61 protein-coding genes, 10 tRNA genes and 1 other annotated feature (1 of these 72 running past the window's edge) are annotated in these 55,697 nt (G+C 42.7%); of the genes, 61 read left to right on the forward strand and 10 right to left on the reverse strand.

Annotation, left to right across the window (positions count from 1 at the left end):
• Positions 1 to 3 precede the first annotated feature (3 nt).
• The 10 genes from NFR56_RS04320 (at position 4) to NFR56_RS04365 (ending at position 910) form a co-directional block, all read left to right on the forward strand.
• Positions 4 to 76 (forward strand) — tRNA-Val (locus NFR56_RS04320).
• A gap of 2 nt (positions 77 to 78) precedes the next feature.
• Positions 79 to 151, forward strand: a tRNA-Asp gene (locus NFR56_RS04325).
• A 24-nt stretch (positions 152 to 175) separates the two neighbouring features.
• Positions 176 to 248 (forward strand) — tRNA-Lys (locus NFR56_RS04330).
• 6 nt (positions 249 to 254) lie between these two features.
• Positions 255 to 336, forward strand: a tRNA-Leu gene (locus NFR56_RS04335).
• A gap of 17 nt (positions 337 to 353) precedes the next feature.
• Positions 354 to 426, forward strand: a tRNA-Thr gene (locus NFR56_RS04340).
• 23 nt (positions 427 to 449) lie between these two features.
• A tRNA-Gly gene (locus tag NFR56_RS04345) sits at positions 450 to 521 on the forward strand.
• A 7-nt stretch (positions 522 to 528) separates the two neighbouring features.
• A tRNA-Leu gene (locus NFR56_RS04350) sits at positions 529 to 614 on the forward strand.
• 19 nt (positions 615 to 633) lie between these two features.
• A tRNA-Arg gene (locus tag NFR56_RS04355) sits at positions 634 to 707 on the forward strand.
• A gap of 36 nt (positions 708 to 743) precedes the next feature.
• Positions 744 to 817, forward strand: a tRNA-Arg gene (locus NFR56_RS04360).
• Between the two features lie 19 nt (positions 818 to 836).
• A tRNA-Pro gene (locus tag NFR56_RS04365) sits at positions 837 to 910 on the forward strand.
• Between the two features lie 96 nt (positions 911 to 1,006).
• Here the strand turns inward: NFR56_RS04365 and ntdP are convergent.
• Together ntdP and recX are read right to left on the reverse strand one after the other, a co-directional pair.
• Entirely contained in the window at positions 1,007 to 1,540 is a 534-nt protein-coding gene (gene ntdP / locus NFR56_RS04370; RefSeq protein ID WP_003005798.1) for a nucleoside tri-diphosphate phosphatase, read from the reverse strand.
• 95 nt (positions 1,541 to 1,635) lie between these two features.
• On the reverse strand, positions 1,636 to 2,418 hold the full coding sequence (gene recX, locus NFR56_RS04375) for a recombination regulator RecX (RefSeq protein ID WP_251457898.1): 783 nt from the start codon (positions 2,416 to 2,418) through the stop codon (positions 1,636 to 1,638).
• Positions 2,419 to 2,455: 37 nt separating this feature from the next.
• Between recX and rlmD the strand changes: the two genes are divergently transcribed.
• The 10 genes from rlmD to NFR56_RS04425 all read left to right on the forward strand — a co-directional run bounded on the left by rlmD (position 2,456) and on the right by NFR56_RS04425 (position 13,662).
• Positions 2,456 to 3,808 carry a 23S rRNA (uracil(1939)-C(5))-methyltransferase RlmD gene (gene rlmD / locus NFR56_RS04380; RefSeq protein WP_251457901.1) on the forward strand — a complete coding sequence of 451 codons (1,353 nt, stop codon included), beginning with the start codon at positions 2,456 to 2,458 and terminating at the stop codon, positions 3,806 to 3,808.
• Positions 3,809 to 3,818: 10 nt separating this feature from the next.
• Entirely contained in the window at positions 3,819 to 4,262 is a 444-nt protein-coding gene (locus tag NFR56_RS04385) for a cytidine deaminase family protein (RefSeq protein ID WP_251457903.1), read from the forward strand.
• A 13-nt stretch (positions 4,263 to 4,275) separates the two neighbouring features.
• Positions 4,276 to 4,509, forward strand: a complete 234-nt coding sequence (locus NFR56_RS04390) for a DUF1858 domain-containing protein (protein WP_003005810.1) — start codon at positions 4,276 to 4,278, stop codon at positions 4,507 to 4,509.
• Positions 4,509 to 5,855, forward strand: coding sequence for a DUF438 domain-containing protein (locus NFR56_RS04395; RefSeq protein WP_251457905.1), 1,347 nt, complete (start codon positions 4,509 to 4,511; stop codon positions 5,853 to 5,855). The genes NFR56_RS04390 and NFR56_RS04395 overlap by 1 nt, the downstream gene beginning before the upstream one ends.
• A gap of 2 nt (positions 5,856 to 5,857) precedes the next feature.
• Positions 5,858 to 6,112 (forward strand): DUF1912 family protein, encoded by a 255-nt coding sequence (locus tag NFR56_RS04400; RefSeq protein WP_003005817.1) that lies wholly within the window; start codon positions 5,858 to 5,860, stop codon positions 6,110 to 6,112.
• A gap of 179 nt (positions 6,113 to 6,291) precedes the next feature.
• A complete protein-coding gene (locus NFR56_RS04405; protein ID WP_049498321.1) occupies positions 6,292 to 6,639 on the forward strand; it encodes a helix-hairpin-helix domain-containing protein in 348 nt (115 codons plus the stop codon).
• 266 nt (positions 6,640 to 6,905) lie between these two features.
• Positions 6,906 to 7,484 carry a flavin reductase family protein gene (locus NFR56_RS04410; RefSeq protein ID WP_223141293.1) on the forward strand — a complete coding sequence of 193 codons (579 nt, stop codon included), beginning with the start codon at positions 6,906 to 6,908 and terminating at the stop codon, positions 7,482 to 7,484.
• A complete protein-coding gene (locus tag NFR56_RS04415; RefSeq protein ID WP_049498324.1) occupies positions 7,471 to 8,040 on the forward strand; it encodes a GNAT family N-acetyltransferase in 570 nt (189 codons plus the stop codon). Before NFR56_RS04410 ends, NFR56_RS04415 begins: the two co-directional genes overlap by 14 nt.
• A gap of 29 nt (positions 8,041 to 8,069) precedes the next feature.
• Entirely contained in the window at positions 8,070 to 10,721 is a 2,652-nt protein-coding gene (locus NFR56_RS04420; protein ID WP_049506418.1) for a valine--tRNA ligase, read from the forward strand.
• Positions 10,722 to 10,797: 76 nt separating this feature from the next.
• A complete protein-coding gene (locus NFR56_RS04425) occupies positions 10,798 to 13,662 on the forward strand; it encodes a DEAD/DEAH box helicase (RefSeq protein ID WP_049506417.1) in 2,865 nt (954 codons plus the stop codon).
• 12 nt (positions 13,663 to 13,674) lie between these two features.
• On the opposite strand, the gene NFR56_RS04430 is transcribed toward NFR56_RS04425, so the two are convergent.
• A complete protein-coding gene (locus tag NFR56_RS04430; protein ID WP_049506416.1) occupies positions 13,675 to 14,067 on the reverse strand; it encodes a (deoxy)nucleoside triphosphate pyrophosphohydrolase in 393 nt (130 codons plus the stop codon).
• A 218-nt stretch (positions 14,068 to 14,285) separates the two neighbouring features.
• A complete protein-coding gene (locus NFR56_RS04435; protein ID WP_003011758.1) occupies positions 14,286 to 14,900 on the reverse strand; it encodes a TVP38/TMEM64 family protein in 615 nt (204 codons plus the stop codon).
• Positions 14,901 to 15,082: 182 nt separating this feature from the next.
• Between NFR56_RS04435 and NFR56_RS04440 the strand changes: the two genes are divergently transcribed.
• From NFR56_RS04440 to NFR56_RS04495, 12 genes are all read left to right on the forward strand, one after another.
• On the forward strand, positions 15,083 to 15,610 hold the full coding sequence (locus NFR56_RS04440; protein WP_118095844.1) for a YqeG family HAD IIIA-type phosphatase: 528 nt from the start codon (positions 15,083 to 15,085) through the stop codon (positions 15,608 to 15,610).
• Positions 15,611 to 15,612: 2 nt separating this feature from the next.
• On the forward strand, positions 15,613 to 16,719 hold the full coding sequence (gene yqeH / locus NFR56_RS04445; RefSeq protein WP_049506415.1) for a ribosome biogenesis GTPase YqeH: 1,107 nt from the start codon (positions 15,613 to 15,615) through the stop codon (positions 16,717 to 16,719).
• A 218-nt stretch (positions 16,720 to 16,937) separates the two neighbouring features.
• A complete protein-coding gene (yhbY, locus tag NFR56_RS04450) occupies positions 16,938 to 17,249 on the forward strand; it encodes a ribosome assembly RNA-binding protein YhbY (RefSeq protein ID WP_003005853.1) in 312 nt (103 codons plus the stop codon).
• Between the two features lie 21 nt (positions 17,250 to 17,270).
• Positions 17,271 to 17,903 (forward strand): nicotinate-nucleotide adenylyltransferase, encoded by a 633-nt coding sequence (locus NFR56_RS04455; RefSeq protein ID WP_049474399.1) that lies wholly within the window; start codon positions 17,271 to 17,273, stop codon positions 17,901 to 17,903.
• Positions 17,900 to 18,496: a bis(5'-nucleosyl)-tetraphosphatase (symmetrical) YqeK gene (gene yqeK, locus NFR56_RS04460; protein ID WP_049474400.1), complete on the forward strand. Its 597-nt coding sequence runs from the start codon at positions 17,900 to 17,902 to the stop codon at positions 18,494 to 18,496. The genes NFR56_RS04455 and yqeK overlap by 4 nt, the downstream gene beginning before the upstream one ends.
• Entirely contained in the window at positions 18,497 to 18,997 is a 501-nt protein-coding gene (locus tag NFR56_RS04465; protein ID WP_049474401.1) for a cysteine hydrolase family protein, read from the forward strand.
• A gap of 14 nt (positions 18,998 to 19,011) precedes the next feature.
• Complete coding sequence (rsfS, locus tag NFR56_RS04470; protein ID WP_134974437.1) at positions 19,012 to 19,365, forward strand: ribosome silencing factor; 354 nt, start codon at positions 19,012 to 19,014, stop codon at positions 19,363 to 19,365.
• A 322-nt stretch (positions 19,366 to 19,687) separates the two neighbouring features.
• Positions 19,688 to 20,428, forward strand: coding sequence for a class I SAM-dependent DNA methyltransferase (locus tag NFR56_RS04475; protein WP_277612651.1), 741 nt, complete (start codon positions 19,688 to 19,690; stop codon positions 20,426 to 20,428).
• A gap of 6 nt (positions 20,429 to 20,434) precedes the next feature.
• A complete protein-coding gene (locus NFR56_RS04480; RefSeq protein WP_134974439.1) occupies positions 20,435 to 21,529 on the forward strand; it encodes a nucleotidyltransferase in 1,095 nt (364 codons plus the stop codon).
• A 231-nt stretch (positions 21,530 to 21,760) separates the two neighbouring features.
• A complete protein-coding gene (locus NFR56_RS04485; protein WP_003014291.1) occupies positions 21,761 to 22,015 on the forward strand; it encodes a type II toxin-antitoxin system Phd/YefM family antitoxin in 255 nt (84 codons plus the stop codon).
• 3 nt (positions 22,016 to 22,018) lie between these two features.
• The gene (locus NFR56_RS04490) at positions 22,019 to 22,273 is read left to right on the forward strand and encodes a Txe/YoeB family addiction module toxin (protein ID WP_003014350.1); all 255 of its coding nucleotides are present in this window, start codon (positions 22,019 to 22,021) and stop codon (positions 22,271 to 22,273) included.
• 174 nt (positions 22,274 to 22,447) lie between these two features.
• On the forward strand, positions 22,448 to 23,164 hold the full coding sequence (locus tag NFR56_RS04495) for a YebC/PmpR family DNA-binding transcriptional regulator (RefSeq protein WP_003005873.1): 717 nt from the start codon (positions 22,448 to 22,450) through the stop codon (positions 23,162 to 23,164).
• A gap of 52 nt (positions 23,165 to 23,216) precedes the next feature.
• Here NFR56_RS04495 and NFR56_RS04500 read toward each other — a convergent pair whose 3' ends face one another.
• The 4 genes from NFR56_RS04500 to NFR56_RS04515 are packed head-to-tail and all read right to left on the reverse strand — an operon-like array spanning position 23,217 to position 25,984.
• Positions 23,217 to 23,543 carry a DUF5960 family protein gene (locus NFR56_RS04500; protein ID WP_049503582.1) on the reverse strand — a complete coding sequence of 109 codons (327 nt, stop codon included), beginning with the start codon at positions 23,541 to 23,543 and terminating at the stop codon, positions 23,217 to 23,219.
• A complete protein-coding gene (locus NFR56_RS04505; protein ID WP_118396870.1) occupies positions 23,524 to 23,895 on the reverse strand; it encodes a hypothetical protein in 372 nt (123 codons plus the stop codon). Before NFR56_RS04505 ends, NFR56_RS04500 begins: the two co-directional genes overlap by 20 nt.
• On the reverse strand, positions 23,892 to 25,304 hold the full coding sequence (locus tag NFR56_RS04510; RefSeq protein WP_049518143.1) for a Y-family DNA polymerase: 1,413 nt from the start codon (positions 25,302 to 25,304) through the stop codon (positions 23,892 to 23,894). Before NFR56_RS04510 ends, NFR56_RS04505 begins: the two co-directional genes overlap by 4 nt.
• Before the next feature lie 2 nt (positions 25,305 to 25,306).
• The gene (locus NFR56_RS04515) at positions 25,307 to 25,984 is read right to left on the reverse strand and encodes an XRE family transcriptional regulator (protein ID WP_134974440.1); all 678 of its coding nucleotides are present in this window, start codon (positions 25,982 to 25,984) and stop codon (positions 25,307 to 25,309) included.
• A gap of 160 nt (positions 25,985 to 26,144) precedes the next feature.
• Here NFR56_RS04515 and asnA point away from each other — a divergent pair, with 160 nt between their 5' ends.
• The 14 genes from asnA to trpB all read left to right on the forward strand — a co-directional run bounded on the left by asnA (position 26,145) and on the right by trpB (position 39,069).
• A complete protein-coding gene (gene asnA / locus NFR56_RS04520; protein ID WP_003005888.1) occupies positions 26,145 to 27,137 on the forward strand; it encodes an aspartate--ammonia ligase in 993 nt (330 codons plus the stop codon).
• 247 nt (positions 27,138 to 27,384) lie between these two features.
• Complete coding sequence (gene rsmD / locus NFR56_RS04525) at positions 27,385 to 27,924, forward strand: 16S rRNA (guanine(966)-N(2))-methyltransferase RsmD (protein ID WP_037607783.1); 540 nt, start codon at positions 27,385 to 27,387, stop codon at positions 27,922 to 27,924.
• A complete protein-coding gene (gene coaD, locus NFR56_RS04530) occupies positions 27,914 to 28,402 on the forward strand; it encodes a pantetheine-phosphate adenylyltransferase (protein WP_134974441.1) in 489 nt (162 codons plus the stop codon). The genes rsmD and coaD overlap by 11 nt, the downstream gene beginning before the upstream one ends.
• Positions 28,386 to 29,468, forward strand: a complete 1,083-nt coding sequence (locus NFR56_RS04535) for a SepM family pheromone-processing serine protease (RefSeq protein ID WP_156671493.1) — start codon at positions 28,386 to 28,388, stop codon at positions 29,466 to 29,468. Before coaD ends, NFR56_RS04535 begins: the two co-directional genes overlap by 17 nt.
• Before the next feature lie 162 nt (positions 29,469 to 29,630).
• Positions 29,631 to 30,341, forward strand: a complete 711-nt coding sequence (gene ccdA2, locus NFR56_RS04540) for a thiol-disulfide oxidoreductase-associated membrane protein CcdA2 (protein ID WP_070589647.1) — start codon at positions 29,631 to 29,633, stop codon at positions 30,339 to 30,341.
• 26 nt (positions 30,342 to 30,367) lie between these two features.
• The gene (locus NFR56_RS04545) at positions 30,368 to 30,733 is read left to right on the forward strand and encodes a hypothetical protein (RefSeq protein WP_227038167.1); all 366 of its coding nucleotides are present in this window, start codon (positions 30,368 to 30,370) and stop codon (positions 30,731 to 30,733) included.
• 59 nt (positions 30,734 to 30,792) lie between these two features.
• A complete protein-coding gene (locus tag NFR56_RS04550; protein WP_155125909.1) occupies positions 30,793 to 31,353 on the forward strand; it encodes a redoxin domain-containing protein in 561 nt (186 codons plus the stop codon).
• 11 nt (positions 31,354 to 31,364) lie between these two features.
• Positions 31,365 to 32,486 carry a peptide-methionine (R)-S-oxide reductase MsrB gene (msrB, locus tag NFR56_RS04555; RefSeq protein WP_251457907.1) on the forward strand — a complete coding sequence of 374 codons (1,122 nt, stop codon included), beginning with the start codon at positions 31,365 to 31,367 and terminating at the stop codon, positions 32,484 to 32,486.
• 58 nt (positions 32,487 to 32,544) lie between these two features.
• Positions 32,545 to 33,279 carry a response regulator transcription factor gene (locus tag NFR56_RS04560; protein WP_251457910.1) on the forward strand — a complete coding sequence of 245 codons (735 nt, stop codon included), beginning with the start codon at positions 32,545 to 32,547 and terminating at the stop codon, positions 33,277 to 33,279.
• Complete coding sequence (locus NFR56_RS04565) at positions 33,276 to 34,988, forward strand: cache domain-containing sensor histidine kinase (RefSeq protein WP_251457912.1); 1,713 nt, start codon at positions 33,276 to 33,278, stop codon at positions 34,986 to 34,988. The genes NFR56_RS04560 and NFR56_RS04565 overlap by 4 nt, the downstream gene beginning before the upstream one ends.
• A 284-nt stretch (positions 34,989 to 35,272) precedes the next feature.
• Entirely contained in the window at positions 35,273 to 35,842 is a 570-nt protein-coding gene (locus tag NFR56_RS04570; RefSeq protein WP_251457914.1) for a YutD family protein, read from the forward strand.
• A 12-nt stretch (positions 35,843 to 35,854) separates the two neighbouring features.
• Positions 35,855 to 36,943: a dual-specificity RNA methyltransferase RlmN gene (gene rlmN / locus NFR56_RS04575; protein WP_003005918.1), complete on the forward strand. Its 1,089-nt coding sequence runs from the start codon at positions 35,855 to 35,857 to the stop codon at positions 36,941 to 36,943.
• Positions 36,930 to 37,457, forward strand: coding sequence for a VanZ family protein (locus NFR56_RS04580; protein WP_045759157.1), 528 nt, complete (start codon positions 36,930 to 36,932; stop codon positions 37,455 to 37,457). Before rlmN ends, NFR56_RS04580 begins: the two co-directional genes overlap by 14 nt.
• Positions 37,458 to 37,524: 67 nt before the next feature.
• Positions 37,525 to 37,760 (forward strand) — a binding site (T-box leader).
• A gap of 121 nt (positions 37,761 to 37,881) precedes the next feature.
• Positions 37,882 to 39,069 carry a tryptophan synthase subunit beta gene (gene trpB, locus NFR56_RS04585; protein WP_251457916.1) on the forward strand — a complete coding sequence of 396 codons (1,188 nt, stop codon included), beginning with the start codon at positions 37,882 to 37,884 and terminating at the stop codon, positions 39,067 to 39,069.
• Between the two features lie 7 nt (positions 39,070 to 39,076).
• Here trpB and NFR56_RS04590 read toward each other — a convergent pair whose 3' ends face one another.
• Entirely contained in the window at positions 39,077 to 39,736 is a 660-nt protein-coding gene (locus tag NFR56_RS04590) for a prepilin peptidase (protein ID WP_251457919.1), read from the reverse strand.
• Between the two features lie 87 nt (positions 39,737 to 39,823).
• Here NFR56_RS04590 and NFR56_RS04595 point away from each other — a divergent pair, with 87 nt between their 5' ends.
• Complete coding sequence (locus NFR56_RS04595) at positions 39,824 to 40,042, forward strand: YqgQ family protein (protein WP_003017930.1); 219 nt, start codon at positions 39,824 to 39,826, stop codon at positions 40,040 to 40,042.
• Positions 40,042 to 40,425, forward strand: a complete 384-nt coding sequence (locus NFR56_RS04600; RefSeq protein WP_251457922.1) for a rhodanese-like domain-containing protein — start codon at positions 40,042 to 40,044, stop codon at positions 40,423 to 40,425. Before NFR56_RS04595 ends, NFR56_RS04600 begins: the two co-directional genes overlap by 1 nt.
• A gap of 43 nt (positions 40,426 to 40,468) precedes the next feature.
• Here NFR56_RS04600 and NFR56_RS04605 read toward each other — a convergent pair whose 3' ends face one another.
• Complete coding sequence (locus NFR56_RS04605) at positions 40,469 to 41,194, reverse strand: 16S rRNA pseudouridine(516) synthase (RefSeq protein ID WP_251457925.1); 726 nt, start codon at positions 41,192 to 41,194, stop codon at positions 40,469 to 40,471.
• A 177-nt stretch (positions 41,195 to 41,371) separates the two neighbouring features.
• On the opposite strand from NFR56_RS04605, the gene typA reads away from it, so the two are divergent.
• From typA to ileS, 13 genes are all read left to right on the forward strand, one after another.
• Positions 41,372 to 43,219 (forward strand): translational GTPase TypA, encoded by a 1,848-nt coding sequence (typA, locus tag NFR56_RS04610; protein WP_118228446.1) that lies wholly within the window; start codon positions 41,372 to 41,374, stop codon positions 43,217 to 43,219.
• A gap of 23 nt (positions 43,220 to 43,242) precedes the next feature.
• Complete coding sequence (locus tag NFR56_RS04615; RefSeq protein WP_004219693.1) at positions 43,243 to 43,491, forward strand: DUF3165 family protein; 249 nt, start codon at positions 43,243 to 43,245, stop codon at positions 43,489 to 43,491.
• 90 nt (positions 43,492 to 43,581) lie between these two features.
• Positions 43,582 to 44,931: a UDP-N-acetylmuramoyl-L-alanine--D-glutamate ligase gene (murD, locus tag NFR56_RS04620; protein WP_251457928.1), complete on the forward strand. Its 1,350-nt coding sequence runs from the start codon at positions 43,582 to 43,584 to the stop codon at positions 44,929 to 44,931.
• A 1-nt stretch (position 44,932) separates the two neighbouring features.
• Positions 44,933 to 46,015 carry a UDP-N-acetylglucosamine--N-acetylmuramyl-(pentapeptide) pyrophosphoryl-undecaprenol N-acetylglucosamine transferase gene (locus NFR56_RS04625; protein WP_049514216.1) on the forward strand — a complete coding sequence of 361 codons (1,083 nt, stop codon included), beginning with the start codon at positions 44,933 to 44,935 and terminating at the stop codon, positions 46,013 to 46,015.
• Entirely contained in the window at positions 45,999 to 47,222 is a 1,224-nt protein-coding gene (locus tag NFR56_RS04630; protein WP_118228444.1) for a cell division protein FtsQ/DivIB, read from the forward strand. Before NFR56_RS04625 ends, NFR56_RS04630 begins: the two co-directional genes overlap by 17 nt.
• Positions 47,223 to 47,364: 142 nt before the next feature.
• Positions 47,365 to 48,753, forward strand: coding sequence for a cell division protein FtsA (ftsA, locus tag NFR56_RS04635; RefSeq protein ID WP_251457931.1), 1,389 nt, complete (start codon positions 47,365 to 47,367; stop codon positions 48,751 to 48,753).
• Positions 48,754 to 48,768: 15 nt separating this feature from the next.
• Positions 48,769 to 50,034 (forward strand): cell division protein FtsZ, encoded by a 1,266-nt coding sequence (gene ftsZ / locus NFR56_RS04640; protein WP_049474213.1) that lies wholly within the window; start codon positions 48,769 to 48,771, stop codon positions 50,032 to 50,034.
• 2 nt (positions 50,035 to 50,036) lie between these two features.
• The gene (locus NFR56_RS04645) at positions 50,037 to 50,705 is read left to right on the forward strand and encodes a YggS family pyridoxal phosphate-dependent enzyme (RefSeq protein ID WP_003011742.1); all 669 of its coding nucleotides are present in this window, start codon (positions 50,037 to 50,039) and stop codon (positions 50,703 to 50,705) included.
• Between the two features lie 9 nt (positions 50,706 to 50,714).
• Positions 50,715 to 51,338: a cell division protein SepF gene (locus NFR56_RS04650; RefSeq protein ID WP_251457934.1), complete on the forward strand. Its 624-nt coding sequence runs from the start codon at positions 50,715 to 50,717 to the stop codon at positions 51,336 to 51,338.
• A 1-nt stretch (position 51,339) separates the two neighbouring features.
• Positions 51,340 to 51,603 (forward strand): YggT family protein, encoded by a 264-nt coding sequence (locus tag NFR56_RS04655; RefSeq protein ID WP_003011858.1) that lies wholly within the window; start codon positions 51,340 to 51,342, stop codon positions 51,601 to 51,603.
• Positions 51,604 to 51,609: 6 nt separating this feature from the next.
• Positions 51,610 to 52,401 carry a YlmH family RNA-binding protein gene (locus NFR56_RS04660; protein ID WP_251457936.1) on the forward strand — a complete coding sequence of 264 codons (792 nt, stop codon included), beginning with the start codon at positions 51,610 to 51,612 and terminating at the stop codon, positions 52,399 to 52,401.
• 9 nt (positions 52,402 to 52,410) lie between these two features.
• The gene (locus tag NFR56_RS04665) at positions 52,411 to 53,238 is read left to right on the forward strand and encodes a DivIVA domain-containing protein (protein ID WP_227197637.1); all 828 of its coding nucleotides are present in this window, start codon (positions 52,411 to 52,413) and stop codon (positions 53,236 to 53,238) included.
• A gap of 253 nt (positions 53,239 to 53,491) precedes the next feature.
• Positions 53,492 to 55,697: the 5' portion of an isoleucine--tRNA ligase gene (ileS, locus tag NFR56_RS04670; protein WP_251457938.1), read on the forward strand. It continues 587 nt past the right edge of the window; the window shows 2,206 of its 2,793 coding nt (coding positions 1-2,206); it begins with the start codon at positions 53,492 to 53,494; the stop codon falls past the right edge of the window.

A 55,697-nucleotide genomic window follows, 5' to 3' on the forward strand; every position in this document is an offset into this window, starting at 1 on the left:
TTTGGGAGTTTAGCTCAGCTGGGAGAGCATCTGCCTTACAAGCAGAGGGTCAGCGGTTCGATCCCGTTAACTCCCATAGGTCCCGTAGTGTAGCGGTTATCACGTCGCCCTGTCACGGCGAAGATCGCGGGTTCGATTCCCGTCGGGACCGTTAAAATAATGAAAATTATTTTAAGACTCGTTAGCTCAGTTGGTAGAGCAATTGACTTTTAATCAATGGGTCACTGGTTCGAGCCCAGTACGGGTCATATTTTGCGGGTTTGGCGGAATTGGCAGACGCACCAGATTTAGGATCTGGCGCTTTACGGCGTGGGGGTTCAAGTCCCTTAACCCGCATAAGAGAATAATAATGAGCCGGCTTAGCTCAGTTGGTAGAGCATCTGATTTGTAATCAGAGGGTCGCGTGTTCAAGTCATGTAGCCGGCATTTTTTTATATAAAGAAAGCAATGCGAACGTAGTTCAGTGGTAGAACACCACCTTGCCAAGGTGGGGGTCGCGGGTTCGAATCCCGTCGTTCGCTTGAGGAGGCCGGGGTGGCGGAACTGGCAGACGCACAGGACTTAAAATCCTGCGATTGGTAACGATCGTACCGGTTCGATTCCGGTCCTCGGCATAGACAAAGGTTGAAAGAAGCACCCTTAGCTCAACTGGATAGAGTACCTGACTACGAATCAGGCGGTTAGAGGTTCGACTCCTCTAGGGTGCATGGTCGCAAGGCTATGTAATAATTGAATAGGAACGAGCACCCTTAGCTCAACTGGATAGAGTACCTGACTACGAATCAGGCGGTTAGAGGTTCGACTCCTCTAGGGTGCATAAAGCGGTAGCTTTAGATCGGGAAGTAGCTCAGCTTGGTAGAGTACTTGGTTTGGGACCAAGGTGTCGCAGGTTCGAATCCTGTCTTCCCGATAGTGTATCGAAAAAGTCTAATGGTTGACATTAGACTTTTTTTGTAGTTATTTTTTATTAATTTTCAAGAAAAAAGAGCTTTCGCTCTTTTCAACTTTATTTATTTCGCAGTTCAACATAACGGTTATACCAAATTTTGATATATTCCTCAGAAAAAGGACCTTTGTTTTGGTTTATCCAATCTACTAAAACCTTAACATTTTCCTTTAAAATAAAGTCGATGTCATCTGAATAGTGCATTTTTTCTTTATGCTGCTCGTATTCTTCAACATCTAACAATTTTTTTTCACCATTGGTAAAGACCTTGACGTCGAGATCATAATCGATATATTTTAAGGCTTCTTGGTCAATGTGAAAAGGACTTGCTAGGTTACAGTAGTAAGACACACCATTGTCACGGATCATGGCGATGATGTTAAACCAATATTTTTTATGGAAATAAACGATCGCTGGTTCACGTGTGATCCAACGTCTACCATCACTTTCAGTCACAAGTGTATGGTCATTTACTCCAATAATTGCATTTTCAGTTATCTTTAATACCATGGTGTCACGCCATGTACGGTGTAAACTGCCATCATGTTTATAACTTTGAATTGTAATAAAGTCGCCTTCTTTAGGTAGTTTCATAACTTACCAACTTTCTACAATCTAAGTATATCCTCTATATTGTATCATATTTTTTCAAATTTTTTCTTATTTTTCTATTTAATTTTCAATTTGGTTTATGAATCTAAGTATTCTCTAATGGCTGACGTTATATCACTGTAGTCGTAGCCTTTTCTGGCTAGTGCCTGAGTCAAGCGTTGTTTGAGGTCATAGCCTTCATATTTTTTACTGTATTTACGGTATTGTTTTTCTAACTCTTTTAGAATGAGCTCATTGGTTGTTTCTTCATCTGTTTCGAGCTCGAGATTTTGGAATGCTATCTTTGCTTGATTGTAAGCAAAACCTTTTGAAATGAGTGCTTGGATGATTTTCGTTTCAATGGCTTTTAACGGATATTTTCCTTGGTATTTTTTTAGGAGTTTTATTGCGGTACGGTCGATCACTTCTGAAAAATCATAGTCTGCAAGAATTTCTTGAAGGATAGATTTTGGGATCCCTTTTTGTTGAATTTTTTGTTGTAATAAGGCAGGTCCTTTATCGCCACTGAGAAGGTTGGCTTCTATCAGGTTTCTTGCATATTGACGATCATCTAACCACTTGTCTTCTTTTAGGTGTTGGACCACTTTATCAATAATGCTACTATCAATTTCATATTTTGTTAGGTAGTCTCGGACTTCTTTTGTTGTCCGAGCTTTAAAAGAAAGATGGTAAAGGGCCAGGTTTTTACCATAGGAGTATTGAGCAAACTCTTGGATTTCTTTTAATTCTTCTTCACTGATTTCTTTATCTTTGGAAAGGAAATATTTGACGATGGTGTCTTCTGTAATATAAAGTTTTTGATCATTGTCTAATTCCAGGAGGTAGAGTCTTTTTTTCTTTTCTAGTTTTGTAATTTTCATGTTTTTATTATACCGAAAAATGTGTTAAGATAGGGATATGAACGTTAAAGTAAAACAAAAAATTCCTTTGAAAATTAAACGAATGGGAATTAACGGGGAAGGGATTGGCTTTTATAAAAAAACACTTGTCTTTGTGCCAGGCGCTTTGAAGGGAGAAGATATCTTCTGCCAAATTACAAGTGTCAAGAAAAATTTTGCGGAAGCCAAACTCCTATCTGTGAATAAGGCGTCTAAGTTTCGTGTGACGCCCATGTGTGATATCTATGAGACCTGTGGTGGTTGTCAAATCATGCATTTGAAGTATGACAAGCAGCTGGAGTTTAAGACAGATTTATTGCAACAGGCCTTGAAAAAGTTCTCACCTGAAGGATTTGAACAGTATGATATTCGGCCGACAATCGGAATGCAGGAACCTCTTTACTATCGGGCAAAATTGCAATTTCAAACAAGGAAATTCAAGGGCCAGGTGAAGGCAGGACTCTATGCTCAAAATTCACATTATTTAGTTGAATTAAAAGATTGTTTGGTTCAAGATCCGGTTATTCAAGCTATTGCCAATGATCTAGCGGATTTATTGACCTATTATCAGATTCCGATTGCTGATGAGCGTAAAGAACTGGGTGTCAGAACCATGATGGTTCGACGGGCGCGGAAGTCTGGTCAAGTTCAGATCATTGTGGTCACTAGTCGTCAGATTAACATAAATAATTTGGTGCAAGACTTGGTCACGAAACACCCTGAGATTGTCACAGTTGCCGTTAATAAAAATACGTCTCGTTCCAGTGAGATCTATGGGGAACAAACGCAGATTATTTGGGGAGAAGAGGCCATTTTGGAAGGTGTTTTGGATTACGAATTCTCCCTTTCTCCTCGAGCCTTTTACCAGTTGAATCCGGAACAAACTGAAGTATTGTATAGTGAGGCTGTCAAGGCTCTAGATGTTTCTCCAGAGGATCATCTGATTGATGCCTACTGTGGGGTTGGAACGATTGGCTTTGCTTTTGCTAATAGAGTGAAAAGTGTCCGAGGGATGGATATTATTCCTGAAGCGATTGAGGATGCCAAATACAATGCTAAACGGATGGGATTTGAGAATACCCACTATGAGGCTGGTACAGCAGAAGAGATCATTCCTCGATGGTACCAAGAAGGCTATCGGGCCAATGCTGTAATCGTGGATCCACCTCGTACGGGCTTGGGGACAAAATTAATCGAGACCTTGTTGCAGTATGCACCTGAAAAGATGGTCTATGTCTCTTGTAATGTATCTACTTTGGCACGGGATCTAGTGGCTTTGACAAAGGTTTATCAGGTTGAATACATTCAATCAGTAGATATGTTTCCCCATACCGCAAGGACGGAAGCAGTTGTGAAATTAGTGAAGAAGTGAAAGTAGAAGAATGGATATTTGGGAAAAACTTTATCATGAGGCGAAAGCTCTCTATGCGCCTCAAGAGGTTTCAGATTTTGTCTATGCTCGACATGTGGTTGCTGCTGTTGAGGCTGCAGATGGTCAGATTTTTACGGGCTTTTGTATGGAAGGAACCTGTGGCGTCTTTCATTTATGTGCCGAACGAGCAGCACTCTTCAACATGTATCAACAATCAGGCCAGACCAAGGTCAAGCGCATTATTGCTTTTCGAGACAAGCCTCCTTATGGAGAAGGCTCAGGGATGCCTTGTGGAGCCTGTCGTGAATTTCTCCTTGAGCTAGATGCAGAGAATCGTCATCTAGAATTTATGGTGGATTATGAGAGCCGCAAGACCATTACTTTAGGTGAATTGATGCCTCTTTGGTGGGGAGAAGAACGGGCTCGTCAAAGAGAAAATAATGGGAATGAGTAGAGGAAATAAATAAATGGACAATGTTATTGATGTATCGATTCCAGTTGCTCAAGTTATTGATCAACATCCGGAGGTATTGGATTTGTTAGTGGAGTTGGGCTTTAAACCCTTAGCCAATCCGATCATGCGCAATACAGTTGGGCGCAAGGTTTCCTTAAAACAAGGATCAAAATTAGAAGGTACTCCTATGGAGAAGATTGTGCGAACACTAGAGGCAAATGGTTATGAAGTAGTGGGGCTAGACTAATGAGTGATGAACGAATTCACGTCTTAAGAGATATCTTATTAGAGCTTCATCATGGAGCTTCCCCTGAGTCGGTTCAGGAGCGCTTTGATGCGACCTTTGCAGGGGTTTCTGCGATTGAGATCTCTCTTATGGAGCATGAACTGATGAACTCAGATGCAGGGGTGACTTTTGAAGATGTGATGGAGCTTTGTGATGTCCATGCCAATCTCTTTAAGAATGCGGTTCAAGGGGTCGAAGTAGCAGATACCGACCATCCAGGCCATCCTGTTCAAATCTTTAAACAGGAGAACTTAGCCCTTCGTGCGGCTATGATGCGGGTACGCCGCTTGCTAGACAATTATGAGACAACCGATGATCCTGAGATGATTCAGGAGATTCATAAGGGCTTGTTACGTCAGCTGGGTTTAGTGGGTCAATTTGACCGGCATTACCGTCGTAAAGAAGAGTTGATGTTTCCGATTATGGAAAAATATGGGCATGATTCCCCACCAAAAGTGATGTGGGGAGTGGATGACCAAATTCGAGAACTCTTTGCGAAAGCTTTGGATGCGGCCAAAAAATTACCGGATTCTAGTATTTCTGAAGTCAAGGAACGCTTTGAAGCCTTTGCGCAAGAGTTTGAGGGCATGATCTTCAAGGAGGAGTCGATCCTCTTGATGATTTTGCTGGAGTCCTTCACCCAGGATGACTGGCTCTCCATTGCAGAAGAAAGTGATGCTTATGGTTATGCCATTATTCTCCCAAGTGAGAAATGGGTGCCGAAACGCGTGGACTTCAAGGAGGACGCGTCGAAAGAGTCAGAAGGTTCAACTGAACCGCTTCCTTCTTCAAATGGAGAAGAGCACCGTCAGGTCATTGAGACTCCTGAGGGACAATTGACCATTACCTTCACGCCTAAGAAAAAAGAAGAGAGCTTCGATCGCAAGCAGCCACAAGCTTTTGGTCATGGATTTTTATCGGTGGAGCAAGCGAATTTAATCTTGAACCAGTTACCAATGGAGATCACCTTTGTCAATAAGGATGATATTTTCCAATATTACAATGATGCTGCGCCTTTTGAGGAAATGATTTTTAAGAGGACGCCATCGCAGGTAGGACGCAATGTTGAGCTGTGTCACCCACCGAAATATTTGGAGAAGGTCAAAGCCATCATGCAGGGGCTTCGTGAAGGGAAAAAAGACAAGTATGAAATGTGGTTCAAATCAGAATCGCGTGGGAAATTTGTCCATGTCACCTATGCAGCTGTGCGTGATGAAGCGGGAGACTTCCAAGGTGTCTTGGAATATGTTCAGGACATTCAACCTTATCGAGAGATCGATACGGATTTTTATAGAGGAATGGAGTAAAGATGAGTTACGAAACAGAGTTTATGAAGGAGTTTGAGGAGTGGATCAAGACCCAAGTCATGATCAATGAAATGGCTCTTGAAGAAAGTAAAAAAGTTTTTGATGAAGACCAGGATGAACGAGCTAAAATCGCTATGATTCGCTATGAAAGCCGTTTGGACGCTTATCAGTTCTTGCAAAGGAAGTTTGAAAATTTCCATGCTGGAAAAGGATTTCATGATTTACCAGATGGCCTCTTTGGTGAAAGAAAATATTAAATGGCCTTATTGAAGGCGTTTTACTAGCTAGATTCACCTGAAAATTGTGCAATGACTTGATTTTTTAGGGGATTGTGATACAATAAAAAAGTTGAAATGACATCAACGGATTTTTGAATGGAATTATGGTGATGAAACCTTGTTGCCTTAGGAATTGATCACTGAATTTAGGAGGAAAAATGGCAAAGAAGAACGTAAACCGTGCGAAACAATACAAACATCAAAATAGACATCTTTTGAAAAAAGCTGTCGCAACTGTAACTGCAGCTGTGAAAGAAGCACCTAAAAAGGTTGAGAAAGCTACAAAAGCAGTGGCGAAAGAAGTGAAACATGCGGCTTCTTCAGTGGAAGAATTTGCTGCAAGTTTGGAAGGTGTGGCACTTGATCGTGCGCAAACATTCTATGATGAAGGTATTCGCTCTGTTGCGGACTTCGCAAACTGGACAGAAAAAGAGTTGTTGGCCCTTAAAGGAATCGGCCCAGCTACAATCAAGAAATTGAAAGAACTCGGCGTTAAATTTAAATAATCGCTTTTGTGATTTCTTGCTATTTCCAGGAAAACTTGCTAAAATGAACCTATTAGAGGTGTTTTGAATCCCACATTTTACAGAAAGTGGCGGTGCTGAGAAGTCCACAAATGTGTCAAAACTGGTTGCTAATAGATGAAAATGAAATAAACAAAGTTGCGGGCATTGCCCGAAATTGGGTGGTACCGCGGATTAATACATTCGTCCCTGTCAGATTAATGACAGGGACGATTTTTATTTTATCCCCCTAGCTGAAGGAGCTTGTCATGAAACAATCTTTTAACACCAGTAAACTCTACTATGGCTTTCCTATCTTCATCCTGGGGTATCAGGACCAGAACTTTGGACATAATATCACGACCTGCAGTTCCTCTTATAGCCTGGGCGATTGGCTGGTCATCGGGGTTGGTGCTGAGGAAAATGCGGCTGACCAGATTAAGCATTACCAACAGTTCAGCGTGAACATCCCTGATGAAAACTTTATGCTGGAGATGGAGCAGGCTGGCTTTATCAGCCATCGGGAGAAATTGAAACACCTGGGGCTAGACTACGAGATTTCTGAACGGACTCAGGCCCCGTTTTTAGAGGCTTGTCCAGTCGTTTTGGATTGCCAGGTGGATCGGATTATCGAGGAAGATGGTATCTGTCATATTTTTGCCAAGATTCTCGAGCGACTGGCTGATCCAGAGCTCTTAGATGATAAGGGGCATTTTATAAATGACCGTTTTGCACCGACCTACTTTATGGGGGACGGTCACCAGCGTGTTTATCGTTATCTGGACGACCGAGTCGATCCCATGGGAAGCTTTATCAAGAAAGCGAGGAAGAAAGATGACAAGAGCTGAACTGCCAGAAAGAATAGAAACCGAGCGTCTGGTCTTGCGAGTCCGAACAGTGGCGGATGTAGAGGATATCTTTGACTATGCTAGTCGTCCAGAAGTCTCTTACCCAGCAGGGTTTCCACCTGCCAAGACCTTGGAAGATGAGATTTATTACCTAGAACATATCCTTCCCGAACGTAATCAAAAGGATAATCTCCCAGCAGGCTATGGAATTGTGGTCAAAGGGACCGATAAAATCATAGGCTCAGTCGATTTCCCCCGTCGCTACGAAGACGATGTACTGGAGATTGGCTATACCTTGCACCCAGACTATTGGGGCCGAGGCTATGTGCCCGAAGCAGCGCGTGCCTTGATTGACCTAGGTTTTAAAGAATTGGGACTTCACAAGATTGAACTAACCTGCTTTGGCTACAATGCCCAAAGTCAACGTGTCGCTGAGAAGCTTGGTTTCACCCTTGAAGCTCGTATCCGAGACCGTAAAGATGCCCAAGGCAATCGCTGTGACAGTCTGATATACGGCTTGCTGAAGAGTGAGTGGGAAACTCAAGATCAACATTAAAAATAGAAATAACTAGAAAGGACACACACATGTCTAAAGAACTTTCACCTAAATACAATCCAGCTGAGGTTGAGGCTGGTCGTTACCAAAAATGGCTTGATGAGGATGTTTTCAAGCCTTCTGGTGATAAAAAGGCGAAGCCTTATTCAATCGTTATTCCACCACCAAACGTAACTGGTAAACTTCACCTTGGTCACGCTTGGGATACAACTCTTCAAGATATCATCATCCGTCAAAAACGGATGCAAGGCTTTGATACGCTTTGGCTTCCAGGGATGGACCATGCTGGGATTGCCACTCAAGCTAAAGTAGAAGCGCGTTTGGCTGAGGACGGCATTTCTCGTTATGACCTGGGTCGTGAGAAATTCCTCGAGAAGGTCTGGGAATGGAAAGACGAGTATGCGACGACTATCAAGGAACAATGGGGCAAGATGGGGCTCTCTGTAGACTATTCTCGTGAGCGTTTTACCCTTGATGAAGGGTTGTCAAAAGCGGTTCGTAAGGTCTTTGTAGAACTTTACAAGAAGGGCTGGATCTACCGTGGTGAATTTATCATCAACTGGGATCCGAAAGCCCGTACAGCCCTTTCTGATATCGAGGTAATTCACAAGGATGTCGAAGGTGCCTTCTACCACATGAACTACATGTTGGAAGACGGTTCACGTGCCCTTGAAGTAGCAACAACACGTCCTGAGACTATGTTTGGGGATACTGCTGTAGCGGTTAACCCAAATGACGACCGTTATAAAGACTTGATTGGTCAAAATGTTATCTTGCCAATCTTGAACAAGCCAATCCCAATCGTAGGGGACGAACACGCAGACCCTGAATTTGGTACTGGTGTGGTGAAGATCACTCCTGCCCATGACCCTAATGACTTCTTGGTTGGTCAACGTCATAATCTTCCGCAAGTGAACGTCATGAACGATGATGGTACCATGAATGAATTGGCTGGCGAATTCAACGGCATGGACCGCTTTGAAGCTCGTAAGGCCGTTATCAAGAAGTTAGAAGAAATTGGTGCCCTTGTTAAGATTGAGAAGATGACCCACTCAGTTGGTCACTCAGAGCGTACTGGAGTTATGGTTGAGCCACGCTTGTCTACACAGTGGTTCGTGAAGATGGATCAATTGGCGAAAAATGCCATTGCTAACCAAGACACAGACGACAAGGTAGAATTCTACCCACCTCGTTTCAACGATACCTTCCTTCAATGGATGGAAAATGTCCATGATTGGGTAATCTCACGTCAGCTCTGGTGGGGTCACCAAATCCCTGCTTGGTACAATGCTGAAGGTGAAATGTACGTTGGCGAAGAAGCGCCAGAAGGTGACGGATGGAAACAAGACGAAGATGTCTTGGATACGTGGTTTAGTTCAGCCCTTTGGCCATTCTCAACTATGGGCTGGCCGGATGTCGACTCAGAAGACTTCAAACGTTACTTCCCAACGTCAACCTTGGTAACAGGTTACGATATCATCTTCTTCTGGGTATCTCGTATGATCTTCCAATCATTGGAATTCACAGGACGCCAACCATTTAAGAATGTTCTTATACATGGCCTTATCCGTGACGAGCAAGGACGTAAGATGTCTAAGTCACTCGGTAACGGGATTGACCCAATGGATGTTATCGAGAAATACGGTGCCGATGCCCTTCGTTGGTTCCTTTCAAACGGTTCTGCACCAGGTCAAGACGTGCGTTTCTCTTACGAGAAAATGGATGCGTCTTGGAACTTCATTAACAAGATTTGGAACATCTCTCGTTACATCCTCATGAACAATGAAGGTTTGACCCTGGATGTGGCGCGTGAAAATGTGGCTAAAGTGGCTGCTGGTCAAGCAGGTAACGTGACAGACCGCTGGATTCTCCATAACCTTAACGAAACGATTGGAAAAGTCACTGAAAACTTTGATAAGTTTGAATTCGGTGTGGCTGGTCACATCCTCTACAACTTCATCTGGGATGAGTTTGCAGACTGGTATGTTGAGTTGACTAAGGAAGTGCTTTATAGCGACAATGAGGAAGAAAAAGTTATCACTCGATCTGTTCTTCTTTACACCTTGGATCAAATTTTGCGACTCCTTCACCCAATCATGCCATTCGTAACCGAAGAAATCTATGGTCAAATCTCTGAAGGAACGATCGTGACTGCGGAATACCCAGTGGTTCGTCCAGAGTTTGAAAACGAAGAAGCAGCAGCCGGCGTTGAAGCTCTTAAAGATGTGATTCGCTCTGTTCGTAACTCACGTGCAGAAGTGAACGTAGCGCCAAGCAAACCAATCACTATTTTGATCAAGACAAGCGACAGCGACTTGGAAGCCTTCTTTAATAGCAATGTCAACTATATCAAACGTTTCACAAATCCAGAACACTTGGAAATTGCAGCAGATGTCGAAGTACCTGACTTGGTTATGTCAAGCATCATCACAGGTGCAGAAATCTACTTGCCACTGGCTGACCTTCTCAATGTTGAAGAAGAATTGGCCCGTCTTGAAAAAGAATTGGCCAAATGGCAAAAAGAACTGGATATGGTTGGTAAGAAACTCTCTAACGAACGCTTCGTAGCCAATGCCAAACCAGAAGTCGTCCAAAAAGAACGCGACAAACAAGCCGACTACCAAGCGAAGTACGATGCGACCGTCGCACGTATTGATGAGATGAAGAAACTCGTGAAATAAACACAGAAACACGGCGGTATGCCGTGTTTTTTTGGTATAATGAAACTATTAAATAACGGTAGAAAAGAGACGATCTATGCCAGAAGGCGTAACTTTATTTCAAGACACTCTTATTAAATCATTAAAATATGGTTTTGTGGATAATGTACAGTATCAAGAGGGAGGATATTCACCGCAGATTTTGATCAATGATCATGAAATGAAGCGGTATGTTTTGACGGATTTGCAAGAGGAGTTGAGTAAGTGCAAGGCTTTCTACATATCAGTGGCCTTTATTACACAGTCTGGAATTGCCTTAATTAAGTCGCAATTGTCTGATCTGATGGATAAAGGAATAAAAGGTAAAATTCTTATATCTCCTTATCTCGATTTCAATGATCCAATTGCAATGCAAGAATTACTCAAGTTAGAGAATGTAGAAGTCCGTTTGACTCCCGAGAGTTTGCAGATGCATGCCAAGTTTTATCTCTTTGAGCATGAGGGAAGGCAGGTATTGATTTCGGGAAGTTCGAATCTGACCCATAATGCTCTCAAAATAAATTATGAGTGGAATATTAAATTGACATCTACTCATAATGGCGAGCTTATTCGAGCTACTAAAGCTGAATTTGACAAGATTTGGGAGAAGTCGGATCTTTTGACATATGACAAGATTGCTTCTTATGCGCGAAAACGTCAGAATGTCATTCGAGTGGATCAGATTCGCGAAGAGAAGACGGCTCAGTATCAGAGTGAAACAATTAGTCCTAATGAAATGCAAAAGGATGCTTTAAAAGGATTACAAGCAATTCGTGATTCTGGGAAAAAGAAGGCTTTGGTCATCAGTGCCACTGGGACAGGAAAAACCTTTCTATCAGCTTTTGATGTCCAACAGTTTAAGCCAGAAAGAATGCTTTTTATTGTTCATCGAGAGCAGATTCTTCAGAAGTCATTAACGGATTTTCAAAAGGTCTTGCAGTTTTCTGATGAAGAAGGTCTTATTTATCACTCTGGGGCTGATTTGACGGGCAAAAAATATGTGTTTGCTACTATCCAAACCCTTTCACGTGAACAGCATTTAGGCCTATTTTCAAGAGATTATTTTGACTATATTCTGATTGACGAGGTTCATAAAGCTGGTGCAAATTCTTATAAAAAAGTGATGGCGTATTTTCAACCAGAATTCTTTTTGGGGATGACGGCTACTCCAGAGCGGACAGATGGTCAGAATATTTATGAATTGTTTGACTACAATATTGCTTATGAGATTCGTCTACAAAATGCCCTTGACAATGATATGCTTTGCCCATTCATTTATTTTGGGGTAAAGGATATCGAAATCGAAGGACAGTTAATCAATGAGAAAACTACGATTGCGAACTTAACTTCCGAAGAGCGCGTGAAGCATATTATTAAGAAGATTGATTTTTATGGAGTTAGTGGAGAGAAAGTGAAGGGCTTGATGTTCTGTTCTTCTAAGCAAGAAGCCCATGACTTAGCATCCAAACTGAATCAAAAGGGGAAACATTGTCGAGCCTTAACAGGTGAAGATAACATGGAGACCCGGAATGAAGTCGTTGCCCAACTAGAAAAGGGAGAGCTTGACTACATTTTAACAGTAGATATCTTTAACGAAGGGATTGATATTCCATCGGTCAATCAGGTTGTGATGTTGCGGAATACTCAATCTAGCATTGTTTTCGTACAACAGTTAGGTCGAGGACTACGGAAGCATGAGAGTAAAGAATATGTTACCATTATCGACTTTATTGGAAACTATAAGAATAACTATTTAATTCCTATTGCTTTGTTTGGTGATAAATCGATGAATAAAGATAATTATCGTCGAGAGCTTCGAGAACCAAACATTCTAAAAGGATTGACGACCATCAATTTTGAAGAAGTAGCTAAGGAACAAATCTTTAAGTCCATCACTAATACTAATTTATCTAATAAAGTTTTGTTGAAAGAAGCTTATATGGAGACGAAGAACCGGCTAGGTTGTATTCCAAAATTAAGTGATTTTTGGAAATTAGATACTTTGGATCCATACATCTTTTTTGATAGCTTTAATCATTATGGAGAAGTTATCGATTCTTTTGACAAGGATGATTCATTTGTTAAAATTTCTGAGCTAAATGGATTTCTAACTTTTCTTTGTAAAGAGTTATCAAATGGAAAGAGGAAAGCAGATCTTTATCTTTTAAAATTCTTTCTGGAAAAAGAAAAGATTTCGCGTTCGGATTTTGAAAAATTCCTAAAAGAAGAGAATTTAGGAGCTTCTAATGAGTTGTTGAAGTCTATTGAGAATTTCTTGACCTATAGCTTTTTTGTTAAAAGAGATCAGGAAAAGTATGGTGTATCAGCTTTGGCTATCAAGAATAATATTTATCAACTTTCACCATATTTTGCTCAATTTCTGACAAAGGAGTATAAAGATTTTATATTAGATATCATTCAGACGGGTCTTTATCGTTCTGAAAAGTATCCACAGAATCCGTTGACAATCGGGGAAAAGTATTCTCGTAAAGACGCTGTGAGACTACTCAACTGGGATAAGGATGAGAGCTCGACTGTTTATGGTTATAAGGTTAAACATGGAACTTGTCCGATTTTTGTCACTTATCACAAAGAGGATGATATTACTGAAACAACTCAGTATCAAGATGGTTTTTTATCAAATAAAGTCTTTCACTGGTATTCTAGGAGCAACAGGAGTTTCAAGTCAAAAGAAGTAGCCGAGATTATGCAGTCTAATGATACTGGATTGAGCCTTCACCTGTTTATAAAAAAAGAGGATGGTGAAGGAAGTGATTTCTATTATCTTGGACCAGTCTGTTATATTGAGGATAGTGCTCTTGAAACTATAATGCCAGATGGCAAAACGCCTGTAGTGACCATGAATTTTGAACTGATCAATGAATTTCCTACAACACTTTATGATTATTTAACAAAAAAATAAGAGGTATACCTCTTATTTTTTTGTTAATAATTCTACAGTTGGACGATCGACAGGTGCCCAGTTAAGTGATTTTAATTCATGCGGTGCTAACCAAGTCGAATTTTGGTGTTCTAACAACTCTAGTTTTCCTGAAAGTAGCTTGGCGTGATAGGTTTTCATAACGACAGTTCCGAAATCATAATCATAGGAGGCTTCATTCACAAAGGAGATAATTTCAATTTCTGAATTTAGTTCTTCCTGTATTTCACGAATGAGCGCTTGTTCAGGAGATTCCCCTGCCTCTAATTTTCCACCTGGGAATTCCCAAAAGCCTCCCAAACTTTTTCCTTCGGGTCTCTGAGCACAAAATATTTTTCCATCTTTTTCAATGGCAGCTGCAACAACGTGAATAATTTTTTTTGACATGATTTTCCTCCTCTCTCATTGTAACAGAAATAGGTTGAAAGAATCAATTGATGAATAAACCTAAATTCAAAAACGGTGAAATTGGCATTGACTTCATCTGGATTGATGTGGACAATCCTCCTGCAGATGCGATTGGTTGGGTTGTGAAATAGAGAGTAATAAACTATTCATAGGACTACAAAAACACCACCTCCTAGTCTTAGGGGTGGTGTTATGCTTTAGACCATTTTCCAGAAATAATCGATGATATAGGTCAGGCCGTAGGTGTAGATGACGAGGGTGATGGGTTTGCAGAGGATGATGATGGTCATGTAGCGTTTGAAGGTCATATTGGTCAGACCTGCCAGCATACAGATGAAGTCAGCGGGACTAACCGGCCAGATCATCATGAAGATAAAGAAGCGATCGAACCGCTTGCCTTCATTGAGCCAGCCAATGTACTTGTCGTAGGTCTTCTGACTGACCATAGATTGGACGAACTTAGGCCCGTACATTCTGGCTAGGTGGAAAATAATGGCACAGCCAATCACGATGCCGATGTAATTGTAGATGGTCCCAATGATGTGGCCATAGATAAAGACACCAGCGACAGATGTCAGGGCGCCAGGAATAATAGGGACCACTGTTTGAAGGATCTGAAGAAAGATAAAGAGAGGTGGTCCAAAGATTCCGGCTTGCAAAATAAAAGCTGACAAGGTTTCTTTGGATTGAAGGATACCAGAAAAGTAGGCCCAGATACAAAAGGCCAAGGTCCCAAGAGCACCAATGATAGACGACCAATTAATGATGCGCTGGAGAAGAGGAGAGACCTCTTTTAAGCTTGTTTGTTTCATAAAAAATTCCGAGTTCTTTTTCTTCTACTATACCATGTTTTTGGAACTTTGTAAGGATTTTGTCTATTTTTTGAGTAGTGAAAGCGACCTGATTGGAGCCTGTCGCTGTTTTAGTCGTGAAGCGGGTGCAAAATGGGCCTTTTTATGCTACAATGAAAGGAGTATAAAAAATGGAGAAAAACGTGTCAATCGAAAATTACAAACCAGATTTTGCGGTGGAAGCAGCCTATGATCTCACCGTTACAGACTTAAAAAAACAAGGTATTAAGGCGGTCCTTGTGGATTTGGATAATACCTTGATTGCTTGGAATAATCCGGATGGAACTCCTGAGATGCGCCAGTGGTTGCATGACCTTCGTGATGGAGGGATTCGGGTTATCGTGGTGTCTAATAATAGTCCCAAACGGGTCAAGCGCGCTGTTGAGAAATTTGATATTGACTATGAAGCCTGGTCGCTTAAGCCCTTTACCTTTGGGATTGATCGTGCCCTCAAACGTTTCCACTATGAGAAAAATGAAGTGGTCATGGTCGGGGATCAACTGATGACGGATATCCGAGCTGCCCATCGTGCAGGCATTCGTTCGATTTTGGTCAAGCCTTTGGTCGAGCATGACTCGATCAAGACGCAGATCAACCGGGCGCGTGAACGCCGTGTTATGAAGCAAATGGCCGAAAAATATGGTCCGATTGTATACAAAAAAGGAATTTAAGAATGGAAGAATTATTCTGTATTGGCTGTGGAGCCCCCATTCAGACAGAAAACAAAGAGGGGCTAGGCTATACTCCTCAATCAGCTCTTGAAAAGGGCTTGGAAACAGGTGAAGTCTATTGCCAACGCTGTTTCCGTCTCCGTCACTACAATGAAATCACTGATGTGCATCTGACAGATGATGATTTCCTAAAACTCCTTCACGAAGTAGGAGATAGTGATGCTCTCGTAGTCAATGTAGTGGATATTTTTGACTTTAATGGCTCCGTTATCCCTGGCCTACCACGCTTTGTAGCAGGAAATGATGTCCTCTTGGTCGGAAACAAAAAAGATATCTTGCCCAAGTCTGTCAAGGACAGCAAGGTAACTCATTGGTTGATGGAGCGTGCCCATGAAGAAGGCATGCGTCCTGTCGATGTGGTCCTCACCTCTGCTCAAAACAAGAGCGCGATCAAGGACTTGATGGAAAAGATTGAGCAGTACCGCAAGGGCCGTGATGTCTATGTGGTGGGTGTGACCAACGTAGGGAAATCGACCCTCATCAATGCGATTATCCAAGAAATCACTGGGGATAAGGATATCATCACGACCTCTCGCTTCCCAGGGACGACACTGGACAAGATCGAAATCCCATTGGACGATGGATCCTACATCTATGATACACCAGGGATTATCCATCGCCACCAGATGGCTCATTACTTGACAGCAAAAAATCTTAAGTATGTCAGCCCTAAAAAGGAAATCAAACCCAAGACTTATCAGCTTAATCCAGAGCAAACCCTTTTCTTAGGTGGCTTGGGACGTTTTGACTTTATCAAGGGAGAAAAGCAAGGTTTCACTGCCTTCTTTGACAACGAACTCAAGCTTCACAGAACCAAGCTCGAAGGAGCGACTGCCTTTTATAACAAGCATGTCGGTGGCTTACTAACTCCTCCTAATAGCAAGGAAAAAGAAGAATTCCCGCCTTTGATTTCCCATGAGTTTACCATCAAGGACAAGACAGACCTGGTCATCTCAGGACTCGGATGGATCCGCGTCAATGGCGAAGCCAAAGTAGCCGTCTGGGCACCAGAAGGCGTCGCCGTCGTTACCCGCAAAGCTATTATTTAAAAATTTGAAAGGAAATAGTTTCTTTATAGACTGGGCGAGTGCAACGAGCCTAGAAAGGATACTTTTCGCTGTGGTGAAAGCCTAAGTAGATATTTTACTACTTAGGCGCGGAAAATTTGAGACTTTAGGCTCAAATTTAAGTCATGGAACTCCGCTAGGAGGTCGCTGACGACCGCCACCACATCAGAAAAGTATCAAAAAAGAAACAATGAAAAAACATGACATTAACATCTAAACAACGGGCTTTCCTCAATAGCCAAGCCCACAGCCTCAAACCCATTATCCAAATTGGGAAAAATGGGCTCAATGACCAAATCAAAACTAGTGTGCGCCAAGCGCTAGATGCGCGCGAACTGATCAAGGTAACTCTTCTTCAAAATACGGATGAGAATATCCATGAAGTAGCAGAAATCTTGGAAGAAGAAATCGGTGTGGAAACGGTCCAAAAGATTGGTCGGATTCTCATCTTGTTCAAACAATCGAGCAAAAAAGAAAATCGTAAAATTTCAGCGAAGGTAAAAGAAATTTAAGACATCGAGGAGAGCAAACCTATGGCAATTGAACTATTGACTCCCTTTACCAAGGTAGAGTTAGAGCCAGAGATCAAAGACAAGAAACGCAAACAAGTTGGTATTTTGGGTGGAAATTTCAATCCGGTCCACAATGCCCATTTGGTCGTTGCGGATCAAGTGCGCCAACAATTAGGGTTAGATAAGGTGCTCTTGATGCCTGAGTATGAGCCACCGCATGTCGATGCCAAGGGGACGATTGCAGAGCACCATCGCCTTAAGATGCTGGAATTAGCCATTGAAGGCATTGAAGGTCTGGAGATCGAGACGATTGAACTCGAGCGGAAAGGGGTTTCCTATACCTACGACACCATGCTCTTGCTCAATGAACGGGATCCAGACACAGATTATTACTTCATTATTGGTGCAGATATGGTAGATTATTTACCAAAATGGCACCGCATCGATGAATTGGTGGAGATTGTGCAATTTGTCGGGGTCCAGCGACCACGCTATAAGGCAGGGACTTCTTATCCGGTGATCTGGGTGGATGTTCCTCTAATGGACATCTCCTCTAGTATGGTGCGTGATTTTGTGGCCAAAGGCCGGACGCCGAATTTTATGTTGCCAAAACCAGTCTTGGACTACATCAAGAAAGAAGGATTGTATCAATGACCTATGAAAACTATCTAGGCTTTTCTCGTGAGGTCTTGCTTGAAAAAATGCGCCAAATCCTGCCAGAAAAGCGGCTTACTCACTGTTTAGGGGTTGAGAAGGCTGCGCGTGACTTGGCCAAACGCTATGGGGCTGACGAAGAGCAGGCTGGCCTAGCAGGTTTGTTACATGACTACGCCAAGAAACTATCAGATCAGGAATTTCTGGACTTGATTGATCGCTATGAGCTGGATCCAGCATTAAAAAACTGGGGCAACAATGTCTGGCATGGGATGGTCGGGATTTACAAGATCCAAGAAGACCTCGGACTGACAGATTCAGCCATTCTTCGCAGTATTGAGATTCACACCGTGGGGAGTGGACAGATGTCGACCTTAGACAAGATTGTCTATGTGGCTGATTACATTGAGCACAACCGGACCTTCCCAGGAGTGGATCAAGCACGTGATATCGCTCAAGTTTCTTTGGATCGTGCTGTGGCCTATGAGACGGCTCGCACAGTCGAACACCTGGCCCACCAAGGATTGCCCATTTATCCCCAAACCCTTGAAACCTATAACGCCTTTGTGAAGTATTTGAAAGAGGAGCAGTGAGTGAAGACAGCTTTTATCATTATTGATGTACAAAATATCTTAGTGGAAACAGGTTTTGAGACAGAAAAGATCATAGAGAAGATCGCTTATTTGCAAGATCAGGCTAGAAAACAGCAGATTGAAATTATCTACATGCAGCATATTGAAACGCCAGAGGCTTTAACTTCGGAAGATTGGCAATTATCGCCCTTGTTGAAGAGGCAGGCAGATGAGAAGGTGTTTCAGAAGCGATACAATAGCATATTTAAAGAGACAGGATTAAAAGAATACTTGGATCAACAAGGAATTCAACAACTGGTCCTGTGTGGTATGCAGACAGAATATTGTGTCGATACATCCGTCAAAGTGGGGTTTGAATACGGCTACAAGCTGGTTATTCCAGAAGGAGCTGTCACAACCTTTGATGGAGAGGATATTCCGGCAGAAACGCTTAATGAATTTTATGAAAATATTTGGGCAGAACGTTTTGCGGATGTCTTAGATTACAAATCAATTTTTTAAGGAAAGAGGATTACATGAAAGAAAAAGAACTACTTGAATTAGTTGTCAAAGCAGCAGATGAAAAGCGCGCGGAAGACATTGTCGCTTTGGATGTTCAAAGCTTGACCAGCGTGACAGACTACTTTGTCATCACAAGCTCTATGAACAGCCGCCAATTGGAGGCTATTGCTGAAAATATTCGCGAGAAGGTCATCGAAGCTGGTGGCAATGCCAGCCACGTCGAAGGTGATTCAGCTGGAGGTTGGGTTCTTCTTGACTTAGGTAGTGTGGTGGTCCATGTCTTCTCAGAAGAAATGCGTGCCCACTATAACCTAGAAAAGCTATGGCACGAAGCAAGTGCTGTCGATCTTTCGGCAGCACTAGCATAAGCAGGTAAACTCAGTTGGTAGCAACTGAGTTTTGTTGGTTAAATTGAAATTCTATGGAAAGAAAGGATGGGGCCTCGTGTTTGTTTGTTTTCTTAATTGAACACGAGCTAAAAGCTGTGAGAAAAAGAGTAACTTCCTTTGTATCTGAGGATAGGGCAGAAAGTTCCCTATTTTCTCTATGCTTTTAAGGCTCTTTGTATCTTAGAAAGGATTTGAACCCGTCCTGTAATCCTCGGAAAATAGATAGCTCTCCTTGGAGCTTAGCTCCATCGTCGTGCTCCTAATTTTCTATCGGATTACGGGCGGACTTGGTATCATGAATATGGCGACTTATGAAACGTTTGCGGCGGTCTACGATGCGGTCATGGATGATAGTCTGTATGACTTGTGGACGGATTTTTCCCTCCGGCATCTTCCTAAAAGCAAGGAGCGGAAAAAATTACTGGAATTGGCTTGTGGGACAGGGATCCAGTCTGTCCGCTTTTCCCAAGCTGGTTTTGATGTGACAGGATTAGACCTGAGTGCGGACATGCTGAAAATTGCTGAAAAAAGAGCTGCTTCAGCCAAGCAGAAGATTGATTTTATCGAGGGGAATATGTTGGATCTCTCGCAAGCAGGCACTTATGATTTCGTGACCTGCTACTCGGATTCTATCTGCTATATGCAGGACGAGGTGGAAGTAGGAGATGTCTTTAAAGAAGTGTATAATGCCCTCAATGAGGACGGAGTCTTTATCTTTGATGTCCATTCGACCTATCAAACGGATGAGGTGTTCCCAGGCTACTCTTACCACGAAAATGCAGAAGACTTTGCCATGCTCTGGGATACCTATGAGGATGCGGCACCTCACTCGATCGTCCATGAGTTAACCTTCTTTGTCCAAGAAGAGGATGGCAGCTTTAGTCGGCACGATGAAGTTCATGAGGAACGCACTTATGAAGTTTTAACCTATGACATCTTATTGGAGCAGGCTGGCTTTAAATCTTTCAAATTGTATGCAGACTTTGAAGACAAAGAGCCAACAAAGACCAGCAAACGTTGGTTTTTTGTAGCACAGAAGTAGGACAGCATGACAGTTACAGGTATTATTGCAGAATTTAATCCCTTTCACAATGGTCACAAGTACTTGCTGGAACAGGCAGAAGGGGTGAAAATCGTCGCTATGTCTGGGAATTTTGTTCAACGTGGCGAGCCTGCCATTGTAGACAAGTGGATTCGCGCGCAGATGGCTTTGGAAAGTGGGGCGGATCTGGTGGTCGAGCTCCCCTTTCTCGTGGCTGTTCAGTCGGCTGATCATTTTGCCAAGGGAGCGGTAGAAATCTTGTCCCGTCTGGGAATCGACCAATTGACCTTTGGGACAGAAGAAGTCTTAGATTACCAAGCGATTGCTACAGTTTATGCGGAGAAAGAGGCGGAAATGGAAGCTTTACTGCGAAGTCTTCCAGAAGATTTATCCTATCCACAAAAGACCCAAAAAATGTGGGAAACCTTTGCTGGAGTGGAGTTCACAGGAGATACTCCCAATCATATCCTGGGCTTGGCTTATGCCAAGGCCTGTGCTGGGAAGGGGATTGCGCTCAAGGCTATCCAACGGCAAGGTGCAGGCTACCATTCAGAGGAAAAAGAGGCGGCCTATGCTTCTGCGACTAGTCTACGCCTACACAAGGAAGATCAGGACTTTGTCGCTAAATTCATGCCCAATAGCCAACTCTTTCAGTCGGCTCCGCAGGTATCTTGGGAGAATTATGACCAACTGCTCCGTTATCAAATCCTAACCCATACAGATCTGACACAGATTTTTCAAGTTAATGAAGAACTGGCCAATCGGCTAAAAGATGCAGTTCGAAGCGCTAGCTCTGTGGAAGAATTGGTGGAGAAAGTCGCAACCAAGCGCTATACCAAGGCACGAGTGCGCCGCATCTTGACCTACATCTTGGTAGGGGCGATGGACCAAGCTCTTCCCGATGCCATTCATGTCTTAGGATTTTCCGCAAAGGGACAAACTCACCTCAAAGGCTTGAAAAAATCAGTAGAAATTGTGACTCGAATCGGTAAGGAACCTTGGGACAGTTTGACCCAACAAGCGGATCAGGTGTATCAGCTAGGCAATCCCCAATTGCCAGAGCAGATCTGGGGCCGGGTGCCAGTGAGAGTGGAAGAATAAATGTCTCACGGAAATTTTCTCTGTCCACATTCACGTAAGGCAAGAAGTTTATGATGTACGGAAATAGTGTTTATCTACTGTCTAAAAATTCCTTTTAGACAGTAGATTTTTTTACCAAATTTAGAAACTTTTTACGAATAATTAGGTAGAGTGGGAAAACTTGTACAAGTTCCTGACAAGTTTTTCTTTTTCATGTATAATAATAGAAAAGAGGTAGAATGAGGTATGGTCATGGAAGCAGTCGTTTATTCAACATTCCGCAATCATTTGAAGGATTATATGAAGAAGGTGAATGATGAGTTTGAGCCTTTGACGGTCGTGAATAAGAATCCAGACGAAGATATTGTGGTCATCTCTAAGAGCGAGTGGGACAGCCTACAAGAAACCCTGAGACTAGCTCAGAACAAGGAATTGTCAGATAAGGTCTTGCGGGGCATGGCAGAAGTCCGAGCTGGTCAGGTTCAACTCCATGAGATTGAGGGGTAACGGATGTTACTCAAGTTTACAGAAGATGCCTGGCAGGATTATTGTTACTGGCAAAGTCAGGACAAAAAAACATTGAAGCGAATCAATACCCTGATTAAGGAGATTCAAAGGGATCCATTTGCTGGGATTGGTAAGCCTGAGCCCTTGAAATATGACTTTCAAGGAGCATGGTCAAGACGGATTGATGCAGAGAATCGCCTGATTTATATGCTAGATGAGTCAGGTGTCGCTTTCCTCTCTTTTAAAGATCATTATTAAGTCTTTAAAAGAGGATCTTTTTGATAGTTAGGATAGCTATTTAAAATTCCCAACTCGAAGAAAATTCCTATAAAATCCCCTTTCTAAAAATAGAAAAATCTAGTCTAACTTCGACGATTTGTGATATAATGTTAAAGATTGAAAATAATTTGAAAAAATTTAAGGAGAATCCTCATGGGACGTAAATGGGCCAATATTGTTGCCAAGAAAACTGCCAAAGATGGTGCCAACTCAAAAGTGTATGCCAAATTTGGTGTGGAGATCTATGTAGCTGCTAAAAAGGGTGAACCAGATCCAGAACTAAATACTGCTTTGAGATTCGTTATTGACCGTGCTAAACAAGCGCAAGTGCCAAAACACGTTATTGATAAAGCGATCGATAAGGCAAAAGGAAATACAGACGAAACCTTTACAGAAGGACGTTACGAAGGGTTTGGGCCAAATGGTTCGATGTTGATCGTTGATACCTTGACGTCAAACGTCAACCGTACAGCTGCCAATGTCCGTGCTGCCTTTGGTAAAAACGGTGGTAACATGGGAGCTTCAGGTTCTGTATCTTACCTCTTTGACAACAAGGGTGTTATCGTCTTTGCTGGTGATGATGCCGATGCCATCTTTGAGCTTTTGCTTGAAGCAGATGTTGATGTAGATGATGTCGAAGCAGAAGAAGGAACGATCACCGTCTACACAGCACCAACTGATCTTCACAAAGCGATCGTTGCTTTGCGTGAATCAGGTGTCGAAGAATTCCAAGTAACAGAATTGGAAATGATTCCTCAATCAGAAGTTGAGTTGTCAGGTGAAGATTTGGAAACATTTGAAAAACTTTACAGCGTTCTCGAAGACGACGAGGACGTACAAAAAATCTACACAAACGTAGATGGATTCTAATCACTCGTACGGACTGTAGTGAATCCCATAAATCAAGAAAAAGGATAGCTTCTTAGATCAAGCTATCCTTTTTCTCTGTTTGATGAGGAACTATCTTTTGTAAGTGATGTCCTGTATAAGCGTAAATACGGGTCAGGGGTGATTGGGAGAGTGTGGAAACTTTAAAATAGAAATAATGGTCTCGATGATCCCGACTTTTGGTGTGGTGAAGACGAAAGTAATTTCGCTGGCCTGCTGCCATGGAGTGGAGAATATCATCTTCTAAAAAGACGAGCGGTGTAGAAGTAGCTGCCCACTTGTAAAAGTCCATCTCAAATTGGTGGTAATTCTCGGAAAAATAATCAAATTGTAATTCGTGTTTAGTCTGAATAGGTTTCATAGGGTGTTTCCTCAGATTCAATAAAAATGATAGAGTCCACGAGGAGACGGTGGTAGTGGCCATCGCTTTTGAGAAGAACCTCAGAAGCAGATAAGGTGTGAATCGAACCTGTGTAGGTTGCAAATTGATTCCCCTCTAGAGTTGTGATCGAGATCGTCGTTTGTTGTTGAAAGGCCTGCTCCAGGAGCTGGATCTGTTCAGCAAGTGGAAGAATTGTGAGCTGACTACGGTCAATTTCTTTTGTATGCAGGGCAGTTGTGTGCTCGGATAAAAAGAAGCCAGCCCATTTGGCCATGCCACGATCTTGAAATTCGCGGGCAGATTGATAAGGGAGATAAGAACGGTCAATCATGTTAATCCATCTAAGCCTCCTGCGGAATGTCCGCCTGTTAGTTTACTGCGTGCAATAGCGCGTGAGTTTTCTAGTAGTGAGGAGCCTTTCTGAAGAGAGGTGAAGCCAAATTGGTCCCGAATGCGGTCAATGGTCTGCTGGAGTTTCTCCTCTTTTTCCAAGGCTACTGGGTCATCAAAGAGAGAAAAGAGTTGAAGAGACTCCTCGACAAGTTCTCCATAAAAAACACCAATCTGCCGAATGGCGCCTCCTTCGTACTTGGAGCGAAAGAGCCGCAGAACCGTATCGGATAAAACCTTGGTGGATTGGGTAGGCTCAATCTTTTGCTGGCAGTGAATGGACGGAAGCCCCTCGATTTTGGAGTAGGAGGCATGAATGGAGACCAGCTGGGTCTTCTTTTTTTTTCGTCGCAAGCGAATAGCCACCTGTTCAGCCATCTCCCGAAACACCAGTTCAATATCGGCTTGTAGATGGTAGTCATAGGGCAAGATTTGAGAGTTACCAATGCCTCGTGACTTCGGACGATAAGGCTTGTGGACATTGCTTTCATCAATGCCATGAGCATGGAACCACAGTTGAAGGCCCATGACCCCGAATTCTTTCTTTAAGAGATCTGGGTGAGCCTGAGCCAGTTCAGCAATAGACGTGATCCCGATCTTTTGCAATCGCTTTTCAGTGCGACGTCCAATGCCCCAAAAATCAGTAAGCTGGGGCAGTTTCCAGACCTTACTTTCTACATCTTCATAAGACCAATTGGAGCGCATATTTCGGCAATGCTTGGCTTCATTGTCCAAGGCTAGCTTGGCAAGAAGGGGATTGGCGTTACTGAGGCCGATGGTAGAGTAGATCCCAGTTTCCTGCCAGATCCTTTTTTGGATTCTGGCAGAAAGGAGATCCAGTTTTTCCTTTCGAGAGAGGGAGGGATCTGGAATAAAATAATTTAAGGAAGAGGTCAGATCGATAAAGCCTTCGTCAATCGAGTAAGGGAAAATATCATCTGGTGCCGCAAATTCCTGAAAGACTTTTTGAATCTCCATATTGACCTGAATGTAGGCATTCATCCGTGGAGGCACAATCAGGGTTCTCTTGGCCCAGGATTCAATGGATGCAATAAATGCTGGATCTGTGGGCAATCCTTGTTTTTTAGCGACGTAGCTATTAAATTTTCTGGTTTTGAGGTCAAAAGGTAGGTCGTAGCTACGGCTGACATTTTTCTTGCCAAAGACTTGTTTGAAAACGGGAGAGCTCGCTAAAATCAGGCCAGCAGAATTGTCGCTCCGACTCATGACGCAAAGAGAAGTCGTCAAGGGGTTGAGCCCTAGACGGACACATTCACAACTGGCATAAAAACTTTTCATATCCACAAAAGCAATATCAGAATGAGGCTCACGTGAATAATCAAATAGCATATTTAAACCTCGAGTGGAAGAAAATGTCCGACCACAATGCCGACGATTTTGGGCTCGTCTTCATAGGGAGCAAATAAATCATCGTAATCAGGGTTGATGGATTCTAAGCGCAAACCTTCCGCTTCCCGATAGACTTTCTTGATATAGGTCTTTCCGTTCCACATGAGGGCGTAGACAGCCCCATCATAGTCAAAGCCAGTCTGCTTCATGAGGGCAACAGAGCCATTGGGATAGAGAGGTTCCATCGAATCTCCGGATACCCAAGAAGCAAAGTCATGCTGGATCTCTTGGTCAAAATAGACGGTTTCATAGTCCGTTTCGTTGTCATAAAAGGTATGTCCCAAACCGGCTGCTAGCTCAATCGAAAGAACCTTATAAGCAGTCAAGGAAACAACTTTTTGCTGCTGTTCCAATAACTGGCTGGCCAACTGGTCGACTTTCTTTTGATGAGGTGGGGTTAATAAAGGGTAGGTGTAGAGTGCGGAGTCTTTGTTAATAAAGTAGTCCTCTTTAACGGAGAGGCGCTTGGCCAACCTCCTGAGATTTTTTTCGTGTGGCACCGCTAAGCCATTCTCCCAACTGGAGTAGGTTTTGCGAGAAATCTTGAGATCCTCGTAGATATCAGCTTGGGTCAAGCCTTTTTCCAGGCGTCTTTCTTTTAGTTTTTTTGCATCAAACATGTCAGTTCTCCTATGTAACGTTTTAAAAGTTACATATAGTTTATCAAAAATAAAATCCTTTTGCAAGAGAAAAATTCCGTTATAAGGTGACGGAAAGGCTTGGAATTTGAATGAAAAAAGAGTATAATCAGTTTTACAACTTCTAACAACGAGGCATTATATGAAAAAAAGTTTTATACACCAACAAAAAGAAATTTCGTTTGTTAAAACGACGTTTACGCAGTATTTAAAAGATAAATTGGATATCATTGAAGTCCAAGGGCCAATTTTGAGTAAGGTAGGAGACGGGATGCAGGATAACCTTTCTGGGATTGAACATCCGGTATCTGTAAAGGTCCTTCAAATTCCTGATGAGACTTATGAAGTCGTGCATTCACTCGCAAAATGGAAACGCCATACCTTGGCACGTTTTGGTTTTGGCGAAGGAGAAGGTCTCTTTGTCCATATGAAGGCTCTTCGTCCAGATGAAGATTCGCTAGACGCTATCCACTCTGTTTATGTAGACCAATGGGACTGGGAAAAAGTCATCCCAAATGGTCAACGCAATATCGCCTACCTCAAAGAAACGGTTGAAAAAATCTACAAGGCGATTCGTTTAACAGAACTAGCAGTAGAAGCGCGCTATGACATTGAGTCAGTTCTTCCAAAACAAATTACCTTCGTTCACACAGAAGAGTTGGTGGAACGCTATCCAGATTTAACTCCAAAAGAGCGTGAAAATGCCATTGCCAAAGAATTCGGAGCCGTTTTCTTGATCGGGATTGGTGGAGAGCTTGCAGATGGCAAACCACACGATGGCCGTGCACCTGACTACGATGACTGGACAACAGAGTCTGAAAATGGCTACAAGGGCTTGAATGGTGATATCCTAGTCTGGAATGACGTTCTAGGTTCAGCCTTTGAGTTGTCTTCAATGGGAATCCGTGTCGATGAAGATACGCTTCGCCGCCAAGTTGCGATCACAGGGGACGAGGATCGTCTCCAATTAGAGTGGCACAAAGCTTTGTTAAATGGTCTTTTCCCACTTACAATTGGTGGAGGGATCGGACAATCTCGTTTGGCTATGTTCTTGCTTCGTAAGAAACATATCGGTGAAGTCCAAACTAGTGTCTGGCCTCAATCTGTCCGCGATGAATATGAAAATATCCTATAAGGAAGAAAGAGAGTGGGACAGAAATCGGTAATTCGTTAGAATTCGATTTCGTCGTCCCACCTCCGCACAGTTGAGTAGGGCTGTAAAAGCTGATGAAATCAGCGTAGTAGAGCCCACTCAACCACTGCGTCTTACTCGACAATCCAAAAATAATTGAGAGGCTAGGACTTTTGTCCCAGCCTCTTTTAATTATCGCTTGACCATATCAAATCGCAATTTTCTGATTTTTTTTGGTATAATGGTCCCTATGAAAATAGTATCTGGAACCTATGGGGGACGTCCCCTCAAAACACTTGAAGGAAAAACAACCAGGCCGACTTCTGATAAGGTCAGAGGGGCCATGTTCAATATGATTGGTCCTTACTTTGATGGTGGAAGAGTGCTGGATCTCTATGCTGGAAGTGGTGGGCTCTCTATCGAAGCCGTTTCTCGAGGCATGTCAGAGGCCGTTCTAGTGGAAAGAGATCGTAGAGCGCAGGAGATTGTAGCAGCCAATATCGCCATGACCAAGGAAAAGGAACGGTTTCAACTGCTAAAAATGGAGGCCAAGCAGGCCTTAGGGCTTTTAACGGGCACCTTTGATTTGGTGTTCTTGGATCCTCCTTATGCCAAGGAAGAGATCGTTCGCGATATCGAAACCTTGTGCGAGCGCCAACTCTTGTCAGAGGACATCATGATTGTGTGCGAAACCGATAAACACGTAGAACTTCCTGAGGAAATCGGACAAGTGGGAATCTGGAAAGAAAAAATCTATGGAATTAGTAAGGTAACAGTATATGTCAGATAGAAGTGGATTGTTTACAGGATCGTTTGATCCGATTACCATTGGGCATGTGCAATTGATCGAGCGAGCTAGTCGCTTGTTTGACCGTGTCTATGTCGGAATTTTTTATAATCCGGAAAAAGTCGGACTCTTTTCTATTGAGCAGCGCGTGCGCATGGTGAAAGGGGCCTTGGCTCATTTGGAAAATGTTGAAATTGTGACGTCGACTCAAGAGTTGGCTGTGACAGTGGCGCGCAATCTTGGGGTCATCACCTTGATCCGGGGCTTGCGCAATGCACAGGATCTAGTATACGAAGCCAATATGGATTATTTTAATCATCAGTTGGCGCCTGAATTGGAGACGGTTTATCTCTATGCCCAGCCTCCTTACCAGGCCATTAGTTCAACGCGTATTCGAGAGTTGCTGGCTTTTCAGCAGGATATCTCACCTTATGTCCCAGAGAGTGTAATGGAGGAAATCAAAGATGACACAAGCGAATAAACCAAGCTTGACCCCTAAAAAGAAAAAGGGACGGTTGAAAGAATACCGATGGCCGATTGCAGGCGTTCTTTTCTTGCTCCTCTTGCTAGCTGCTTTTGTGATTCGCCTTCCCTATTATATTGAGATGCCGGGTACGGCAGAAGACATTCGATCCGTCATGACAGTGGATGGAAAAATGGATACCAAGTCAGGGTCCTATGACTTTGTAACCGTGGCAGTGAAAGAAGCGACCCCGGCTGATTTGATCTATGCTTGGGCGACACCTTTTACAGATATCTACTCTGCCAAGGATATGACAGGTGGTAGTTCGAGCCAAGAATTTACGCGGATTAACCAATTCTATATGGAAACTTCGCAAAATATGGCCATTTACCAAGGGTTAAAGACAGCTGGAAAAGAAACCCAGATGGACTTTCTTGGTGTTTATGTCATGCAGGTGGCAGATGATTCGACCTTTAAGGGAGTCTTGAACATTGCGGATACCGTCACCGGTGTGAATGGCAAGACCTTTAAGAGTTCCAAAGAATTGATTGACTATGTTGGTTCTCAAAAAATTGGTGACCCCGTTTCAGTGACCTATATTGAGGATGGACAAACCAAGACCGCAGACGGAAAGATCATCAAATTGTCCAACGGGAAAAACGGAATCGGGATTAGCCTGATCGACCGGACTGAAGCCAAAGGCGATGTTCCTGTCCAGTTTGCGACCCAAGGGATTGGTGGACCAAGTGCCGGTATGATGTTTAGCCTAGCCATCTACACCCAGGTGGCTGATCCAGATCTTCGTCAGGGACGCCATATTGCAGGGACAGGAACCATTAACCAAGATGGAACGGTTGGCGATATCGGTGGGATTGACAAGAAAGTCGTCGCAGCCGATAAAGAAGGAGCAGAAATTTTCTTTGCCCCTAATAACCCTGTTTCCAAAGAAGAAAAGAAGGCCAATCCCAAGGCCAAATCAAACTATGAAACAGCTAAAGAAGCCGCGAAACAAATTCATTCGAAGATGAAAATCGTTCCCGTCAAAACCCTTCAAGACGCCATTGATTATTTGAAGAAGAAGTAGAAGTATCTTGTTAGATCAGTCTCGTACTTGAAAGTACGAGGTAGAGTTGGCAGATAGGAAGATTCACCTTCTAATCAAATTCAAGTTTTTGCTTATCAATCTCTCTATTTTTAGAGGGATTTTTTCTTTATACTGGTGTCAGAAAGAAAGGGAGGTAGTGAAATGATTCAAACCAGTTTGTTTTCCATTTCAGTATTCTTAGCGGGAGTTCTATCCTTTTTCTCCCCGTGTATTTTGCCACTGATGCCAGTCTATGTAGGGATTCTATTGGATTCTGAGCATGAAAAAACGGTGCGTATTTTTGGAAGAGACATTTCTTGGTATGGCCTGGTGAAGACTCTTTGTTTTATCGCAGGTCTATCAACTGTTTTCCTGATTCTAGGATACGGTGCAGGGGCCCTTGGCCAGGTGCTTTATGCTCCCTGGTTCCGTTACCTACTAGGAGGGATTGTCATCTTATTGGGAATCCATCAGATGGGCCTCATCAATCTTCAGCAACTCCAAAAACAAAAGAGTATCCAACTGAAGAAGGACGAAAAACGCAATGAATTCTTCAATGCTTTTCTGATAGGGGTCACCTTCAGTTTTGGTTGGACCCCTTGTGTCGGACCAGTTTTGAGCTCTGTTTTAGCCATTGCAGCTTCTGGAGGAGATGGTGCATTGCAAGGCGCTCTCCTGATGCTGGTCTATACATTAGGCTTGGCTCTGCCTTTCTTGCTTTTGGCCTTGGCTTCTAGCTGGGTTCTACAACATTTCGCTAAACTCAAGCCCCATATGGGAACCTTGAAAAAAATTGGTGGTGCCCTCATCATCTTGATGGGCATCTTGCTGATGCTAGGAAATCTTAATAGCCTCGCATCCCTGTTTCACTAATCTTGAATGATTAAAGGAGAAAAATCATGAAAAAAATTCTTGCACTTTCTATTGCTACACTTAGCATCGTCACTTTAGCAGCTTGTTCTGGACAGAAATCAGATTCAGACATGAAAAAAACGGACGATAGTAGTATGATGAAGAAGGACGATATGAAGAAGGACGATATGAAGAAGGACGATATGAAGAAGGACGATATGAAGAAGGATGACATGAAGGATTCATCCATGTCCGATGATAAAATGAAAAAAGAAGACATGAAAGATTCATCTATGATGTCTGACAGCAGTTCTGAAATGAAGGACGATATGAAAAAGGATGAGATGAAATCCAGCGATTCAGAAATGAAAGACGAAAAGAGTGGATCATCTGATATGAAATCAGACAACTAATGAAAGAAGGGAGAGGTCATCTGAGGATGACTTTCTCCTTATTTAAAGAGGTAATAATGATGAAGAAATTAGCTTTAGTAGCTGCAGGATTCTTGTGTACTGGACTTTTGGGGGCTTGCTCGAGTCAAGGAATGGCTACTTCCAATAAGGACATGAGCCAACAAACAGCCAAAGCTGGGGCTAGGCAACCATCTGGCAAGAAAGTGAAGGAGTTTAACCTGCAAGGAGTAGACGGTAAGACCTACCGCTTATCCGATTACAAGGGAAAGAAAGTTTACCTCAAATTTTGGGCTTCCTGGTGCTCAATCTGTCTTTCAACATTAGGCGACACAAATGATTTAGCAAAGGCAGAGGAGGGTAAGGATTATGTGGTCTTATCCGTTGTAGCTCCAACCTTTAATGGTGAAAAATCGGAAGCAGATTTCAAAAACTGGTACCAGTCTTTGGATTACAAGGATTTCCCGGTCTTGCTAGATAGTAAAGGGGAACTGCTAAAAGAGTATGGGATTCGTTCATATCCATCGGCGCTCTTTATCAATAGTGATGGGACTTTAGCAAAGAGTCATATTGGCTATATGAATAAAGAGGATATCCTCAAGACCCTAGAGAACATGCAGTAAGGAGATAGACAATGGAAACAAAATGGAAAGTGTTTGCTATCCTTCTCGTTGGCTTACTATTCATTGGTTTCTTTTTCTTTAGTAAGGGATCAAACGGAATGGATCAATCAGAAACAAGCACTGAGATGATTAAAAAAGCATCGATGAGTCAGACTCCAGTAGCCAAAAAGGAAACAAATGAAAAGGTTGATCCAAAGGATCAGCGTGAAATTTATTTGGCTGGTGGTTGCTTCTGGGGCGTAGAGGAATATTTCTCCCGTGTTCCAGGTGTGATTGATGCTGTATCAGGCTATGCCAATGGAAAGGGAGAAACAACCAAGTATGAATTAGTCCCTCAAACAGGCCATGCTGAAACAGTTCATATCACTTACAATGTCAAGCAGGTATCTCTGAAAGAATTGCTCCTGCATTATTTCCGGATTATCGACCCAACGTCGAAGAATCGACAAGGAAATGATCAAGGGACTCAATACCGAACAGGTGTCTATTATGTCTCCCAAGAAGACCTTCCAACCATTAACCAAGTCTTTGAAGAAGAAGCAAAAAAATACGACAAACCGTTAGCAGTGGAAAAAGAGCCGCTGACTAATTTCATCAAGGCTGAGGACTACCACCAGGATTATCTAAAGAAACATCCGAATGGGTACTGCCATATCGATGTCAATCAGGCTTCTTATCCTGTTATTGATGCCAGTCGCTACTCCAAGCCAAGCGATGAGGAGATCAAAAAGAAGTTATCTCCTGAAGAGTATGCGGTGACACAAAAAAATGATACCGAACGGGCCTTCTCCAATCGTTACTGGGATCAGTTTGATGCCGGTATTTATGTAGATGTCGTGACCGGTGAGCCGCTCTTTTCCTCTAAGGATAAATTTGATTCGGGTTGTGGTTGGCCAAGTTTCAGTCGTCCTATTAGTCCTGATGTGGCCATCTATAAGGAGGATAAGAGTTTCAATATGACCCGGACAGAAGTTCGGAGCCGTGTAGGAAATTCTCATCTGGGCCATGTTTTTACTGATGGTCCCAAGGAAAAAGGCGGCCTTCGCTATTGCATCAATAGTTTGTCTATTACCTTCATTCCCAAAGCAGAAATGAAAGAAAAGGGCTACGGTTATTTATTGGACTATGTCTGAGACAATTCAGTCCATAATTTGCTATAATAAGTATAGCAAAAACAAGTAGGTGAAAGACATGTATGCGATCATGATTGTGGAAGATGAAGAGCTTATCCGGCAGGGACTGACTTCCTTAGTGGATTATGAACAGTTTGGAATGACCGTCATCAACCAGGCTAAAAATGGACGTGAGGCCTGGGAGAAGTTTCAAGATCAACCAGCTGATATCCTTCTAACCGATATCAATATGCCACAAATGAATGGCTTGGATCTGGCCCATCTCGTCAAAGAGCAGTCTCCGTCTTGTCATATCATTTTTTTGACCGGTTATGATGACTTTGAGTTTGCGAGAAAAGCCATCAAGTTAGGTGCAGATGATTATTTGCTGAAGCCTTTTTCAAAAGATGATATTGAAGAGATGTTAGCCAAGGTGAAAGGAAAGCTCGATCAAGAGCGAAAGAAGGCGCAAGTAGAAGATTTGGTCAGTCATGGTTATTCGACAGACTTGGAAGAAGCCATTCATGCTCGTTTAGCAGACTCTCAGTTAACTCTAAAGGATCTGGCCAATCAACTTGGTTTCAGTGCCTCTTATTTAAGCGTATTGATCAAGAAAAAATTGGGACTCCCCTTCCAAGACTACCTCATCCAGGAGCGAATGAAGAAGGCTCAACTCTTGCTTCTTACGACAGATCTAAAGATTTATGAGATCGCCGATCAGGTTGGTTTTGAAGATATGAACTATTTTTCTCAACGCTTTAAGCAGGTTGTTGGGGTGACACCAAGGCAGTACAAAAAAGGAGAGCATGAATGAAACGATATCCCTTGCTGATTCAGCTGGTCCTCTACTTTTTTCTCTTCATTCTCTTGCTGTTTGGTCTTATTGGTAGTCTTTACTATCAAACTAGTTCAGGGACGATCCGCCAGCAAACAGAGCGGACGACAAGAAATAGTATCGATCAAAGCAGTCAGTTCATCACCTCCTATCTAAAAAAATTAAAGCAGACCACCACGGTTCTTAGCAAAGATCAGGCTGTTCGCCAATTTGCACAAGACAAGAGTGCGAATCAAGAAACGGTTCAACACCTGATGCGAACGATGATTGAAACGGATCCGGACCTAGTCTCAGCGGTCTTGGTGACCAAGGATGGACGTCTGGTAGCGACAGATTCCAAAATCAGCATGCAGACTTCCTCAGATATGATGAATGAAAGTTGGTATCAAGAGGCGATTAAGGAAAGAGCCATGCCGGTCTTGACGCCAGCTCGAAAGGAATCCTTGACCTCGGAAAAAGAAAAATGGGTGGTTTCTATTACCCAAGAAGTGGTCGATCAGACTGGCCAAAATCTCGGAGTAGTACGCTTGGATATTGGCTACGATAGCCTTCAGGCTTACTTGGATCACCTGCAACTAGGGAAACAAGGCTTTAGTTTTATCATTAATCAAAAGCATGAGTTTGTCTACCATCCTAAAAAAGCGGTCTATTCCTCCAGCCAAGAAATGCAGGCCATGCAGCCCTATATTGCTGTGAAAGATGGTTATGGCAAAGGAGGGGAGAATTTTATCTATCAGGTTCCGATTCCGGATAGCGATTGGACCTTGATTGGAGTGGCTTCACTTGAAGGACTTCAGATGCTTCAGTCGCAGCTCCTGTACTCTTTCATTGGCCTAGGATTACTAGCTTTGATCATGTGTTTGATAGGGATCGGCTTTGTTCTGCGTTTGTGGATCAAACCCTTACGAGACCTTCAGACCATCATTTTGAGGATTGGAGCAGGAGATGCTCACGTGAGGGCTGCAGCCAAAGGATCTCCAGAATTGGTGGACCTCGCTCAAGCTTTTAATGCTATGTTGGACCAAATCAATAACCTCATGCAACAGGTTAAGGAAGAGGAGCAGAACGCACGGCGTTACGAGCTACGGGCACTTTCGGCTCAGATTAATCCGCATTTCCTCTACAATACCTTGGATACGATTGTCTGGATGGCGGAGTTTAATGATAGTCGGCGCGTGGTCGACATTACCAAGTCTCTGGCTCAATATTTTCGACTGGCTCTCAACCAAGGCCAGGAACAAATCCTACTGAGAGATGAAATTAACCATGTCCGCCAGTATCTTTTCATTCAAAAACAACGTTATGGTGAAAAGCTCAACTATGAAATTCTAGAAGATGAACGGTTGGGCGACTATCAGCTTCCAAAATTAGTGCTTCAGCCCTTAGTGGAAAATGCGATTTACCATGGCATTAAAGAGATCGATCGGCCAGGTCTCATTCGAGTGACAACTGAAGTCAGTGGAGACTACGCCTGCGTATCGATTTTTGACAATGGACAAGGCTTTGACCGATCAGGATCAACAGACCAAACCCTTCTTCGTTTAGGAGGTGTTGGCTTGAAAAATGTGGACCAACGATTGCATCTTCAATTTGGCGAAGCCTATCATATGGAGATTGATTCTAAGGCCAATAGCTATACGAAAATCACTCTTTATTTGCCCCTTTCATCCGGCAATGAATATTCATAGAGGCTGGGACAAAAGTCCTAGCCTCTCAATTATTTTTGGATTGTTGAGCAAGACGCAGTGGTTGAGTGGGCTCTACTACGCTGATCTCATCAGCTTTTATAGTCCTACTCAACTGTGCGGAGGTGGGACGACGAAATCGAATTCTAACGAATTACCGATTTCTGTCCCACTCTCTTTTTGCTCTCAAAGGAATTTCAACTCTTTTCTAGTCAAATCTGACGCAAGTCATCAAATTTATGATAAAATAAAGTGTTACAGTAAATAGATTTTGATGAAGGAACACTATGCGAAAAGAAATTGACCCTGAATTATATAATTACAATAAATTTCCTGGACCTGTGTTTCGTCAGGTAGGAGACCAGATCCTTTCAGAAAACCTCTCCTTTGAGCTCTTGAAAAATGAGAAGGAAGCTTTTGATGCGACTGTTTTTGGTCAGAGATTTTCTGAGATTTTAACCAAGTTTGATTACATTGTTGGTGATTGGAGCAATGAGCAGTTGCGCTTGCGTGGCTTTTATAAGGAAGAGCGCGATGTTGCAACGATGGATAAACTAAGTCGCTTAGACGATTATTTGTTAGAATATTGTAGCTATGGTTGTGCTTATTTTGTCCTTGAAAATAAGGAGCCTCATCGTGCTTCCTTTGATAAGAAATCACCGGTCAAAAAAGCTCAATCAGAAGAAAGAGAGCCTAAGAAGCGTTCGCGCAATCGCAAACAAAATGATCGTTTCCAAAAACGAGAACGCGACAAGGGACAACCAGCGAAAAACTCGAAAAAAACAAGACCGTCTGCTGAGACCAAAAAGACAACGAAGACAGACAACAAACGTCATTTTGTGATTCGACAAAAATAGGAGTAAGAAAGAATGAAACCATCCATTTATAGTTTAACACGCCAAGATATGATTGATTGGGCGGAAGAAAACGGCGAAAAGAAATTCCGTGCAGCACAAATCTGGGAATGGCTCTATCGCAAACGCGTCCAGTCCTTCGAAGAAATGACCAACCTTTCTAAGGACTTGATTGCGAAGTTAAATGATCAATTCGTCGTCAACCCACTTAAGCAACGGATCGTGCAAGAGTCAGCAGACGGGACGGTCAAGTACCTCTTTGAATTGCCAGATGGTATGTTGATTGAAACCGTCTTGATGCGTCAGCACTATGGATTATCTGTCTGTGTAACGACTCAGGTCGGATGCAATATCGGTTGTACCTTCTGTGCTTCAGGTTTGATCAAAAAACAACGCGATTTGAACAATGGAGAAATCGTGTCTCAAATCATGTTGGTCCAAAAATACTTTGACGAACGTGGCCAAGATGAACGGGTCAGCCATATCGTTGTCATGGGGATCGGAGAACCATTTGACAACTATAACAATGTCTTGAAATTTATCCGGACAGTCAATGATGACAAGGGATTAGCGATTGGTGCTCGTCATATTACCGTGTCAACTTCTGGTTTGGCTCATAAAATTCGTGACTTTGCAAATGAAGGTGTGCAGGTCAATTTGGCAGTGTCTCTTCATGCACCAAACAATGACTTGCGCTCTAGCATTATGAAGATCAACCGAGCTTTCCCAATTGAAAAATTGTTTGCGGCGATTGAATACTATATTGAGACTACGAACCGTCGGGTGACCTTTGAGTATATCATGCTCAATGAAGTCAATGATGGGGTCGAGCAAGCCTTAGAATTGGCAGAATTGCTTAAAAATATCAAGAAATTGTCTTATGTTAACTTGATTCCTTACAATCCTGTCAGTGAGCATGACCAATATAGCCGGAGTCCAAAAGAACGGGTCATGGCCTTCTATGATACCTTGAAAAAACAAGGTGTTAACTGTGTAGTGCGTCAAGAGCACGGTACAGATATTGATGCTGCCTGTGGCCAATTGCGTTCAAATACCATGAAACGGGACCGGGAGAAAGCGATTGTTGAACATGCGCAACCTTAAACAAGGGCTGATCGATCATACAGAACTAACCAAAAGAGGAAGAAGGCTGTTACGGAGTGGCAGCTTCTTCTATTTTATCCTCTTGTGTTTGATGTGTTTTTTGCCCCAACAGCCAGAGCCAGGTATGGAAACACCGGGTATTCAACATTTCGGTCGTATCGTCGTCCTGCTGGTTCCTCTTAATTCGGTGATGAATCTTGGCCAGATTACCAGTGTCCTCCAACTCATTAAGGTCATTCTCCAAAACATAGCCAATATCTTTTTGTTAAGCCCGCTGGTCTTTCAACTTCTCTGGCTATGGCCCTGGTTGAGGAGTCGAAAACGGGTCTTGTGCTTCGGCTTTGCGATGAGCTTGTGGATTGAATGTAGCCAAGTTCTGTTAGATCTCTTGTTTGATGCCAATCGTGTCTTTGAGCTAGATGATTTGTGGACCAATACCTTAGGCGCTTATCTGGCTTATTTAGGCTTTCAGTATTGCAGAGCACGATTGCTAGCAAAAAATGGGGAAATGTAAAATCCGAACATTTTAACCACTTTTTAAAATTTTTGTTGACAAAATCAGAAGTGGGAGCTATAATAGCTTCAAGACATCAGAAAAGTAGAGATTTTTCTCACTTCCAGGGAGCTTGTGGTGATTGCGAACAAGCAGTGGTGAATCTTGAAATGGGCTGATGCGTTTATGATGATGAATTTGAAACAATAAAAATTCGGTGAGCACACCTTATCGTGCACCCTGTTGTTAGACAGGTCAGAGATGTAGGAGAAAGAATATCTTCCTACAATTGAGGTGGCACCGCGGTATCGAATCGTCCTCACACAGATTTTTCTGTGTGAGGTTTTTTGTATCTCAAAGGAACCCAGTGAGACTGCAGCTCAAAGGGCCCGCGAGAGAAAAAGATCATAAACAGGATTGAAGATATAGAAAAGAGGACACAATCATGACAGAAACAAAAGGCTATTTCGGACAATTTGGTGGATCTTTCGTACCAGAACCCATTCAAAACTTGCTCAATCAATTAGAGGCAACTTTTGAACAGTATAAAAATGACCCAGAATTTATTGCAGAATACAAACATTATTTGAAAGACTATTCTGGACGCGAAACACCACTCTACTTTGCGGAAAGTTTAACAGAGCATTTAGGTGGAGCAAAAATTTATTTGAAGCGCGAAGACTTGAATCACCTAGGTTCGCATAAATTGAATAACGTCTTGGGGCAAATCCTCTTGGCCAAACGCATGGGCAAAACGCGCGTGATTGCTGAAACAGGAGCAGGTCAACACGGTGTAGCTACAGCAGCTGCAGCAGCTAAGTTTGGCATGGCCTGTGATGTCTACATGGGGGCAGAAGACGTGGAACGCCAACGCTTGAATGTCTTCCGCATGGAAATGATGGGGGCAACCGTCCATGCGGTTGAAACCGGGACTAAGACCTTGAAAGATGCCGTTGATGCTGCCTTTGGAGCATGGATGGCAGATCTGGATGCCTTTTACGTTTTGGGTTCTGCTGTTGGTCCTCACCCTTACCCAACCATTGTGCATGAATTCCAAAAGGTGATCAGTGAAGAATCTAAACGCCAAATCTTGGAAAAAGAAGGTCGCTTGCCAGACTATGTGATTGCCTGTGTCGGTGGTGGCTCCAATGCCATCGGTGCCTTTTCTGAATATGTCGCAGAAGAGGAAGTCGGCTTGATTGGGGTAGAAGCAGCTGGACATGGCTTGGACACCGATCAACACGCAGCGACCATGACCAAAGGGACTATTGGTGTGGTTGATGGGATGAAGACCTATGCAGTCTTTGGCGAAGATGGAAAAGTAGCGCCAGTGTACTCGATCTCTGCTGGTTTGGACTACCCAGGGGTTGGCCCAGAGCATGCTTTCTTTAAAGATTCTGGTCGTGTCGAATACGTAGCAGCAACAGATGATGAAGCGGTTCAAGCTCTTCTTCTTCTCAGTAAGACAGAAGGAATCCTCCCAGCCATTGAAAGCTCACACGCGATTGCAGAAGCGGTCAAACGTGCTCCACAATTGGATAAAGACAAGATCATCATCATCAATGTTTCCGGACGTGGGGACAAGGACGTAGCTGCCATCGCTGATTATCTAGAAGCGAAAGCTGCAAAATAAAAAGAATTTATCTGCAAAACATCGTATAAAGCAGTAAAGCGTGATAACTGAGAAAGAGACAGGGAACAAAGGGAATCCGGTCTCTTTCTTTTTTGAGAGCAAATACGAGAATGCCTAAGATGGATGCGATCTGAATGAGAATGAGGATCTTGGTAGAAGAAAAGCTTAGCGAAAAGGTGGCGAGTAAGAGGAAATCTCCTGCTCCCATTCCGATAAAGAAAAAGTGAGCTCCGATCGCAAGGAGTAAAAAGACCAGCATGAGGAGATTACTACCGGATAAAAAGAGGACCAGGGCATGGAGACAGCACCAGATGACCAAGGGGTATTCCATAAAGCGAAGGTCATAGATGGCTAAAACGGCAGCTCCCAGTAGTGTTAGAAGTTGAGGCAGGGAAAGGTAACCATTGGCGCAGGCTAAAAAGAGCAGGCCACTCCAGACCTCAAAAAGGCAGTACCAAAATGGGTAGGGCTGATGACAGTAGCGACAGCGAAATCGATGGAGTAGTTGCGAGATGATGGGGATGAGATCCCAAACTCCAAGGACGTGCTGACAGTGATCACAATGACTGCGAGGAGCGAGAATGGATTGGTTTGGGAAACGGTCGACAACTAGTCCCAAAAAAGAGGCGATGCAAGTACCGATGGTAAAAAAATAAAAGTTGATCATACTTATTTATTCGTAAAGTAAGCGGAAAATTTCATCATTTGCTTGAAAATCTTGTAAAGCCTTTCTAAATTTGATACAATAATGAACATGAAAAACCTGTATGATGTTCAACAATTTTTAAAACGTTTTGGAATCATCATTTATGTGGGGAAGCGCCTCTATGACATCGAATTGATGAAAATTGAGCTTCAACGTCTTTATGATGCAGGCCTGATGGAGCGGCTCGATTATTTAGAAGCCGATACCGTTTTAAGAAGAGAACACAAGCAAGAATTAGAATTTTTGAAAAAGAGTGAGGTAGAGTGATGGGAAATATCATTGTTTGGTTGGCTATTTTAGGAGCATTTGGATGGATGGCGTTTAATTATTTCCGCATCCGTAAAGCTGCTAAATTTGTGGACAATGCGACTTTTGAAGAGCTGATTCGTAAAGGGCAGTTGATTGACTTGCGAGAGCCAGCTGAGTTTCATGCCAAGCATATTTTAGGAGCACGCAACATTCCTTCTACTCAGTTGAAGTTGAGTCTTGCAGCCTTGCGCAAAGATAAACCAATTTTGCTCTATGAAAATAGCCGTAGTTCGCGTGTAACCAATGCGGCTCTCTATCTTAAGAAACAGGGCTATACAGACATTTATGTCTTGTCTTATGGTCTTGATTCTTGGAATGGGAAAGTGAAAAAAGACGTTTAATAAAAAGAGCTCTAACTGCAGCAAATGTGTGGTTAGAGCTTTTTTATCTTGTTTTTTCAAGGTAGTATTTGACCCATGTGAGCTCTACCTCATTCAAAGGCCGGCTTTCACCAGGGGCTAACTGAGGATCCAAGGTGAAGGGACCAAAAGACAAGCGTTTTAAGGTCATTACTTTGACTCCAATGGCCAAAAACATCTTTTTCACTTGGTGGTATTTTCCTTCTGAGATTCGGACCTGGGCCTTGCTGTAGCTGGGGTGGCTTTCTAGAATGGTCAAGGAGGCAGGCTTGCAGAGAGGGCCGTCAGTGAATGAAATCCCATTCTGAAATTGCTCTATGTGGGCTGCATAGAGCGGACCATTGACTTCTACCTCATAGACCTTCTCCACATGGTATTGAGGATGGAGCAGTTGAAAGCCTAAGGGACCATTATCTGTGACGAGGAGCAGACCACTGGTGTCGCGATCGAGGCGGCCAAGAGGATAGAGGTCTGGGTACTCTTGCTGAGGGTCCACTAGATCGATCACCGTTGGATGGTGGGCGTCTCTTTTGGCGGTCACGGCCCCGATTGGTTTATGGAGCATGTAGTAGTGGTGACGCGGTTCTTGAATGATCCGATCCCCTATTTGGATTTGTTGGAGTCCAGGGTCGATGTTTTGGGATAGTTTTTGAGCTGGTAGGTGATCGACCAAGATTTGCCTTCGGGCCAGAAGTTGTTTGATGTCTTTACGAGCGTACTGATGGTCTGCCATCAATTGATCTAATCTCATGGGAGCCTCTTTTTCTGAAATTCTTATCATCAGTGTATCATGAAAAGAAAAGGAAATCGAGTCGGAGAAAAGAAATGAAGATGAAAACATTTACAACTAGCTGAACTGTGTTTTTTAGATAGGACTGTGGTATAATTGTTCAGTTAGAAATATTATTTAAATTTTATAGAGGAAATCATGACAAAATTAAGAGAAAATATTCGTAACGTTGCGATCATTGCCCACGTTGACCATGGTAAAACAACCTTGGTAGACGAATTGTTGAAACAATCGCACACCTTGGATGAACGTAAAGAATTGCAAGAACGTGCAATGGACTCAAACGATCTTGAAAAAGAACGTGGGATCACTATCCTTGCTAAAAATACAGCCGTTGCTTATAACGGAACTCGAATCAATATCATGGACACACCAGGACACGCGGACTTCGGTGGAGAAGTGGAACGGATCATGAAAATGGTCGATGGGGTTGTATTGGTCGTTGATGCCTATGAAGGAACCATGCCTCAGACGCGTTTCGTATTGAAAAAAGCCTTGGAACAAGATCTTGTTCCGATCGTTGTAGTCAACAAAATCGATAAACCATCTGCTCGTCCAGAAGAAGTTGTAGACGAAGTTCTTGAACTCTTCATCGAATTGGGTGCGGATGACGACCAATTGGAATTCCCAGTTGTTTATGCATCAGCGATCAACGGAACCTCTTCACTTTCAGATGATCCAGCTGATCAAGAGCACACAATGGCACCGATCTTTGATACCATCATTGATCACATCCCAGCCCCAGTTGATAACTCAGATGAGCCACTTCAATTCCAAGTATCCCTGCTTGATTACAACGACTTCGTTGGACGTATTGGTATCGGACGTGTCTTCCGTGGTACTGTAAAAGTTGGGGACCAAGTAACCCTTTCTAAATTGGATGGAACGACTAAGAACTTCCGTGTTACCAAACTCTTTGGTTTCTTTGGTTTGGAACGCCGTGAAATTCAAGAAGCTAAAGCGGGTGATTTGATCGCTATCTCTGGTATGGAAGATATCTTCGTTGGAGAAACGATCACACCGACAGACGCAGTTGAAGCTCTTCCAATCCTTCACATCGATGAACCAACGCTTCAAATGACCTTCTTGGTTAACAACTCACCATTTGCTGGTCGCGAAGGAAAATGGGTGACCTCTCGTAAAGTTGAAGAACGTTTGCAAGCGGAATTGCAAACAGACGTCTCTCTTCGTGTTGACCCGACTGACTCACCTGATAAATGGACAGTTTCAGGACGTGGGGAATTGCACTTGTCTATCTTGATCGAAACCATGCGTCGTGAAGGATACGAATTGCAAGTATCTCGTCCAGAAGTTATCATCAAGGAAATCGATGGTGTCAAATGTGAACCATTTGAGCGCGTGCAAATCGATACACCAGAAGAATACCAAGGATCTGTTATCCAAAGCCTTTCTGAACGTAAAGGTGAAATGTTGGATATGATCTCAACTGGTAACGGTCAAACTCGTTTGGTCTTCCTTGTTCCAGCGCGTGGGTTGATTGGCTACTCAACAGAGTTCTTGTCAATGACACGTGGTTACGGAATCATGAACCACACCTTTGACCAATACTTACCAGTGATTCCAGGAGAAATCGGTGGACGTCACCGTGGTGCTCTTGTTTCAATCGATAACGGAAAAGCAACCACTTACTCTATCATGTCTATCGAAGAACGTGGTACGATCTTTGTCAATCCAGGTACAGAAGTTTACGAAGGAATGATCATCGGGGAAAACTCTCGTGAGAACGACTTGACCGTAAACATTACGAAAGCAAAACAAATGACCAACGTTCGTTCAGCTACTAAGGACCAAACAGCGGTTATCAAGACTCCTCGTATCTTGACCTTGGAAGAATCTCTTGAGTTCTTGAATGACGATGAGTACATGGAAGTAACACCTGAATCTATCCGTTTGCGGAAACAAATCTTGAACAAAGCAGAACGCGAAAAAGCAAATAAAAAGAAAAAATCAGCAGCTGCTGAATAATACGGAAAGAAAGGAGAAGCAAAATGGTCTATTTTATCTTAGGGATTTTGATTCTCCTTTTTTACCTTTTTATGACCCCAAAAAGTATTCGTGGTACCTTAAACAGTGTCACAATGGTGGTCTTGATCGTCTCCATTATCGTACTGACTTGTCTCGCTATTTTTCAGATATTCCAACTACCGTCTGAGTTTTTTGTCGGTGCCTTTCTCGCCTTTGTTGGCTACCTGGCTTTGGTGGATATTTCCAAAATGACGACCAAACAGAAAAAATAAACGCTGACGTGATTTTTAAAGCCCTTTGGGCTTTTTAATTTTGCTAAAAAAAGGTAAAATAGAGAGTGATAAAAATGGAGCGAAGAAATCATGAAATTTGTGAAACATTTTGAAAATAAAAAGGTTCTTGTATTAGGTTTGGCTAAGTCAGGCGAGTCAGCTGCCCGTTTGTTGGATCGCTTAGGAGCGATTGTGACCGTCAATGATGGCAAACCTTTTGAAGAAAATCCAGCAGCACAAAGTTTACTGGAAGAAGGGATTAAAGTTGTGACAGGAGGTCACCCTCTGGAACTGTTGGATGAAGACTTTGCCGTCATGGTCAAAAATCCAGGAATCCCTTATACGAATCCGATGGTCGAAAAAGCGCTTGAAAAGGGCATTCCCGTCCTCACTGAAGTGGAATTGGCCTATCTGATTTCGGATGCGCCAATTATTGGGATTACAGGATCAAACGGAAAAACGACGACGACAACCATGATCGGGGAAGTCTTGACGGCTGCCGGCCAAGGTGGTTTATTGTCTGGGAATATCGGTTTTCCAGCTAGTCAAGTTGCACAAACAGCAACAGAAAAGAATGTTCTGGTCATGGAATTGTCTTCTTTCCAATTGATGGGAATTGAAGCCTTCCATCCAGAGATTGCAGTGATTACCAACCTCATGCCGACCCATATCGACTATCATGGTTCTTTTGAAAATTATGTAGCTGCCAAATGGAATCTTCAAAAGAATATGACAGAAAAAGATGTCATTGTCTTGAACTTCAACCAAGACCTAGCCAAGGAACTCGCTACAAAAACCAAGGCAAGGGTCCTTCCATTTTCAACGGTTGAAAAAGTGGATGGGGCTTATTTGGAAGATGGACTTCTCAAGTTTAAGGGAGAAGCTGTCATGCGTGCAGATGAACTGGGCGTTCCAGGTAGTCACAATGTAGAGAATGCCTTGGCAACGATTGCTGTTGCAAAAGTCCGAGGTGTGGAGAATGAGGTCATTAAAGAAACCTTGTCGGCCTTTGGAGGAGTGAAACACCGTCTTCAATATGTGGATGAAATTCAAGGTGTCAAATTCTACAATGATAGCAAATCGACTAATATTCTAGCAACACAAAAAGCTCTTTCTGGTTTTGATAACAGCAAGGTGATCTTGATTGCAGGGGGGCTCGATCGTGGCAATGAATTTGATGAATTGGTGCCTCACATTACTGGTTTAAAGGAAATGGTGATTCTAGGGGAATCAGCTCCTCGAGTGAAACGCGCAGCAGATAAAGCTGGCGTCTCTTATGTTGATGCAGCAGATGTAGCGGATGCTACAAAGAAAGCCTTCGACTTGGCTAGCCCCGGAGATGTTGTACTACTAAGTCCTGCCAATGCCAGCTGGGATATGTATCCGAATTTTGAAGTGCGTGGGGATGAATTCCTTGCTACAGTAAAAGGGTTGAAATAAGATGAAAAAAATAATGTTTACTGGTGGGGGAACCGTGGGACATGTGACCCTTAATCTCCTCTTGATTCCAAAATTTATCGAAGATGGATGGGAAGTTCATTATATTGGGGACAAAAAAGGAATCGAATACCAAGAGATCAAAAAGTCTGGCTTAGACGTACGCTTCCATTCAATTGCAACGGGGAAATTGCGCCGTTATTTCTCTTTCCAAAATATGATGGATGTGTTCAAGGTAGCTTGGGGAACGCTCCAGTCCATTGCAATCCTGCTTCGTGTGCGCCCACAAGTTCTCTTCTCAAAAGGGGGATTTGTCTCTGTGCCGCCGGTGATCGCAGCTAGACTCACGCGTGTCCCTGTCTATATCCATGAGTCGGATCTCTCGATGGGATTGGCCAATAAAATTGCTTATAAATTCGCTACCAAGATGTACACGACTTTTGAGCAAGCTCATGGTTTAACAAAGAGTGCGCATATCGGTGCGGTAACCAAGGTCACAGATCGTATTCCGACAACTTCTGAAAAATTAGAAGAAAAAACAAAAGGTTTCCGAAAAGACTTGCCGACTCTTCTCTTTGTCGGAGGATCAGCTGGTGCGCGTGTCTTTAATGAATTTGTGACAGAGCACAAAGCAGAGCTCATGCAGCACTACAATATCATCAATTTGACAGGCGATTCAACATTGAATCAGGCTGAGGGCGGTTTGTATCGAGTGGATTATGTAACGGATCAGTATTTGCCAATGCTCCAGAAGGCTGATTTAGTGGTGACTAGAGGTGGGGCCAATACCTTATTTGAGCTCTTAGCTATGAACAAACTCCATTTGATTGTACCGCTAGGAAAAGAAGCCAGCCGTGGCGATCAGATTGAAAATGCCCAATATTTTGTGGATAAAGGTTATGCAGAGCAATTGCAGGAAGAGCAATTGACGCTCGAAACCTTCAATGAAACCATTCAAGAAATGTTGAAGCAAAGCCAAGTCTACCACCAAGCAATGGAAAAATCGACAGAACTCCTTTCACTAGACGATTTTTATGGCCTGCTTCAAAAAGATATCAGTAAGGGAAAAGATGACGGACGACAATAAAAAAACGCCAACGGATGACAAAATTACAGAATTGTCAGCCTGGCAAAAAAGAAACAAAGAATATTTAGAAAAAAAAGCGCTTGAAAAAGCGGAAGAAGCTGAAACAGAGGAAACTGAAAGCGAAGAAGCAAAAGAAGACGAAGACCTTTCAGAAAAAGAAACAGCTTCCGTCTCAGAGGAAGAATCTGACGAACGAAAAGAGTCTGAAGAGGAAGATGAATCTGAGGCCGAAGAGGATCCAGAAGCAGATGGAGAAAGTTCAGAAGGAGAAGAGGATGATCCGGCTGTAGAGGAGCTAGATCCTTCAGAGAAGCAAGAGAAAAAGCCTTCATTTTTTAAAGGCTTAAAGACGAAAAAGCCAAAGAAGGAACCGACAGTGGCAAAACGCCATATCTATCGTGCCCTTCCGGTTATCGGAATCAGCTCGATTGTCGCCCTTCTCTCAATCTATTTTTTAAGTCCCTTGTCCACACAGAAAGTGATTGAATTTTCAGGGAACAAAGCGGTTGACCAGCAACTCTTATATGAAAAAAGTCGCATCAAAGAAGAAGATTATACTCTGACGACCTTCCTTCATAAATCGGTCTATGAACAAAATATGAAAACGGCTAGTCCATGGATCAAAGAGGTTCACATGCATTATCAATTCCCGGTGACCTTTAAAGTCAATATCGTGGAACACAAAGTGGTTGCCTATTATGTGACCGGAGAAGACCACTATCCAGTGTTGGAAAATGGAGAAGTAGTGGAAACAGTAACTCCAGCTTCAGAATTGCCGTCCTCCTATATTAGCTTAAAATTCTCAGATCGAGAATTGGTTAGACAATTTGTCCAAGAAATGAAGTCTATTTCTTCTTCCATTACGGATAAAATTGTTTCGGTTGATCTGACACCGAGCAAGGTCACCAAGGATCTGGTGACCATCACCATGAAAAACGATAATAAAATCTTGGTGCCTGTTTCCCAAATTACCCGCAAGCTTCCTTATTATAAAGCGATCAGTAAGCAATTAGACGATGATTCGACTATCGATATGGAGGCTGGAGTTTTCAGCTATAGTGAACAATCCATCGCAGATGCCAAAGAGCAAGCTGAAAAAGAAAAGGCTGAAAGTACAGAAAAGCAAGAAGAACATTCTGAGGAAGCAAGCCACGAACAGAATCAAGAACAGAATCCAGAAGGAGAGAATTCTTCTGGAAATGAGTAAAGCCCATAAATTATCTCAAATAATTGAAGAAAAAATGTCCATTTTAGGCTTCTTTGTGATATAATGAAGTTTGGATAGTTCCAACTAAAAGGGCTATAAATAGATGTAAAGTGAAAACAAATAAAGAGAGAGGACTGGTGTAATGGCTAGAGACGGCTTTTTTACAGGTTTAGATATCGGTACTAGTTCAATAAAAGTATTGGTGGCAGAACATGTCAATGGAGAAATGAATGTAATTGGAGTCAGCAATGCAAAAAGTGCTGGCGTCAAAGATGGAATTATAGTAGATATCGAAGCTGCTTCAAATGCAATTAAAACTGCAATCAGCCAAGCTGAAGAAAAAGCAGGGATTTCAATCAATCTAGTCAATGTTGGGTTGCCTGCAAACTTACTACAAATCGAAGCAACTCAAGGAATGATTCCAGTCACAAGTGATTCGAAAGAAATCACAGATGCAGATGTTGAAAATGTTGTCAAATCTGCACTCACAAAAAGTATGACACCGGATCGTGAAGTAATCACTTTCATTCCTGAGGAATTCACAGTTGATGGTTTCCAAGGGATCCGCGATCCACGCGGAATGATGGGGATCCGACTTGAAATGCGTGGCCTTCTTTATACAGGACCTCGTACAATCTTGCACAATTTGCGTAAAACCGTTGAACGTGCAGGCTTACAAGTTGAAAACATCATCATTTCACCGCTTGCGATGATCAAGACAGTCTTGAATGAAGGCGAACGTGAATTCGGAGCAACGGTGATCGATATGGGTGGTGGCCAAACGACGGTGGCATCTGTTCGTAGCCAAGAACTTCAATTTACAAATATCTATCAAGAAGGTGGCGATTATGTTACCAAAGATATTTCTAAAGTATTGAAAACTTCTCAAAAATTGGCAGAAGGCTTGAAGTTCAACTATGGTGAAGCCTATGTACCATCTGCTGGAAACGAAGTCTTCCATGTAGAAGTCATCGGTGAAGTAGAGCCAGTTGAAGTGACTGAGAAGTACTTAGCTGAAATCATTTCAGCACGTATCAAACACATCTTTGAGCAAATCAAACAAGACCTTGAGAGAAGACATTTGTTGGACCTTCCTGGTGGTATTGTGATCATCGGTGGAGGTGCGATCCTTCCTGGTGTTGAAGAATTGGCTCAAGAAGTCTTTGGTGTAAATGTGAAATTGTTTGTTCCAAATCAAATTGGAATTCGCAATCCAGCTTTTGCCCATGTGATTAGCTTGTCTGAATATGCAGGCAATTTGACAGATGTGGATATTATTGCTCAAGCTGCGGTTCATGGAGACGAAGTCTTGCGTCAACAACCGATTCAATTTGATCGACCTGTGCAACCACAAGTACAACCACAACCTGCTGCTCCAGCACAACCGGTAGTACCTGCGTACAATGCTGAGAAGATTGAATCTCCAGTAGATGCTCAAGAAATTCCAGTAGCAAGCAATGATAGCAAAAAAGAACCAAAAACTACATTCACAGACCGAATGAAAAATTTGATCGGTAATATGTTTGATTAAGGAGTGTAAGTATTTATGACATTTTCATTTGACACAGCAGCGGCACAAGGTGCAGTAATTAAAGTAATCGGTGTCGGTGGCGGTGGCGGTAACGCCATCAATCGTATGATTGACGAAGGCGTTGCCGGTGTAGAATTCATCGCAGCTAATACAGATGTTCAAGCACTTTCAAGTGCTAAAGCTGAAACAGTTATCCAATTGGGTCCAAAATTGACTCGTGGATTGGGTGCTGGAGGTCAACCTGAAGTTGGTCGTAAGGCAGCTGAAGAAAGCGAAGAAGTGTTAACAGAAGCTTTGCAAGGTGCAGACATGGTCTTCATCACTGCAGGGATGGGTGGAGGATCTGGTACAGGTGCTGCACCAGTCATCGCTCGTATTGCTAAAGCAGTTGGTGCTTTGACAGTAGCAGTTGTTACTCGTCCATTCGGGTTTGAAGGTTCAAAACGTGGGAACTTCGCTATTGAAGGGATCAATGAACTTCGCGAACATGTAGATACATTGTTGATTATTTCTAATAACAACTTGCTTGAAATTGTGGATAAGAAGACACCGCTTCTTGAAGCGTTGAGTGAAGCTGACAACGTTCTTCGTCAAGGTGTTCAAGGGATCACTGACTTGATCACAAGTCCTGGATTGATCAACCTTGACTTTGCAGACGTGAAGACTGTTATGGAAAACAAAGGAAATGCCCTCATGGGTATTGGTGTTGGTAGCGGTGAAGAACGCGTTATCGAAGCAGCTCGTAAAGCTATCTACTCACCACTTCTTGAAACAACCATTGACGGTGCTGAAGACGTGATCGTCAACGTAACAGGTGGTTTGGATATGACTTTGATCGAAGCTGAAGAAGCTTCAGAAATTGTGAACCAAGCTGCAGGTCACGGAGTGAACATCTGGTTGGGTACATCTATTGATGAATCTCTTAAAGATGAAATCCGCGTGACGGTTGTTGCAACCGGTGTCCGTCAAGACAAGGTAGAACGCGTCAGCGGAATTGCTTCCTCACAACGTCCTTATAAAACAGGACCACGTGAACAACGCCCACAAACGGCACCATTTGACCGTGAATTTGATTTGAAACAAGATGTTGAATTGCCAACAACTCCAAGTCGTCCAGCGGTAGAACCAAACCGTGGCTCAGCTTTTGGTGATTGGGATATTCGCCGTGAGAATATCGTTCGCCAAACTGAACCAACATCAACACATCAAGTTGATCGTTATGTAGATTCATCTTCAGATGATGATGAATTGGAAACACCACCATTCTTCCGGAATCGTTAATCATGAATCTGGTAGAGAATGCTGATCTTGTACGGCAACAAGTTGAAACAGCAAGAAACAAAGCTAACCGTCAAGATCAAGTCAATGTGATAGCTGTCACCAAGTATGTAGATGTTGCAACAACAGAAGCACTGGTGAAAACAGGTATCCAACATATCGGTGAAAATCGTGTTGATAAATTCCTAGAAAAGTATCAAGCTCTAAAAGAGTATGATCTCACTTGGCACTTGATTGGGAGCCTCCAACGGCGAAAAGTAAAAGACGTGATCAATCTCGTCGATTACTTTCATGCCTTGGATTCGGTAAAGCTCGCTCAAGAAATTCAAAAGCGAGCAGAACACCCGATCAAGTGTTTCCTCCAAGTGAACATTTCTGGTGAAGAAAGTAAGCATGGATTTGCACCCGATGAACTGGATGATGTTTTAGCGGAAATCGCACAGCTGGACAAAATTGAAATTGTTGGTTTAATGACGATGGCTCCTTTTGAGGCTAGTCAAGAAGAGTTGCAGGATATTTTTTCAAAAACTCACCAACTTCAGAAACAACTAGAAAAGAAACAATTAAAAAATATGCCTTTTTCAGAACTAAGTATGGGTATGAGTCGTGACTTTGAAGTAGCCATTGCGAACGGAGCGACTTATGTTAGAATTGGGACATCATTTTTTAAATAGGAAAGAACTATGTCATTAAAAGATAAATTTAACAACTTTATTGACTACTTCACAGAAGACGGTGAAGAAGTAGAAGTTCGCGAGGCAAAAGCAGCTGGGGCGGAAACACAACCAGTTCCACAGCCGACTCCTCAAGTGACTTCTCCACGTCCACAGATTAGTCAAAGAGAACCAGTAAAACCAAAACCGACTCCTGTCGCACCTGTTACGACTCCAGTGTCTACAGCGGCAGTGAAGGAACCTGTTTCAACAACGAAAAATACATCTGAAAATATTACTCGCTTGCATGAACGTCAACGTGAATTGGCTGCTAATCGTGCGAATACAGATGAAAAGATTACCATTGATGTACGCTATCCCCGCAAATACGAGGAAGCGACTGAAATTGTTGATCTATTACTATCTAATGAGAGTATTTTGATTGACTTCCAATATATGACTGAAGTACAAGCTCGTCGTTGTTTAGATTATTTGGATGGGGCTCGTTATGTTTTAGCAGGAAATCTTCGTCGTGTTGCAAGTACTATGTACTTGTTGACTCCAATTAATGTAGTCGTTAACATTGAAGATATCCGCCTTCCAAATGATGTGGAAGTGACAGAATTTGACTATGATATGAAACGTAATCGTTAAGATGGTTATCTTTCAATACTTATCAAATATCATTCAAATCTATTCCATCATTCTTGTCATCTATGCCTTACTATCTTGGTTCCCTGGGGCACCTCAGAGTACTCTTGGACAAATGGTTCACCGCCTAGTTGAACCATTTTTGAGCCTTTTTAGAAAGTTACCATTGCAGTTTGGGGGCTTGGATTTTACAGTTCTAGTAGCACTTTTGGTCTTGAACTTGATGAATCAGTTATTAGCCCGCTTGTTCCTACTTTTGATTGGATAGAATACGATGGGACAGACAGAGATTTACCAACATTTCAATCGCGAAGATCACGAATTCATTGATCGTTGTATTGAATTGTCTGAAAGAGTGGTGGAACGCTATTCTGTTGAGGTGACGGGTTTTTTAAACCCTCATCAGGTCACTATTTTACGAAATGTCGCGGCAAGCTACCAATTACAGGTCTTTGCTTCCAGTGATGAGCAGAAAATGGAGTATGCCAAGGTTATTGTTGCTCCAGATTATTACCAATTAGATCCAAGTGACTTTGATCTGGCCTTATTGGAAATGGTCTATGCTTCAAAATTTCATCACTTGACCCATTCCCAGGTACTGGGGACCATTGTTCACCAATTAGGTGTGGAGCGCAAGTCCTTTGGAGATATTCTGACAAGTGATGGAAAGATCCAAGTATTTGTTGAACAGCGTTTTGTTCACTATTTCATGGATCACATCCAGAAAATTTCTCGGGTACCTGTTAAGCTGAGGGAAGTTCCTCTCTCTGAACAAATGATCATAGAGGAAGAAAGCCAGCAGCGAGATATTCTCGTGTCGAGTTATCGGTTAGATAAGGTGATTTCTGGGACCTTCAAGCTTTCGCGCTCACAAGCTAGTCAGTTGATTAGTTCTGGTCTAGTGAAAGTTAACTATGCGACTACTTCCAATGTTAGCTATGCTGTAGGTCTGAATGATTTAGTCAGTGTCCGACGCTTTGGGCGTCTTAAAATTGTTTCTGAAAATGGTATTTCAAAGAGTGGAAAATATAAAGTAACTGTTGAAGTACTCTTAAGTAAAAAATGAGGAGGAGTTATGGCTCTTACTGCTTTAGAAATTAAAGATAAAACTTTTGGCGTTAAATTTAGAGGGTATGATGCGAACGAAGTAGAAGAATTTCTAGATATCGTTGTTCGCGATTATGAAGATCTTGTTCGTTTAAATCATGATCAAGAAGCAAAAATTCAAGCTCTTGAAGAACGCTTAAACTATTTTGATGAAATGAAAGATTCATTGAGTCAATCTGTTTTGATTGCACAAGATACTGCTGAACGTGTCAAACAAGCTGCTAACGAACGTTCTGAAAATATTGTTCGTCAAGCTGAACAAGATGCACAGCACTTAGTAGATGAAGCAAAACAAAAAGCAAATGAAATCCTTCGTCATGCAACGGATAATGCCAAGAAGGTTGCCGTTGAAACAGAGGAATTGAAGAACAAGACACGCGTCTTCCATCAACGTTTGAAATCAACAATCGAAAGCCAATTGAGCATTATCGATACACCTGAATGGGATGAAATTCTTCGCCCAACAGCTATGTACATTCAAACAAGTGATGAAGCTTTCCGTGAAATTGTGGAGAAAGCTTTGGGTGAATCAGTTCACCATCATCATGCAGAAGATGATAACATTGATTTGACTCGTCAATTCTCACCAGCTGAAATCGAAGAATTGCAAAAACGCATCGAAGCTGCTAACTTAGAATTGGGTGCAACACAAGCGTTTGAAGGTTTGAATGAAAAAGTTCAATCTGCTTTAGAAGAAGCAGAGCACGCTCGTCATGAAAATGAAGAAGTTGTTGCGGTTGAAGAAACTGTTCAACCAGAAGATGAAGCAAATCGTGAATCTGTCAATATTTTATAATTTTGTAAAAACAGGTCCATTAATGATAGGTCTAGCGAGCAGATGATGGTGGAAGATCTGCACTCCCTCTTAATGGATGATCCTTTTACAGTATTCGTTCTGAACCCTTGAGTAAGAACGGACGTTTCCCTCGTTACGGGATGAGAGGAGAAGGTCGCTTGCGACTTCTCGAACAAAGGTGGTACCACGAGCAATCGTCCTTTTTAGGATGCTCGTGTTTTTTTTATAGCTTTTAAATCAATAAGGAGACACAATGAAACTCAAAGAAACATTGAATCTTGGGAAAACAGCTTTTCCAATGCGGGCTGGGCTTCCAACGAAAGAACCAGTTTGGCAAAAAGAATGGGAAGATGCAAAATTGTATCAACGCCGTCAAGAGTTGAATGTAGGAAAACCGCATTTTACCCTTCATGATGGCCCTCCCTATGCCAACGGAAATATTCACGTAGGGCATGCCATGAACAAGATCTCAAAAGATATCATTGTTCGTTCTAAGTCTATGTTAGGATTTTATGCCCCTTATATTCCAGGTTGGGATACCCATGGTTTGCCAATTGAGCAAGTCTTGGCTAAACAAGGTGTGAAACGCAAAGAAATGGACTTGGTTGAGTACTTGAAACTCTGCCGTGAATATGCGCTTTCTCAAGTAGATAAACAACGCGAAGACTTTAAACGCTTAGGTATTTCAGGTGATTGGGATCATCCTTATGTAACCTTGACGCCTGACTATGAAGCAGCGCAAATTCGCGTCTTTGGTGAAATGGCCAATAAAGGCTATATCTACCGTGGAGCTAAGCCAGTTTACTGGTCTTGGTCTTCTGAATCAGCCCTCGCTGAAGCAGAGATTGAATACCATGATTTGGTATCAACGTCTCTTTATTATGCGAACAAGGTTAAAGATGGTAAGGGTATCCTAGATACAGACACTTACATCGTTGTCTGGACAACAACTCCATTTACGGTTACAGCTTCTCGTGGATTGACGGTAGGAGCAGAGTTTGATTATGTCGTAGTGAAACCTGCTGGATCTGACCGCAAGTATGTCGTAGCATCTGAGCTCTTGCCAAGTCTTTCTGAAAAATTCGGTTGGGAAAATGCTGAAGTCCTTGCGACTTACCAAGGAAAAGAATTGAACCATATCGTTACAGAACACCCATGGGATCCTGAAGTGGATGAATTGGTGATCCTTGGTGAGCATGTAACCCTTGATTCAGGTACTGGTATCGTCCATACCGCTCCTGGTTTTGGTGAGGATGACTACAATGTAGGGATTGCCAATGGCCTCGAAGTTGCTGTTACTGTTAACGAACGAGGAATCATGATGGAGAATGCTGGCCCTGACTTTGCAGGTCAGTTCTATGACAAGGTTGTTCCAACGGTTATCGAAAAACTTGGTGATTTGCTTCTTGCTAAAGAAGAAATCTCTCACTCCTACCCATTTGACTGGCGGACGAAAAAACCAATCATCTGGCGTGCCGTGCCACAATGGTTTGCTTCTGTTTCAAAATTCCGCCAAGAAATCTTGGATGAAATTGAAAAAGTAAAATTCCACTCAGAATGGGGGAAAGTCCGTCTTTACAACATGATTCGTGACCGTGGTGACTGGGTCATCTCTCGTCAACGTGCATGGGGAGTTCCACTTCCAATCTTCTACGCTGAAGATGGTACACCAATCATGACAGCTGAAACCATCGAACATGTAGCGCAACTCTTTGAAGAGCACGGATCAATCGTTTGGTGGCAACGTGATGCCAAAGACCTCTTGCCAGAAGGATTTACACATCCAGGTTCACCAAATGGTGAGTTCAAAAAAGAAACAGATATCATGGACGTCTGGTTCGACTCAGGTTCATCATGGAATGGGGTCGTGGTTAACCGTCCAGAACTCAAATACCCAGCAGATCTTTACCTAGAAGGTTCAGACCAATACCGTGGGTGGTTCAACTCATCACTCATCACATCTGTGGCGAACCATGGCGTAGCGCCTTATAAACAAATCTTGTCACAAGGTTTCGCCTTGGATGGTAAAGGTGAGAAGATGTCTAAATCTCTTGGGAATACCATTGCTCCAAGCGATGTTGAAAAGCAATTTGGTGCTGAAATCTTGCGTCTCTGGGTAACAAGTGTAGACTCAAGCAACGACGTGCGTATCTCTATGGATATCTTGAGCCAAGTCTCTGAGACTTACCGTAAGATCCGTAATACCCTTCGTTTCTTGATTGCTAACACATCTGACTTTAACCCAGATGAGGATGCAGTCGCTTATGAAGAACTTCGTTCTGTTGATAAGTACATGACCATCCGCTTTAACCAACTTGTTAAGACGATTCGTGACGCTTATGCAAACTTCGAATTCTTGACGATTTATAAGGCTTTGGTTAACTTTATCAATGTTGATCTGTCAGCCTTCTACCTTGATTTTGCCAAAGATGTTGTCTACATCGAAGGTGCGAAATCAC

It is taken from the genome of Streptococcus caecimuris, assembly GCF_943193075.1.
GTDB lineage: Bacteria > Bacillota > Bacilli > Lactobacillales > Streptococcaceae > Streptococcus > Streptococcus caecimuris.

Bases quoted from the DNA above. Each gene is read 5' to 3' on its own strand.
- NFR56_RS04485 (WP_003014291.1), top strand. From the start codon at position 21,761: ATGGAAGCAGTCGTTTATTCAACATTCCGCAATCATTTGAAGGATTAT.
- NFR56_RS04500 (WP_049503582.1), bottom strand. From the start codon at position 23,543: ATGAAACCTATTCAGACTAAACACGAATTACAATTTGATTATTTTTCC.
- rsmD (WP_037607783.1), top strand. From the start codon at position 27,385: ATGAAAATAGTATCTGGAACCTATGGGGGACGTCCCCTCAAAACACTT.
- NFR56_RS04420 (WP_049506418.1), top strand. From the start codon at position 8,070: ATGTCTAAAGAACTTTCACCTAAATACAATCCAGCTGAGGTTGAGGCT.
- yqeH (WP_049506415.1), top strand. From the start codon at position 15,613: ATGGAAGAATTATTCTGTATTGGCTGTGGAGCCCCCATTCAGACAGAA.
- NFR56_RS04625 (WP_049514216.1), top strand. From the start codon at position 44,933: ATGAAAAAAATAATGTTTACTGGTGGGGGAACCGTGGGACATGTGACC.
- NFR56_RS04405 (WP_049498321.1), top strand. From the start codon at position 6,292: ATGGCAAAGAAGAACGTAAACCGTGCGAAACAATACAAACATCAAAAT.
- NFR56_RS04665 (WP_227197637.1), top strand. From the start codon at position 52,411: ATGGCTCTTACTGCTTTAGAAATTAAAGATAAAACTTTTGGCGTTAAA.
- NFR56_RS04505 (WP_118396870.1), bottom strand. From the start codon at position 23,895: ATGATTGACCGTTCTTATCTCCCTTATCAATCTGCCCGCGAATTTCAA.
- NFR56_RS04430 (WP_049506416.1), bottom strand. From the start codon at position 14,067: ATGTCAAAAAAAATTATTCACGTTGTTGCAGCTGCCATTGAAAAAGAT.
- rlmD (WP_251457901.1), top strand. From the start codon at position 2,456: ATGAACGTTAAAGTAAAACAAAAAATTCCTTTGAAAATTAAACGAATG.
- NFR56_RS04480 (WP_134974439.1), top strand. From the start codon at position 20,435: ATGACAGTTACAGGTATTATTGCAGAATTTAATCCCTTTCACAATGGT.
- NFR56_RS04390 (WP_003005810.1), top strand. From the start codon at position 4,276: ATGGACAATGTTATTGATGTATCGATTCCAGTTGCTCAAGTTATTGAT.
- typA (WP_118228446.1), top strand. From the start codon at position 41,372: ATGACAAAATTAAGAGAAAATATTCGTAACGTTGCGATCATTGCCCAC.
- NFR56_RS04550 (WP_155125909.1), top strand. From the start codon at position 30,793: ATGAAGAAATTAGCTTTAGTAGCTGCAGGATTCTTGTGTACTGGACTT.
- NFR56_RS04630 (WP_118228444.1), top strand. From the start codon at position 45,999: ATGACGGACGACAATAAAAAAACGCCAACGGATGACAAAATTACAGAA.
- NFR56_RS04475 (WP_277612651.1), top strand. From the start codon at position 19,688: ATGGCGACTTATGAAACGTTTGCGGCGGTCTACGATGCGGTCATGGAT.
- NFR56_RS04415 (WP_049498324.1), top strand. From the start codon at position 7,471: ATGACAAGAGCTGAACTGCCAGAAAGAATAGAAACCGAGCGTCTGGTC.
- rlmN (WP_003005918.1), top strand. From the start codon at position 35,855: ATGAAACCATCCATTTATAGTTTAACACGCCAAGATATGATTGATTGG.
- NFR56_RS04410 (WP_223141293.1), top strand. From the start codon at position 6,906: ATGAAACAATCTTTTAACACCAGTAAACTCTACTATGGCTTTCCTATC.
- NFR56_RS04590 (WP_251457919.1), bottom strand. From the start codon at position 39,736: ATGATCAACTTTTATTTTTTTACCATCGGTACTTGCATCGCCTCTTTT.
- NFR56_RS04545 (WP_227038167.1), top strand. From the start codon at position 30,368: ATGAAAAAAATTCTTGCACTTTCTATTGCTACACTTAGCATCGTCACT.
- msrB (WP_251457907.1), top strand. From the start codon at position 31,365: ATGGAAACAAAATGGAAAGTGTTTGCTATCCTTCTCGTTGGCTTACTA.
- NFR56_RS04570 (WP_251457914.1), top strand. From the start codon at position 35,273: ATGCGAAAAGAAATTGACCCTGAATTATATAATTACAATAAATTTCCT.
- yqeK (WP_049474400.1), top strand. From the start codon at position 17,900: ATGACCTATGAAAACTATCTAGGCTTTTCTCGTGAGGTCTTGCTTGAA.
- NFR56_RS04400 (WP_003005817.1), top strand. From the start codon at position 5,858: ATGAGTTACGAAACAGAGTTTATGAAGGAGTTTGAGGAGTGGATCAAG.
- ftsA (WP_251457931.1), top strand. From the start codon at position 47,365: ATGGCTAGAGACGGCTTTTTTACAGGTTTAGATATCGGTACTAGTTCA.
- NFR56_RS04515 (WP_134974440.1), bottom strand. From the start codon at position 25,984: ATGTTTGATGCAAAAAAACTAAAAGAAAGACGCCTGGAAAAAGGCTTG.
- NFR56_RS04660 (WP_251457936.1), top strand. From the start codon at position 51,610: ATGGGACAGACAGAGATTTACCAACATTTCAATCGCGAAGATCACGAA.
- NFR56_RS04385 (WP_251457903.1), top strand. From the start codon at position 3,819: ATGGATATTTGGGAAAAACTTTATCATGAGGCGAAAGCTCTCTATGCG.
- NFR56_RS04605 (WP_251457925.1), bottom strand. From the start codon at position 41,194: ATGAGATTAGATCAATTGATGGCAGACCATCAGTACGCTCGTAAAGAC.
- NFR56_RS04560 (WP_251457910.1), top strand. From the start codon at position 32,545: ATGTATGCGATCATGATTGTGGAAGATGAAGAGCTTATCCGGCAGGGA.
- NFR56_RS04535 (WP_156671493.1), top strand. From the start codon at position 28,386: ATGACACAAGCGAATAAACCAAGCTTGACCCCTAAAAAGAAAAAGGGA.
- NFR56_RS04490 (WP_003014350.1), top strand. From the start codon at position 22,019: ATGTTACTCAAGTTTACAGAAGATGCCTGGCAGGATTATTGTTACTGG.
- ccdA2 (WP_070589647.1), top strand. From the start codon at position 29,631: ATGATTCAAACCAGTTTGTTTTCCATTTCAGTATTCTTAGCGGGAGTT.
- NFR56_RS04510 (WP_049518143.1), bottom strand. From the start codon at position 25,304: ATGCTATTTGATTATTCACGTGAGCCTCATTCTGATATTGCTTTTGTG.
- asnA (WP_003005888.1), top strand. From the start codon at position 26,145: ATGAAAAAAAGTTTTATACACCAACAAAAAGAAATTTCGTTTGTTAAA.
- NFR56_RS04580 (WP_045759157.1), top strand. From the start codon at position 36,930: ATGCGCAACCTTAAACAAGGGCTGATCGATCATACAGAACTAACCAAA.
- ntdP (WP_003005798.1), bottom strand. From the start codon at position 1,540: ATGAAACTACCTAAAGAAGGCGACTTTATTACAATTCAAAGTTATAAA.
- NFR56_RS04655 (WP_003011858.1), top strand. From the start codon at position 51,340: ATGGTTATCTTTCAATACTTATCAAATATCATTCAAATCTATTCCATC.
- NFR56_RS04395 (WP_251457905.1), top strand. From the start codon at position 4,509: ATGAGTGATGAACGAATTCACGTCTTAAGAGATATCTTATTAGAGCTT.
- murD (WP_251457928.1), top strand. From the start codon at position 43,582: ATGAAATTTGTGAAACATTTTGAAAATAAAAAGGTTCTTGTATTAGGT.
- yhbY (WP_003005853.1), top strand. From the start codon at position 16,938: ATGACATTAACATCTAAACAACGGGCTTTCCTCAATAGCCAAGCCCAC.
- ftsZ (WP_049474213.1), top strand. From the start codon at position 48,769: ATGACATTTTCATTTGACACAGCAGCGGCACAAGGTGCAGTAATTAAA.
- rsfS (WP_134974437.1), top strand. From the start codon at position 19,012: ATGAAAGAAAAAGAACTACTTGAATTAGTTGTCAAAGCAGCAGATGAA.
- NFR56_RS04615 (WP_004219693.1), top strand. From the start codon at position 43,243: ATGGTCTATTTTATCTTAGGGATTTTGATTCTCCTTTTTTACCTTTTT.
- NFR56_RS04565 (WP_251457912.1), top strand. From the start codon at position 33,276: ATGAAACGATATCCCTTGCTGATTCAGCTGGTCCTCTACTTTTTTCTC.
- recX (WP_251457898.1), bottom strand. From the start codon at position 2,418: ATGAAAATTACAAAACTAGAAAAGAAAAAAAGACTCTACCTCCTGGAA.
- NFR56_RS04495 (WP_003005873.1), top strand. From the start codon at position 22,448: ATGGGACGTAAATGGGCCAATATTGTTGCCAAGAAAACTGCCAAAGAT.
- NFR56_RS04595 (WP_003017930.1), top strand. From the start codon at position 39,824: ATGAAAAACCTGTATGATGTTCAACAATTTTTAAAACGTTTTGGAATC.
- NFR56_RS04425 (WP_049506417.1), top strand. From the start codon at position 10,798: ATGCCAGAAGGCGTAACTTTATTTCAAGACACTCTTATTAAATCATTA.
- coaD (WP_134974441.1), top strand. From the start codon at position 27,914: ATGTCAGATAGAAGTGGATTGTTTACAGGATCGTTTGATCCGATTACC.
- NFR56_RS04435 (WP_003011758.1), bottom strand. From the start codon at position 14,900: ATGAAACAAACAAGCTTAAAAGAGGTCTCTCCTCTTCTCCAGCGCATC.
- trpB (WP_251457916.1), top strand. From the start codon at position 37,882: ATGACAGAAACAAAAGGCTATTTCGGACAATTTGGTGGATCTTTCGTA.
- NFR56_RS04600 (WP_251457922.1), top strand. From the start codon at position 40,042: ATGGGAAATATCATTGTTTGGTTGGCTATTTTAGGAGCATTTGGATGG.
- NFR56_RS04455 (WP_049474399.1), top strand. From the start codon at position 17,271: ATGGCAATTGAACTATTGACTCCCTTTACCAAGGTAGAGTTAGAGCCA.
- NFR56_RS04645 (WP_003011742.1), top strand. From the start codon at position 50,037: ATGAATCTGGTAGAGAATGCTGATCTTGTACGGCAACAAGTTGAAACA.
- NFR56_RS04650 (WP_251457934.1), top strand. From the start codon at position 50,715: ATGTCATTAAAAGATAAATTTAACAACTTTATTGACTACTTCACAGAA.